Here is a 48057-nt window from a genome sequence, read left to right as displayed (position 1 = left end):
CCCCCCAGCCGCAAGCATGGACTCGCTTTCAGTGCGGGGCTGCTGGTGGGCTATCTTCATGCCCGGGAGAGCCGGCAACACAAAAAATTCTCCAAGTATTGGGAGCGTCTGAAGGACGCTCCACGACCATGGGGCTAATTCCCGGCAGTATTTAATTCAGGCTCTCGCGATTGCGTTCGGTCATATGCGCAATCAAGGCAATTTCGTGGGCCAGGCAATACTGCGGCTCCGTCACTTCCCACTCGCGTGCCTGCTCCAGATCATAGGTGTCAGTGTCGCAGACCTGCTCCAGTTGCTGACAGTTCATGCTCTCACTTAGGAAACCTACCACCTCGGCGATCTGATCATTACCCAGAACGCTGACGGCCTCGCCGAGTGTGAGATTTTCCTTGCCACTTAACTGCTCCGCAACTGCGATTGTCGCTGCATCCATGCTTTCTTCGTGCTTCAGCATGACTGCTCTGGCGAGGGCGCGTTGACGATCTATAGCCATCTTTTCAGTCTCCTTAGGTGTGTGAACATATTCAATCTTTAAGTGGGATAAGAACGCTGTACGACTTCTGCCAGATCGCGGGAAAGCTTGGGCTTACCCGCCAGCCTTTTCAAGGCTTCGCCCATAGCCTGCTGGCGTTGAGCATCGTAACGCTGCCAACGGCTCAGGGGCGTTGCCAGACGCGCCGCCGTCTGCGGGTTGAGATCATCAAGACGACAGATTTGTTCCGCGTAAAAGGCATAACCAGAACCATCCGCCGCATGGAACACCGTGGGATTAGCGGCAAAGCCACCGAGCACTGCGCGTACCCGGTTAGGTATCCGCCAATCAAAGGCGGGATGCACGAGCAAGTGCTCTACCTGACGCAGGATTTCCGGGCGTGGTGCAGATGCCTGTATCGCAAACCATTTGTCAATCACCAGCGGATATTCATGCCACTTTCGGTAAAAGTCGAGCAGGATATCCTCGGCATCATGATAACGATGTTGTACCAGCAACTGAAAAGCGGCCAAGCGGTCTGTCATATTGTCGGCCTGAGCGTATTGCTGGCGGGCATACAGGATCATCTCCTCATGGCCTTCAAGGTCGCTGGCAATCAGATAGCTGAGGGCCAGGTTACGCAGGCGTCGGCAACCGATAGATAAACCGTCGCGCTGATAGTCCGCGGCGAGATTGTGATACAACCCCATCCACTCCGGTACGAACTGCGTGCCGATAGTGCGCATCAGTTCATCACGCGCGTGATGAATGGCCTCGACGGCGATCACCGGCATCTGCTCGCCGATATATTCCTCACTAGGGAGAGAAAGCAGTTCGGCACGAAAAGCCGGGTCTATCTGTGCATCGCCTAAAGTCGTCGCGATAGCATGCCGCAGAGCGTCCGGCAGCGAGGCAACAGACGCATCAGCTACGGCGGCAAGTAAGGCTTTTACCGCAAGATCCTGGGTACTCTCCCAGCGATTGAAGGGATCATCATCATGGCTAGCGAGAAAACTACGGGCATCATCATCTAATGGACTTTCGAGGCGAACCGGGGCAGAGAAGCCACGCAAAAGGGAGGGAATCACCGGATCAGGGAGGTTGTTAAAAGTCCATGACTGTTCAGCCCGCTCCATTAACAGTATGCTTTCACGGTCAGCTCCGCCCAGAGGGACCCGTTGCCCCTGAGTGTTGAGCAGCGCCATACGCACGGGGATTGGCACCGGCTCTTTGACGGGCTGTCCAGGTGTTGCCGGGGTTTCCTGATACAGAGTGAGGGTATAGCTGCGCCGGGTCGGATCGTAGCTGCCAGTCGCTCGCAGGATTGGCGTTCCCGCCTGGCTATACCAGCGACGAAAACCGGAGAGATCGCGCTGGTTGGCATCCTCCATGGCGGCGATAAAGTCTTCGATGGTGACCGCATGACCATCGTGTCGCTGGAAATAGAGATCCATGCCCTGGCGAAACTGTGCTTTACCCAACAGGGTGTGGATCATCCGCACCAGTTCGGCGCCTTTTTCGTAGACCGTCGCCGTGTAAAAATTATTGATCTCGGAATAGGCGTCGGGCCGCACCGGATGGGCAAGAGGACCAGCATCCTCCGGGAACTGGGCAGTGCGCAAACGGCGCACATCACCGATGCGCTGGACACCGCGGGAGTTCTGATCGGCACTGAACTCCTGATCGCGAAACACGGTCAGGCCTTCCTTGAGACTCAACTGAAACCAGTCACGCAAAGTCACCCGGTTGCCGGTCCAGTTGTGGAAATATTCGTGGGCGATGACTGACTCAATGCCCTGATAGTCGCTGTCCGTGGCGGTTTCCGGGCTGGCGAGCACATATTTAGCATTAAAAATGTTGAGGCCTTTATTCTCCATTGCGCCCATATTGAAGCTATCGGTAGCGACAATCATGTAACGGTCCAGGTCGTATTCCCGACCGTAGACCTCCTCATCCCAGCGCATAGCACGCTTGAGGCTGTCCATGGCCTGGGCGCAGGCGCCGGTATCACGTTCGGCCACATAGATTTCCAGCGTCACGTCCCGGCCGGAAGCAGTACGGTACTGATCGCGAACCACCGCCAGATCACCAGCCACCATGGCGAAGAGATATGCCGGTTTGGGATAAGGATCTTCCCAGCTGGCCCAGTGCCAGCCGCCCTCCTCGTCACCCGTGGCTATACAGTTGCCATTGGCGAGTAACACCGGGCAATTTTTTTGAGAGGCATGCAAGGTGACCGTGAAACGGGCAAGGCAGTCGGGACGATCCAGGGTGTAGGTAATGCGCCGGAAGCCCTCCGCTTCACATTGGGTCAAGAATTGCCCGCCCGCGTAATAAAGACCGGAAAGCGTGGAGTTGGCCGCAGGATGTATGCGCACGGTGCTCTCCAGAACGAAAGATTCCGGGGGACTCAGTAGCAACAAGCCCGCGTCAGTCAGTCGATATTCATGCTCTGCCAGAGTCCGGCCATCCCGCTGGAGGCTCAACAGCTCCAGAGACTCGCCATCCAGATGCAATTCGGTAACTGGAGCCGTAGTGATACGTTGAAAATGGAGGCGGGCATATACCTCGGTATTTTCCGGGTCCAAACGCAGATCAAGAGCGACTTCAGAGACCTGATATCTGGGTACTTTGTAGTCGCCACGCTGAATCACGGCTGCGTTTGTCCCGGGCATAGTCACTTCTGACATGCTCCATTTTGCAGGTTACCAATGTGTGCAACAAAATCTTTGAGGTTTTCTTTGCTCAAGCCATGTGCCAGGGTGGGTTCACCTTTTTGATCACAGTAAATCAGGGTAGGGGTAGCCATTTCACCGCTCTCACTGAGCAACTTAGTGTTATTTTCTACTGCACTAATGATGGCTGTGCCAGGATTTTGGGCAGGCTTGATACCCCCCTCTTCCGTCGCTTCATCAAAGCCTTTTTCGTTCTCCGCCATAGCGATAGCAGGGTCCTTGGCACCGAGAATAGCGGCGGCTCTGGGGCCGCTGCTCCTTTTGAGGAACGCCACCACCACATAACGCACCCTGAGCTTGCCGGCGTCAATCAGTGGCTTGGCCTCTTCATAGAACTTGTGGCAGAAAATGCAGTCGGGGTCGACAAAAGCAATCATCTCCGGCCCGCTGGTACCCAGCACAAAACTGTCGGCATGAGCCGCCTTCTTGGCTATAATCGCAGGACTCGCCGGCTTGGGAATCAGGCCAAGCTTCATCATCGCCGCATGCGCTTCGTCCTCACCTTGCGTATTCAGAACCGGACCGGCAATCAGATATTTGCCATCCGCAGTGGCAAAGGCAATAGTCGGATGTCCTCCCAGAGTCACTTCGATCCCGGTTAATCCGCCGGGGCCGGGGAACACCTTTTCGGCCTTGGCCTGCCCGTGGGTCACGGATTCTAGCAAGTTTTTCGCAGCGCTGAGGCTGACTTCCGTTTCCACACGGGGCGCTACCGCAAAACGCTCCACGACGGCGCCGGTGAAACCTCCGATGATAAAAAGACCTATGGCCAACGCGATGGTTTTTTTCTCCATGAATGAATACTGTCCCTCTGTTTTGGTGAGATATGATGATGACATGTTGGGATTCTAAACCCGTGTCCGTGGTAAAAGCCAGACGACCCCATCAGTAACGAGCCGCCCTTGATGGCGAATAGACCTAAAACGAAATGGATCTTGACACCCTCCGGCTTCTATTCATATATTGGTTAAGATATTTATTGACTAATGTTTTGCGGAGGAATCTTCATGTTTTTCAAACAACGCAGCAGTACCGATGGGACCTTGTCCTACTTCTATGGTTGTGGTGGCAAAGGCTTTGCGGTTGCCGTAGATGTGGTGGCCGGTGACGAGCAGTGGTTTCTTAGTGAAGCACAAAAGGCGGCCGTACGGATCAGCTTCGTGATCGATACCCATATCCATGCTGACCATCTCTCGGGTGGCAAGGCACTGGCGGCTCTGGCGGATGCGCCCTACTGCCTGCATGAGAGCGATGTGAATCAGGTCCATTTTCCCATTCGCGCTTTGAAGGACGGTGAAGTGCTGGAAACCGGCAACGTCCTGACCCAAGTGCTATACACCCCGGGGCATACGATGGACAGCGTTTGTCTGCTGGTGAGTGACATACGGCGTAGCCCGGACCCGTGGTTCGCAGTGACCGGCGACACAGTCTTTGTCAGTGGTGTCGGTCGGCCGGATCTGGGCGGCACCCCGGAAGAAATGGCTGGAAGGCTTTACGATAGTCTCCACCAGAAGCTTCTGACCCTCCCCGATGATCTGGAGATATTCCCCGGCCACGCTGCAGGCAGTGTCTGCGGCGCGGGATTGTCCGGGAAACCCTCCTCGACGCTGGGTTTCGAGAAACGCTGGGATCCTTACTTGAGCATGGACAGGGCGACTTTTATCCGCGAGCTCACAGCCAATATTCCGGAGAAGCCTGCAGAAATGATGCGCATTGTCGCCGCCAATCTGGGAAAAGCGGTATGAGCAACGAAACCGTACGCTTCGCCCTTTTCGCAGAGGTTTTTGCGGCCCTGGCCCACCCCAAACGTCTGGAGATCATCCACCACTTGGGGGAGGGGCAGCGCAACGCCGGGGAACTCACCGAACTGACCGGCATGTCCAAAGCCAATGTCTCCCAGCACCTGAATATTCTGAAAGCGCGGGGATTGGTCCACTGTGACAAATGCGGAACCTTCTGCAACTACCGGCTCACCAGTCCCAAGGTACTGGAGACCTGCGAGATCGTGCGCGAGCTCATTCTCGACCAGATGCAGATCACCACCCGCAACCAGCGGGAACTGAGTACAGTCGCACCCATCCGTAAAGAATATCGCTCATGATCTCCACGGCGTCGACCGCACCGCAGCATGTGCGAGGAATCCTCATCAACCGTGGGCAGTTTCTGCTACAGACTGCGCAAGTCTTTTTTGTCGGCCTGATCATCGGCATGGAGCGCAATGTGCTGCCCGCCATGAGCCATATCTTCGGTGTCGACAAAAACGCGTTTTTGTTTCTGGCGTCGTTTGTGATTTCTTTTGGTCTGGTCAAAGGAGCCCTGAACTTTGTGGCCGGCGGGCTCTCCGACCGGATCGGCCGCAAACGCGTCCTGCTGCTGGGCTGGATAGCCGGTATTCCCATTCCAATCCTGATTTTCTTTGCACCCAACTGGTGGTGGATTATTGGCGCCAATGTATTTCTCGGTATCAATCAGGCCTTCACCTGGACCATGACGGTCACCAGTCAGATTGATCTGGCCAACAGTCATCAGCGCGGCTTGGCCGTCGGCATCAACGAGGCGATGGGTTACATTGCGGTAGGGCTGGCAGGTCTCGCTACGGGTTATCTGGCCGTCCTCTACGGACCGCGCTGGGCCTTGCTGGTATTTGGCCTGATAGTTATCGCCCTGGCCATGATGCTGCTGTTCTGGATACAGGACACGATAGCCTGGGTGCATGCCGAACATACCCAGAACCAGCAACGGGCCGGGGTACCCGTCTCCACCACGCCTGAAGCTGGCGCATGGGCGACCTTCCTGCGGGTATCCTTTCGGGATATCACCTATCGGGCACTGTGCCAGGCCGGGGTAGCCAATAAAATCGCCGACACCTTGGTCTGGGTGCTCTTTCCGGTATTTTTTCGCTTCCACGGTCTGGGTGTGATTCGCATCGGCTGGATTACCGGAATATACGCCATGGTCTGGGGATTGTGCCAGTTCTGGACCGGACATCTGGCCGATCGCATCGGTCGCAAACCTCCCGTGTTGCTGGGTTTCGCGCTGCTTGCAGCAGGACTCGCCGGAACAGCACTGGTCAGTCATTTTTCCGCATGGATCATTACCGCTGCGGTGATGGGGCTCGGTATGGCTCTGCTATATCCCAATCTGATTGCCGCCATGTCGGATGTCGCCCCACCCCTGGAACGAGGTCGGATCCTCGGTATCTATCGCTATTGGCGGGATACGGGTTACGCCATCGGTGGTCTGATTCTCGGTCTGGTCGCTCAATGGGGTGACGAGATTCTCTCCGCTATCTGGTTGACGGCCGGTATCGTTGCCCTCTCGGGTTTGTGGGTCGCCCTGGCGGTCAAAGAAACCCATCACCGAACCACTTAATCAGGAGATCTCCTCATGACCAGCGCTTTAATCGCTCTTCATGCTGGCCCCGATTCGGAAAATCCGCGTGCCGACACGGCAGTACGCCTGGCGGGAGCCATGTTAGCGGACAATAAAGACGTGTGCCTGTTTCTAGCCGGTCAGGGCGTGCTGCTGTTGACCAATACCGATGCCACCAGCGAGAGTACGCGAACCTTGTTGGGGGAACTGCTGGAATTGGGTCTGGAAGTCCGGTGTTGTGGCAGTTCCCTGAAAGCACAAGGGGTGGAAGACCTCCCGATTGGCGTCAGCAAAAGCTCCATGAAAGAACTCTCCAGTCGGATCAGTGCGGCCGACGAGGTCGTGTGTTTCTGAGTCATTGCGCTGAAACTATTTGAAGCTTCCATGCTCAAGAACTGAGAAACCATTCATCGGGAATACTTCCCGCTGGTCCGATGTTAGGTCAAACTGCTTTACAGGTGAATGCAGGATATGCGCGCAGCTTTGGTTGTTCGGAAACTGCTGATGATACCCCCAACCTCAAATGATGAAGCACAAGGAGATAACCACATGAGGCACTCTGTAGAGAAAATGGCGGCGAAATGGGTTGTGAGTGGCATGCTTGGATGCACCATTGCGCTAGTAGGGATCTCGTCCGCTATGGCGCAGACGGTACCACCCAAAAAGCTGACCGCAGGCATTCTCTGGAATCAAATACTGCCATACCACATCACATATATTCAGGAGGGACACCACGGTCCGATCATCTATGATTTTCAGGATCCCAACTGTCCTTATTGCCATGTGATGTACGCGCATGAGGCGCCCCTTATCAAGGCCGGAAAACTGACAGTGCGTTATGTGCCGGTCGCCTTTCTGACGCCGCAGAGTCCGGCGGAGGCCGCGGCCTGGCTGCAGTCACCACACCCCCTGGCGGTGCTGAAGCATTTTGAAGGCATCGTCGGCACGGCGTTACGGAGTGGCAGCTATCGTCATCTGCCCAAGTCTAAACCGACGGCGAAGACCAGTGAAGAGTTGAAGCGCAACCTCGAGATGATGGGGGCAATGGGTTTTGAGGGCACCCCAGCCATACTTTATCGCGTGAAAAGTGGTCAGCTTGGACGAATTCCGGGGATGATCTCAGAAAAACAACTTGCAAAACTCTTGCCCCTTTTGCAATAAAACCTGGGCAGCGTAAGATGGCGCAAAAAATTGCAAGCACTTTTCCGGTCAGTTGCCTGATCGCGCCTCGACCACAATTTCAAGCTGAACAACTTGACCATCTTGGGGACTTGTGGAAAACACTGGTATCACCAGCGGTGTAACTGGCGGCAACCCCTTGCAGGGCGCAAACGGCCTTATACTGGTAAAGGCTACCAGCAGCAAAGATTACGATGATACGACGTGCCCCATAACCCGGATTTCTTCGCAGAATGTTCTACACTGACAGGTGGATCCCAGCACGGAGCGTTACCAACCAGTTGCTGCATCTTTACCACCCGTAAATGAACAGGAGTAGCCAGATGACTGAGACCACAACGGATATTCTGATTGTTGGTGGTGGCCCCGCTGGCATGATGACCGGCATCACCGCCGCCCAGTTTTCTCCCCACAAAAAAGTACTGGTAATTCGTCCAGAGACGGACGCGGTGATTCCTTGTGGTATTCCCTACATTTTTGGCACCCTGGGCGGCACCGATGAGGATATGGCCGGGCGCGCGCCCCTGCTGGCGGCCGGTGGGCAGCTTCAGATTGGTACGGTTCGGAAGATTGGCCGTGCCGCACGCACCGCCACCCTGGCCAATGGCGATGTCATTCACTGGGAACGTCTGGTGTTGGCCACCGGCGCCGAGAACTTCATTCCACCGATCCCCGGCACCGATCTCGACGGTGTCTTTAGCATTCACAAAGACTATGACTACCTGGACCAGCTCTTCAGCACCCTGATCCCGAGCATCAGAAAGCTGGCCATCATCGGCGGGGGCTTCATCGGGGTGGAGTTTGCCGACGAGATCCGCAAGCGGGGTATCGAAGTCCACATTGTCGAGATGCTGCCACACCTGATGCAGGCCGCCTTTGATCTGGATGCCTGTGCCGCAGTGGAGAAGCAGTTGCAGGCCCATGGTGTGCTCATCCACACCGGAGCCAGGGTGGAGGCGCTGTTGCCCGAGCCCAGCGGCAAGCGCGTCGGCCAGGTACAGATCACCGGACAGGATGCCCTGAACGTGAATGCAGTGCTCATCGCCATTGGCACCCGTCCCCAGATCGCGCTGGCCAGGGATATGGGCTTGACCCTCAGTCGCTCCGGCGGGGTCTGGGTCGATGCCTTCCAGCGTTCCCGCGAAGATCCCGATATTTTTGCGGTAGGCGATTGCGCTCACAAGCAGGATTTTTTCACCCGCAAGGCCAATCACGCCATGATCGCCTCACAGGCCGCCGCCGAGGGCCGTATTGCCGGTATGAACCTCTATGGCTTGCGTCAGCTCCGTTACAACGCCGGATCGGTGAGTATCTATGCCAGTGAAATCGATGGCCTGGCCTTCGGCGTCGCCGGCCTGACTCAGCATCAGGCGGAGCAGGAAGGTTTCCCTATCCTCATCGGCGAAGCCCGTCTGCCGGATCACCATCCGGCCTCCATGCCAGACACCACCGAAATCTACTGCCGGATCATCTTCGCCGCCGACTCCCTGCAGATTCTCGGCGGCCAGATTCTTGGCGGCGCTACCACCGGCGAACTGGTCAACACCATCGGTCTCGCCATACAGATGCACGCCTCCGCACCCGACCTGGCCAGCATGCAATTTGGCAGCCAGCCCCGCCTGACGCCTTCCCTGCATCCCCTGATAGCCGCTACGGGTGACGCCCTGCGCCGCCATTACGAACCACTCCATCCCTGCGTTACAGGAGCCCCGCATGCCTAAAATTGCTCAAGCACCACTCGGCATGTCCGCCGAAAGCACTCGGCACTGGACAGAAAACTATCGTCTTGCCACCCAGGACAGCGGGCGCCTGTTCCTGATGGCGGGCGATCAGAAAGTCGAACATCTCAACGATGATTTTATCGGCGGGTCTGTAGCGACGGACGATGCCGACCCGGAACACCTTTTCCGCATCGCCAGTGAAGCGCCCGTGGGTTGCTTTGCCGCACAAATGGGCCTCATTGCCCGCTATGGCATGGATTACCGCGACACGCCTTACTTGCTCAAACTCAACAGCAAGACGCATTTGATCAAAACGGCGCAACGCGATCCGGTCAGCCTGCAATGGCAGAGCATGGCGCAGGCCCACGACTTTGTGCGCCATTCCGGTCTCCGAGTGGTTGGGGTGGGTTACACCATTTACCCTGGCTCTGAGTTCGAGCCGACCATGCTCAGTGAGGCGGCACGCATTGTCGAGGATGCCCATGCCATGGGATTGCTGGCCGTCATCTGGGCCTACCCGCGCGGCAAGGCCGTGGGTGAACGCGAGCAGAACCCGCATCTGATTGCCGGTGCCGCGGGTCTGGCAGCCTGTCTCGGGGCGGATTTCGTCAAGATCAACCCACCACTCAATGCGGCTGGCGCCATGGACGGCACGCTCCTGGGTGAAGCGGTAGCCGCTGCCGGACGCACGCAGGTCGTCTGCGCGGGGGGTTCGGAAACCGATGCGCCGGAGTTTCTGCAACGTCTCTACGAACAGATTCATGTGGGTGGCACGCAAGGCTGCGCCACCGGCCGGAATGTCCATCAGCGCAGCCAGCCCGATGCCGTCAACTTTTGCAAGGCCATTCACGCCATCGTGGTCCACAATCAGGGCGTCGATGAAGCCATCAAACTGCTGAATCCCAACGCATGATGAAACTGACTGCGCAGCGCAGCAAAATCGTCTGCACTCCCGGTGGTACCAACCGTTTAGAGATTATTCGTCTGGAGCAAGCCGCCTCCCACTGACAGGAGCATTTATGGACAGCCGTATTGAAGACATCATCGCCCGCGAAATTTTGGACTCACGAGGGAATCCCACGGTGGAAGTGGAAGTATTCCTGGTCGATGGTACCCGCGCCCGCGCGGCAGTACCTTCCGGCGCCTCCACCGGCAGCAAGGAAGCCGTCGAGCTGCGCGACGGCGATGCTCACCGCTATGGCGGCAAGGGTGTAGAAAAAGTCATTCGGAATATTGAAGAAATCGTCGCCCCGGACCTGCAGGATCTGGATGTCCGGGAACAAAAGGCCATCGACGACACCCTCATCGGCCTGGACGGCACCGACAACAAAAGTCGGCTGGGCGCCAATGCTCTGCTCGGCGTTTCCATGGCCTGTGCCCGTGCTGCCGCTGATTACAGCGATCTGCCCCTCTATGCCTATCTGGGCGGCCCGGGTGCCACCCGTCTGCCCGTCCCCTGCTTCAATGTGCTCAATGGTGGCGTGCATGCCCACTGGCAAGGCGCCGACTTCCAGGAATGCATGCTGGTACCCTACGGTGCCGGCAATTTCCGTGAAGCCCTGCGCTGGGGGGCGGAAATCTACCATGCCCTGCAATCTGTTCTGCTGGGAAAACATCTCTCGGTCGGCATCGGTGATGAAGGCGGTTTTGCGCCGATGGTGTCCTCCAACCATGAATCCTATGATTTGTTGCTGGACGCCATCCGTAAGGCGGGCTTTGAACCAGGCCGGGACGCCGGCATCGCCATCGACCCCGCTTCCTCGGAGTTCTTCAAGGATGGCACCTACCAGCTACGCACCGAGAAGCGTGCCATCAGCAGTGCCGAGATGGTGGCCTACTACGAAGAGATCGTCCGTAACTACCCTGTGGTCCTGCTTGAAGATGGTCTCGCCGAAAACGACTGGGAGAGCTGGAAGTTGCTGAATGAAAGGCTCGGCGGCGTCATCGAACTGGTCGGCGACGACATCTTCTGCACCAACCCCAAAATCATCGCCCGCGCCATGGAAGACAATATTGCCAACGCCACCCTCATCAAACTCAATCAGATCGGTACGGTGACCGAGACCATCACCGCCACACGGCTGGCGCAATATCACGGCTGGGGGGCCTTTGTCTCGCATCGCTCCGGCGAAACCACCGATGATTTCATCGCCGACCTCACCGTCGCCCTGGATACGGGGCATCTGAAGTCGGGTGCTCCGGCGCGTGGCGAACGGGTGGCCAAGTACAACCAGTTGCTGCGTATCGAAGAAGAACTAGGCACCGCCGCCAGTTTTGCTGGTAAACACGCGTTTTGCAGACCGGTCCGTTTCTGATAGCGTTCAAAGGAGAGAAATCATGCGTTGCTTAGTCACCAGTGCTCGCCCCTATGATCAACAATTCCTCAGTACCGCCAACAACGGGCGCCACGAACTGGTCTTCATCGAGACGACATTAAATGCCGAGACCGCCTTTATTGCCCAAGGCTATCCCGCCCTCTGCCCGTTTGTCGATGACACGCTGGATGCAAAAGCTCTGGAAACCATAGCGCATCTGGGGACAAAGCTGCTGGTATTGCGCAGCACCGGGTTCAACCATGTCGATATCCCAGCCGCGGAAAAGCAGGGCATTATCGTCATGCGGGTGCGGGATTATTCTCCCTGTGCGGTCGCCGAATATGCGGTCGGCCTCATGCTGACCCTGAACCGGCATCTGCATAAAGCCTATAACCGGGTGCGCGACGGCAACTTCCTCCTCGACGGTTTGCTGGGTTTTGACATGCACGGCAAGACCGTAGGCATTGTCGGCACCGGCAGAATTGGCACCGCACTGGCCCGGATCCTCCATGGCATGGGCTGTCACTTGCTGGCCTATGACACCGCCCCCAATCCTGACTGTCAGGAACTGGGAGTCGCTTATGTTTCTCTGGAAGAATTACTCGCCAAAAGCCGGATCGTCAGCCTCCACATACCACTTCTTCCGGAAACCCGGCATCTCATGAATGCAGAACGCTTCGCCCGGATGCCCGAAGGCGCCATGCTCATCAATACCAGCCGCGGTTCGCTTATTGACACGGCTGCACTCATCGTCGCGCTCAAGAGCCGTCACCTGGGTGCGGTGGGTTTGGATGTCTATGAAGAGGAGGCTGATCTGTACTTCAAGGACCACTGCGACGACATTATCTGCGATGACAGCTTCGAACGGCTGCTCACTTTTCCCAATGTCGTCATCACGGGCCATCAGGCCTTTTTCACCCGTGAGGCACTAAAAACCATCGCGGACACCACGATTCAGAACCTTGACGACTACAGCACCGGTAGGGATAGTCCCAACCACGTCACCACGCGCCGCTCTGCCTATTGAACCGGAGAATTTTGTGACCATCGCACCTTGTTATCTGCTCCCTCAACTCCCGGAATCCCTGGCGGGTCTGGCCGAACTCGCCCTCGACCTGCGCTGGTCCTGGAGTCATGCTACAGACAATCTCTGGCAACACGTTGCTCCAGAACTCTGGGAAGATACCAGGAATCCCTGGCTCATTCTGCAAAATATCGGGGGCGACACACTTCAGCGTCTGGCCCAGGACAAAGATTTTATCGCCATGCTCAATACGTTCGTCAGCGAGCACCGCGGGCACCTCACCCAAAAAGGCTGGTTCAGCAAAACCTATCCCCACCCGCCCTTCAGCCAGGTGGCTTATTTCAGCATGGAGTTTGGCCTCTCCGAGTCCTTGCCCATCTATTCGGGTGGTCTGGGCATCCTCGCCGGTGACTGCCTCAAAACCGCCAGCGATCTCGGTATCCCCCTCCTCGGTATTGGCCTGCTCTGGCAGCAGGGTTATTTTCGCCAGAGTCTCGACGATTGCGGTCGCCAGATCGAACTCTATCCTTACAATGATCCCACCCAGATGCCAGTCACCCCGGTACGCGATGCCGAAGGCGAGTGGCTCCGCCTGGAATTGCCGTTCCCGGGCCGCAAAGTCATCCTGCGCGCCTGGCAGGCGCAAGTGGGTCGTGTCATCCTCTACCTGCTCGACAGCAACGACCCTCTCAATACCCCTGCCGATCGTGGTATCACCGCCGAACTCTACGGTGGCGGCCCCGAGAACCGCCTGCAACAAGAAATCTGTCTGGGCATCGGCGGCTGGATGCTGTTGCGCCGCTTGGGTATTCAGCCGGACATCTGTCACCTCAATGAAGGGCACGCCGCCTTCGCCATTCTCGCCCGTGCCTACAGCCACACGCAGGATCATGGTACCGACTTCCCTTGTGCACTCACCGCCACCCGTGCCGGCAATATCTTTACCACGCATACCCCAGTCGCTGCCGGTTTCGACCGCTTCCCGCCAGAACTGCTGACACGTTACATCGCCGGTGCCCCCGAGGCTTTCGGCGTGGGTGTGGAGACCATCCTCGCTCTTGGCCGGGAGAACCCCGAAGATACCCGCGAACCCTTCAACATGGCGTGGCTCGCCATTCACGGCAGCCTGATCGTCAATGGTGTCAGTCACCTGCATGGGGCCGTCAGCCGTCATTTATTCCAGCCTTTGTTCCCACGCTGGCCCGAGGACGAAGTCCCCGTCATTCATGTCACCAACGGCGTTCATATGCCCTCCTGGGATTCCGCCGAAGCCGACGCCTTATGGACCAACCGCTGCGGCAAGGCCCGCTGGCTGGGGGGCTTAAAAGATATCGAGGCCGACTTTCGCCTGGTCTCCGATGAGTCTCTCTGGCAACTGCGCAGCACCGCGCGCCAGCAGGTGATCCGCTTCGCCCGGCAACGCCTGCAAAAACAACTGGCGGCAGCGCATGCTTCCGATCAGGATTGTGAAGACGCTAAAACAGCATTCGACCCCAATACCCTGACCATCGGTTTCGCCCGCCGCTTTACCGCCTATAAGCGTCCCAATATGTTATTGACCGACCCTGATCGCCTCTACCGTCTGTTGAACAACCCGCACTATCCCGTACAACTGCTAATCGCGGGCAAGGCACATCCCAAGGATACTGCCGGTAAGGCCATGATTCAGCAATGGACCCAGTTTATTCACCAACATCCCGACCTGGCTGGACGCATGGTCTTCATCGCCGACTATGACATGCTGGTGGCCGAACATCTGGTGCAGGGAGTCGACTTGTGGATCAATACCCCGCGTCGCCCCTGGGAAGCCAGCGGCACCAGCGGCATGAAAGTGCTGGTCAACGGCGGCCTCAACCTCTCGGAACTGGATGGCTGGTGGGCCGAAGCCTATGGTCCGGAGACCGGCTGGGCGTTAGGCGACCGCCAGGAACACGATACCAATCTGGAATGGGATCAGCAGGAAGCGCAACAGCTCTACCGTCTGCTGGAAGAAGAAGTCGTACCCCTCTTTTACCACCGGCGCGATGCCAACGGCTGCCCCTGCGGTTGGGTCGCCAAAATCCGCGAGAGCATGAGTCGCCTGACCCCGCAATTCAGCAGCAACCGGATGTTGCAGGAATACGTGTCAACCCTCTATACACCGGCCGCGCGCCTGCTCGCCGCGCGTAGCGAACGCGCCACCGTTGAAGGCATCTGCCAATGGCGACATGATATCCACCAACACTGGCAAAGCCTGCATTTTGGCGAGTTGGATGTACAAAGTGACGCAGACTCGCATCATTTTCAGGTGCATGTGTATCTGGACGATCTCGACGCTGACGCTGTGGCAGTACAACTGTTTGCCAATGGCAACGGAGAACACAGTCCTGAAATCTATGCAATGACGCGCGGAGACGCGTTAACTGGGGCCATCAACAGCTACAATTACACTTGTGCAGTATCGGCCAACAGTGCAGTCGAAAGTTTCACGCCAAGGATCATTCCGCATCGCGAAGGATGTTTGGTGCCCATGGAAAGCACCGAGATACTCTGGTATCGCTGAGAGGATAACTTCATGAATAATCAGATACCTGACCTCCCCACTATCGTCGAGGCTGAACGCAAAATGTTCGGCAAACACCTCCTGCCGATTGCCATCATACTGATAATTATAGGCATATTCGGGCTACTGAGTCCGGTCATTCTGTCTGCCGCAACCGATGGGGTGCTGGCCGCCATATTGATCATTGCCGGGTTCACCTGGTTCACCCACAGTTATCAGATGCACCAGCATCAGTTGGCGGACTGGCTTAAGCCGGTGCTTCTGTTCGCCACCGGCGGCGTCATGATTGCGCTGCCCAACGCCGGCATCGCTGCCATCGGTCTGATGTTCATCCTTTATTTCGTCATGGATGCCTACCGCAACTTCACTCAATCCAACGCCCACGCCAGCCACGGACGGGGGTGGTTTATTTTCAGCGGGGTGATCGATATTGCCATAGCCATTCTGTTTTTTGTCACCTGGCCGCAGGGCTCGCTCATTCTGGTCGGCATCTTTGTGGGCGTAAATCTGATTTTTGATGGCATCATTTTGCTGATGCTCCGTAATGTTGTATCTGGAGATAACAAATAACAATGGATGGCGCTCATACGCCGATGCAGGTGCATAGCAGCTCCGGCAAAAGCGACAACCCGCACATTCTCGCCATGACCATCACGGTAATACCCGTCAATGTGGTGTTGCTGCGATGCGTGGTACACTGGGCGCGCTTATGATGAGGAAAAAACAAAAGGGATCTTATGTTTGCCATAAAAGTTTTATTTAGTGATGAGCATGCCGTCAGAGAGGGATTTTCCAGTATCAGGAAGGCGCTGATGGAAAACCATCCGGATCGTGCGGATTACGATGACGTATTACGCAAAATACTACAGCAGCAAGTTCACCTGAAGCATGCCGTTTTCGCAGAAAATGACGTCGTTTCCTGCGAATTTTATGGTTTTGATGAGAAGGAGTCGGCGATGGCGGAGGCCGCATTGCTGGATGTCGGTGCGCTGGAAGTTGTCGTCGAGTAACTTCCGATTTGGACGGTTATTGAGGGCTGCGGGATACCGGAAGCCGATTGTCGACGGCCCCGACAATAACCGTGGAATTTGTTATCCTTGCGTTTCGTACCCCTACCACAGGTAACTACACCATGACCATACTGAGTATTATCATCTTCCTCATCATTGGCGGCATTGCAGGCTGGCTGGCAGGACTGCTGATCAAGGGACGCGGCTTTGGAATTGTCGGAGATATCATCGTTGGTATCATCGGCGCGTTCATCGGCGGCTTCGTGCTCGTCTTCTTCGGCCTGGCAGGTCTTTTCGGGGCGAGTATTATCAGCGCCATCATTGTGGCTTTCATCGGCGCGGTCATCCTCCTGAGTATCATCAAGCTCGTCAAAAAGATGTAAACCCGAGCACAGGAGTACTGTGGCTGTTCTGGCGGGTCCGATCATTCTGAGTGCCGCCAGCCCGGTAATCGGCCTGATCAACCCCGATCAGCTCTTCGGCCTCGTCCTCTTGCCGGCGTCTCGCTCGCCGTTGCCGTTATCCTGCTTAAAGGCCGCTGCTACAACAAACGGACTATTCTGCCGCATAAGCGCAGCATGTATGGAGCGGACAGGCATCACAGCGCGGTCGGGGTCGGCAGTAATCCTTACCCAAAGAAACCAGCAACGCATGCAGCGCATTACGTACTGCCACGTCGCCCGGCTCCAACTCGGCCTCGATACAGGCCTGCACCTCGGTATAGGAAAGATGATCATCCAGCAGACCCAGGCGCCCCCCAATCCGGCGAGTGTAAGCGTCCACCACCATAACCGGGAGGCCCAGGGCATAGAGCAGAATGGAATCTGCCGTTTCCTCACCGACACCGTGAACTGCCAGCAAGTACCGCCGCAATTCCGGCCCAGCCGCCTGCCGGGCGAGTTGTTCCGGCACCGCGCCCACACCCTGCGCCTCCAGAAACCGGCACAAGGCCAGCAGGCGTTTGGTTTTTATCCGATAAAATCCGGATGGCCGGAGCAGTTCAGCCAGGTCACTTTCGGACAGTGTCAGGATGGCCACCACGCTCAGGGCATTGGCCGCCTGCAGGTTGGCAATCGCCTTTTCGACATTGCGCCAGGCGGTATTCTGGGTCAGAATCGCGCCCACCATGACCTCAAAGGGCGACTGTGCGGGCCACCACTCCTGGGGGCCGAAGGTCTCCTCCAACGTCCTGAATACTGCCAACCAGCCCTTTTCCCCCGGCATCGACAGCCTCTAATCCCGGACCACCCGACGTCCCCCCTGTCCCGTTCGGCCACGCAATGCCCCCTGTCGGGCTTCCCGCCGACTGTTATTTTTTCGCGATTCTGACGCTCCTGTCCCGCGTTCCGCCTTGTCGGGAGGCGGTGTCGCGGGGTTGACCCACTGCACACTGGTGAACAGGGCTTCGCGCTCTTCGTCGGGCAACTCGTCAAAGTAACCTGTCTTGAGCAGACGCGGCATTTCCACCACCCCGTAGCGTACTCGGATCAGGCGACTCACCGTCAGGCCCACAGCCTCAAAGAGTCGCCTCACTTCACGATTGCGCCCTTCGGCCAGAGTGACGTGATACCAGCGATTGAGGCCCTCACCACCGGCTTCTTGCAGGGTCACAAAGCGCGCTTCGCCATCCTCCAACGCCACGCCCCGTAACAGGCTGGTCTGCTGCTCCGGGCTCACCGCCCCCATCACCCGGACGGCGTATTCCCGCTCGATGCCTGCACGCGGATGCATCAGCGCATTGGCCAAGTCGCCGTCATTGGTGAGCAGCAGCAACCCCTCAGTGTTGTAGTCGAGGCGACCGACCGCAATCCAGCGGCTACCGCGCAACCGTGGCAGGCGATCAAAAACCGTGGGGCGCCCCTCTGGGTCATTGCGGGTAGTGAGCTCCCCCGCCGGCTTGTGGTAGCGCAGCACGCGCAGGCGCGGACGCACCCAGGAGGGAATCCGCAACGCCTCCCCGTCAACGGCAATTTTGTCCTGTGCCGCCACCCGATCACCCAGTTTGGCGGACTGGCCATTCACCACTACACGCCCCGCCGCGATCCACTCCTCCATCAGTCGGCGCGACCCCAGGCCAAACCGAGCGAGTACCTTCTGCAATTTTTCGTCCATGTTTCTCCAAAACCTACACAGGCTGCGGCAGATGCTTGCCGGATCATATCCCGTCCGCGCTCCCGCACCTACAAAAAAGCATACCCCGTACAAGGCGGGGTAGTTTTCAAGGAACCACGAGGTGGTCAGGAAGCCTTACGATGGGTCTCGTCTTCCTTAAGACGGGTGATACCCATCATCTTAAACAACACTTTCTCATAGAAAGGCTCGGAGACACCCATCTTCATCTTGCGGATGAAGTACTTCTCAAAGGCCACCTTGGCCAGATGTACCCAGCGCCCAGAGGCAAAGATGTCGACCTTACGGGGTCGCAACTGGGGCAGGGCAATAAACGCGGCGCCGCGATCACCCATATCGGCAAAACACACCGCATTCCAGGTGCCCATGGTCTGCTCACCCTTACGGCCTTCCAGATCCGCCTTGATATTATGTACCGCCGCCGATACCATGGACTCGATCATATAACCGGTCTTGGGCGCGCCGGTCGGCACCGGGGTCACCTCCACCGGCGGAATGGCGATAGCGATACCCGCCGCAAAGATGTTCGCATACTTCTTGCTGCGCTGATGTTCGTCCACTAGGACAAAACCGCCGGGATTGCACAACCCCTCGACACCTGCCACGGCAGGCACGCCCTTGAAGGCCGGAATCATCATGCCGAACTTGACTGGCAGAACCATTTCTTTGACGGTTTCACCCTTCTCATCCACTTGGGTCACATACATCTTGTTGTCTTCGACCTTGGTGACCTTGCAATTGGTGTAGGCCTCGATACCCTCATCCTTGAGCCCCCTGGTCAGGATACCCGTAGAATCACCCACGCCCTGAATACCCAGGTGACCGATATAAGGCTCACTCGTGATAAAGGTGAAGGATGGAATCTTGTCGCGCATGCCCCGCTTTTTGAGGTCTGAGGCAACAATCATGGCATATTCATAAGCGGGACCAAAGCAACTGGCGCCCGCCATAGCGCCCATAACGATAGGGCCTGGCTCACGTAACAACGCCTGATATTCAACAAAGGCCTTCTCTGCATGATCCACCGTACAAATGGACTGCACCGGGCCTTCATGCGGGTTAGAACCTGGCACATTCTCAAAAGCCAGCTTCGGACCGGTAGTTATCAGCAGATAATCGTAATGAACCGCGTTACCCTCGGCGAGGGTAATATTCTGCGCTACGGCATCAATCTGTTCGGCAGACTGCGGAATGAAGTGTATTCCTTTGCGTTCCACATACGGTTTGATTGGAAAGGCGATGTCGTCGCGCTCCTTCCAGCCCACGCCCACCCACGGATTGGACGGCACAAACTGGAAATAATCATTGGCGCTGATCAGCGTCACCTTGTGGGCTGAACCCAAAGCTTCTTTCATTTCGTACGCGGCCGGCATTCCACCGGTACCTGCACCCAAAATTACGACATGTGCCATTGTTTGCTCCTCACGTGACTTACTGCGCCAGATTCAAGGTAAGCCACACCATTTGTCTCCGCTTACCGAGTCCCAATTTGCAAATTCGCTTAAGTATTGTAGCACGCCCCCAATTCGTCAAATTAGATTGTTATAAGTTTCCTAACATCTTTTTTATCATGTCCCATACCATCGCAATTTTCCTCTTCGCGTCAACCTTCTACTGCACCCATGACCGTTGGCAAATCGGCCAGCGAAGCCAAAGAAAAATGTTCCAGAAATTGGGACGTCGTCACCCATAGCGCTGGCCGGCCAGGGGTTTCACGGTGCCCGGCGACTACAATCCAGCCTCGATCCTGAAGCTGCTGCATAATCTGTGTACTCACAGTCACCCCCCGCCAGTGTTCAATTTCCGGTCGCGTTACCGGCTGTTGGTAGGCGATCACAGCCAAGGTCTCCAGTGTCGCTTTGGATAAAGGCCGTGGCGCTTCGACGTGAAGACGTGCAAGGAGGACATTGTGGCGCGGATGAATCTGCAAACGATAGCCCCCTGCAACGCAGGCCAGTTGCAGAGGTCCTTCACCAACGGCTAGCAGAGCATCCAGTTCCGCCTCCCATCCGGCGCAGTCAGGATTATCGTCAAAAATGGATGCCAGGCGCTCGCGGGAGAGCGGTTCAGCGCTGGACAGAAATAATGCCAGGAGCGCCTCACGCATCAGAAGCCAACCCTGCAGTCTTCGGCATCAATCACCGCGACCCGCCACCGCCCCTCCGCGTCCTCTACCAAAGCCAGCGCCTGTTGCCGGAGCAATTCCAATAAGGCTAACAGTGACACAGCGAGAGCCAAGCGATCTGCTGCGGGCGGCAATATCTCGACAAAGCTCCAGGGGCGTGGCTCCCGGTGGCAATGCCACAGTAACTCCGCCATCCGTTGCCGCAATCCCACATGCGGATGCGTCAGGGTATGGGCGGAAGGTGGCTTGCGCGTGGGGCGTAGAAGCAACGCCTGCCAGACGTTTACGATATCAGCGAGGGTTACCAGCGGTGGTGCCAAAGGCAGATCGGGATGTGGCGCGGGGTAAATCGTCCAGAAATCCCGTCCAGCCTGAGGCAAAGTGTGGAGCACCGCCGCTTGCCACTGCACTATAGCCAGAGCCTCCAGGCGGCGCGCAAGTTCCAGACGGGGATCAAAGTCTTCATCGTCGGTCACAGGCGGCACGGGCAGCAGCATGCGTGCCTTGATCTCCGCCAGCCAGGCCGCCATCAGCAGATATTCCGCCGCCAGTTCCAGATTGCGGCGACGCGCTTCGTGCAGGTAGTGCAGATACTGCCGGGTCACTTCGGCCACCGGAATATCCCGGATATCCATACGGTTACGGCGAATCAGCCAGAGCAACAATTCCAGCGGACCGGAAAAGCTGTCCAGCAACAGTTCCAAGGCATCCGGCGGAATGAAAAGGCCATCAGGCAGGGTTTCCAGGGGCTGCCCATGAACCTGTATGAGCGCCGCCGAAGGACTGACCTCAGAAATCGCGTTGCTCATGGGTCAAACCCATGGCCGCACGCACCCGCCCCAGCGTCTGCTCGGCGCGTTGGCGAGCTCGTTGAGCGCCCCCATGAACGATCTCCTGCAATTGCTCCGGCCGGGCCGCCCAGTACTCCGCCCGCTCACGGATCGGGGCCTGTTCAGCAAGCACGGCTTCAATCAGCGGCTGTTTACAATCCAGACAGCCAATGTTCGCCGTGGTACAGCCGCCACGGACCCAGGACTGCGTCTCCGGACCGGAATAAATTTGATGCAAGGCCCAAACCGGGCACTTTTCGGGCGTACCCGGATCCGTGCGCGCCACCCGTGCCGGGTCAGTAGGCATAGTACGAATTTTCTTCTGAACCATTTCCGGCGCTTCGCGCAGTGGGATGGTATTACCGTAAGATTTACTCATCTTCTGACCGTCGAGCCCCGGCATTTTGGAGGCCGCCGTCAGCAGCACTTGCGGCTCACGAAGAATTTCCCGGCCTTTGCCCTCTAATTGCGCGAGAAGCTGTTCGCGCATCCCGGCGCTGAGCCCCGCCTGTTGCCCGAGAAACTCCACGGCCTCGGCCACCGCCAGCGCGTCCCCATCTTGCTGAAAACGCCGCTGTAAGGCGCTAAATGTCTTTGCCGCGCGCTTACCCAGGGCCTGCAGGCCTTTTTCCACCCGCGCCGCGGCACCGGCATCACGGCCATAGAAACTATTGAAACGCCGCGCCAGCTCCCGGCTGATCTCCAGATGCGCTACCTGATCCGCCCCCACCGGCACCTTGTGGGCGTCATAAAGCAAAATGTCGGCCGTCATCAGCAGCGGATATCCCAGAAATCCAAAAGTAGTAAGATCCCGCTCCCGCAACTTTTCCTGCTGATCTTTGAAGGTCGGCACCCGTTCCAGCCAGGACAGAGGCGTCAGCATTCCGAGCAGAAGTGCCAACTCCGCGTGCTGCGGCACATGAGACTGGATAAAGAGCACGGCCTTGTCCGGGTCCACCCCCACCGCCAGCCACTCAATAAGCATATCCCAGACTGCCGCACGGATCCCCTGTGTCGTTTCATAATGGGTGGTCAGCGCATGCCAGTCGGCAATAAAAAAATAACATTCCGCCTCGTCCTGCAAACGCAGCCAGCTTTTGAGTACGCCATGATAATGTCCCAGATGCAGGCGACCCGTCGGTCGCATGCCGGAAACGATGATCTCTGTCATCACAAACCGCCCATCATCAGAAAAAAATTGCGCATCAATAGGAAAAGAGGACCGAGGACGGACCACAGCACGCCGGTAAATAGCAGTACAATCAGAATAATAAACCCGTAAGGCTCAATCCGGCTCAGGGCAGTACTGGCTGACGCCGGCAAAAGCCCTACCGCCACCCGACCACCGTCCAGAGGCGGGATAGGAATCAGGTTGAAAATGATCAGGATGACATTGATCATGATGCCCGCTTCGCCCATCAACTGCATGGGTTCACCAATATACGTGAGGGCACCGGGGAGATGACCACCCAACCACAGCACCAGCGTCCAGAAGAAGGCCATCAACAGGTTGGCGGCTGGCCCGGCAATGGCGACGAGCACCATATCGCGTTTAGGGTCTTTCAGTCCGCCAAAATTGACCGGCACCGGCTTGGCGTAACCAAAGAGAAAAGGAGAATGAAACAGGAGCAGTATGCCAGGCAGCAAAATCGTTCCAAAAGGATCAATGTGTTTAATCGGATTCAGGGTCAGCCGGCCCATGAGCATGGCGGTAGGATCACCCCGCTTCCAGGCGACCCAGCCATGGGCTACCTCATGCACGGTAATGGCGAAGAGCACAGGGATAGCCCAGATAGCCAGGGTTCGGATAAATTGCGCGGCATCAAACATGGAAAGAGTATATCAGCGTAGTACCCTGTCCGCCTAATACGGCATGGGGATTAGACGACAACGCTGAGACCCAGTGATTCCGGGTTACCAGCGCCTTCACGAAGCACACGCGGCGGCCATTGCAGAAGATCGACCACCGTCGAACAAAGCACCCCACCCACACCCGAGAGCAGCACCATGTCCACCTGCTTCCCCAGCACCTCGCAAATTTCGTCCGGATCCGTCAGCGGCGCACTGGCGCCAGGAAGTTGCAGAGTGGAACTCATCAATGGCTCCCCCAAATCCGTGATGAGTTTTTCGCACAAGGAATTTTTGGGTATCCGCACGCCAACACTGCGTTTGCGCGGATCAGCAAGACGGCGCGGCACATCTTTGGTAGCCGGCAGAATGAAGGTATAAGGTCCGGGCAAGGTTTTGCGCAGCAGTCCATAGGCGCGATCGTCCAGCTTGGCATAGTCCGCCAATTGGGAAATACTGGAAAACAACAGCGAGAAGTCATGTTGCACATCCAGTTGCCGGATGCGCCGCAACCGTTCCTGGGGCTCCCGTGCCGCAATCATGCAACCCAAGGCATAACAGGTATCTGTAGGATAGACCAGCAAGCCTCCCGCACGCAGCACGGCTACCGCCTGCGCCACCTGTCGCGGTTGTGGGTTTACGGGATGCAGATCTACACAGGACGCCATGATATTTTCACTTCAGGTACAACGGCCTCCTCACCGGACAGACACACCGAGGAATAAATAATGAATAGCACTGCGACTCAAGTCAGGATGATACGCCAGGCGGACCTGATCCCGCCAGAGGACACCGGCGCTGCGATAGCGCGTCCGGCCTGCGTCCTGCTCATGAGTGGCGGCGTCGAAAGCAGCACCCTGCTTTATGGGCTCGCCGACACCGACCAAATTCATCCGATTTTTCTCGACTATGGGCAACGTGCCGCAGTGCAGGAATGGCGTGCCGTGAAACGCATCGCCGCTACCCGGAACATCACGCCGCGCCGTTTTGATCTCTCCGCCTTCGGGAATGCGGTAGGTGCATTGCGTACTGAACGCTACCATGTGCCGCTCCCCCACCGAAATTTTGTCGCGATCGCCGCCGTGGCTTCCATCGCCAGCAATTTGAAAGTCCACGAAATCATCATCGGCCTCACGGCGGACGATGCCACGGCCGACCCATGTTCTCGCCTCCCATTCCAGCGTGCCATCCGGGATGCCCTCGCCAGTCTTTCCCTGAGGCTCGACACCCCCTATGACGGACTGACCAAGGCAGAGGTCGTTAAACGCGGCTGCCGCTTGGGGGTACCCTGGGAAACATCGTATAGTTGCCTGCTGGGCCGTGCCGAGCATTGCGGATACTGCCCGCAATGTCAGAAAAGACGTGCCGCTTTTACTGCCGCAGGGGTGTCACAACAAGATGTGCGTTATAATCGCTAAACTCAATTCAGCAAAGTTTTACGGAGGTGGCCACAACAATGCCCGCAGATAAAGTCCATCCTACCTGGTCCTTAGCCGATATTCCCTATAGCACCATCGAAAAAAAGAAAATAACCGGCAACATGGACTGGTTTTATTTATTAGCCGGAGCCTCCTTTGTGGAAACACTTTCTGATCTCTATACCCGCAACCTGGTGGACTACTACCAGGAGAATGCAGATGTTACAGAGTGGCTACGCCAGGAGTGGGAGCTGGAAGAAGTACAGCATGGGCATGCCCTGCGTCAATATGTACTGACTGTATGGCCGGATTTCGACTGGGAGCGCGCTTATCAAGGCTTTGTAAGCGCTTACCTTCCCTACTGCCGCACCGACTTACTCGGCCCCACTCACGCACTGGAAATGGCCTCGCGCTGTGTTGTCGAGACGGGTACGGCCAGTTTTTATACCATGATTCAGGCGGCCAGCCCGGAACCTGTGCTACGCCTCCTCGCCACCCGTATTCGGGCCGACGAAATCCATCACTACAAATATTTTTATCGCTTTTTCCTGCAATACCAAGCGCGTGAGAAAAATTCACGCTGGCGCATCGGCCGTGAACTCTGGAAACGTGTGGCCGAGGTAGATCAGGAAGACAGCTATCTTGCCCTCAAAAATGCTTTTGAAGTAAAAAATCCCGGGCAACAATTCTCCACGGAAGATTTCTCGGCATTTCGACGGCGCATGGGCCATTGGATAAAACAGCACTACCCCTTTGACATGGCGATAAAAATGCTGCTTAAACCGCTCGCATTGCCCACCATGCTGCAAAAGGTCACGTTTCCCTTACTGACACGCAGCGCACGGCGCGCCATCACACATTGACCGCGTCGCCGTGGGCGTGCTACCCCAGCCTCCATCTCAATCGTCATCACCCCAGTCCCGGTCATGCTCGCGGTGCCAGCGATATTCATGACGCCGATACCAGCGCGGGGGCGGGGGTGGCGCATAATAGTAAGCTGGTGGCGCAGCATAATAGGTTGGCGCTGAGTAAATGACGCCAGGGACACCGATGGACAAGTTCACGGCCGGGCCACCCCAGCCATCCCGATCAGCAAAAGCCGGGTTAGACAGCAACAGGATGCCCGCACCCAATGCTGTCGCCGATAGCAAAAAGCGCCATTTAGTAGACATCACTTTCCTCCGCATTCTTCTCACAAATGATGGGAGACGGTCATCCGTCACCCACATAGCTACAGGGACCATACCGTGACAGAGGCGTATTGCGGGTGCGAGGCGACCGAAGATGACGGATGGGCAGACTCTTTCGGGATGAGCCGCAGCCAGTTCGCCCGTTCAACATGCCCCATCACCATCCGTGCCTCGCCCACCATCCGCAGGTCGCTGGACATCACTGGCCGGGCCGAGGTGGCCGTTGTCGGATCCAGCGGCGTTACTTCATGCACAAAGCCTCCCAAAGCGATGAAAGGTGCGGCAATCAGTGCCGTGAACAAAGCATTATAGATAGGCTTCTTCATGATCAATTCCTTATACGCTCATCACACTACCAAAGTTAAGCATTTTCCATGCCATGTGCGCCAAAAATCGACGATACAACGTGCGGAACAGCCTAAAACGCCTATCCCTAAGGCCATAGCCCTTTTGCAGATTCATCACCAACCAGATACATCCCTGCAAAAAAGTCCGGTCTCAGGTGCCTGCATCACAGCAATCTGTCGCTATATGCCGACAGCGCATCCTCCACTCGTTGTTTTTTATCGTGCAAATAACCACCTAGCAGGGTGGCCAGGCGACTACAACAAGCCGCAGCGCAAAAGCACACAGCCATCACTTGTGATAAGATAGCCCTCCACGCAACCCAATGCCCATTTACGGCATCATAAATGGCTTCAGCAAAGGAGCGGCATGTGATTCACCGGACGATCACTGTACCGATCAATTTCTGGAATTCTTCAAGCAACAGGCATGTATTTTCACTCTTCTCCGGGTTCGGCGCATGCCTTGTCATACTGATCTTTCCGCTGTGGGCACAAGCCGCCAGCATACCAGTGCCACAGACCAACGCAGTGTTACAATCGATACACCGAGACTTATCAAAAGGCGTCGATTTACAGCAGCTTCTGCACTGGCAGAAAACCGTACGTGTGATCGGTGATGACGCGCACCAGTGCATCACCGAAAAGAGCAGCAACCTCAGCCAAATAGATAAAAGTCTGGGCATACTGGGATCCGCTGCTGCCGGTGAACCAAAGAATCTCAGTGCATTACGCCTGAAACTGCAGGGTGAACAAAAAAAACTCGGCGGAGAACTCGCCACCTGCAAAGTCCTCGTCATCACCAGCGCGAATCTGACCCAGGAAATCAGCAAAAAACGTGCTGCACTACATGCCGAGATGCTCTTACGCCATGATCACAATCTCTGGCAACAGGCGCTTACCCTCCAATCTGTCCCGACAGCCATCTGGATTGGTGAAAAGAATTTCTGGCTCACACAGAATGGCCAAGTTATTTTTGCACAAAAAAACCTGCAGATATCCTTTGGCGTTGGTATAGTTATATTTCTATTGTTACTGTTTATACGCGCACCACTGGCGAAAAAATTACACCACCACCTTTTGTTCACTGCAAGGGCCAAGTTTTATCACTATGTGTCTTTACTGGCAGGAATGGCCGCCATCGCCGCGGGCACCGCGCTTACCGATACTTTGTCCCCCTTGATTATGCTCCTGTTGGTCACGTGGGGTGGCTACGCCTTTATCTCCATGCTCCTCGCATTGGCATTAAGGCCTTCCGGGGTGGTCAATCAACATCTTGCCTGGCAACCACAAACACTGCGCTCCACCTTGCGCAGGTTACGACTCATTGCCGCTCTAGCCGTATTCGGCCTTGCCTGGATCAGCTTGACTCCCAGCGATCCACTCTTTCTGACGAACCAAGCCTTCTTTGGGTCCATATATCATCTGGCACTACTCGGTGCGGTTTTTTGGCTGGTCTGGAGGATACGTGCACACAGGCCATTCCGTACTTATCCATTGCTCAGAGCGTCCATCCTGCTGGCGTTGGTAGCCACTGCCACATTCACCATCCTGGGCTATCGCAATCTATCGGACTATCTGTTCTTTGGTCTGCTGATGTCTCTGCTCGCCTTTGGCATTGGCCTCTTTTTTTCCTGGGGATTGACCGATTTCTGGTCCCAACCGCCGCAACCCTCCAGTCACTGGCAGCGTTTCCTGCGCCACCGCCTGGATCTTAAGGATGACCAGCCATTGCCGTGGATCGCCTGGCTAAGCGCCATCAGTCACACCTTAGTGTGGTTGGGGATAGCCGCGTTCATCTTATCTGCCTGGGGTCTGACGCGTACCGGTTTTACGTTGATCTGGAAATACTTCATCACCGGCTTCGCCATCGGGGGTTTTCATATCCAGCCCTTTCGGTGGGTGATCGCCATCCTTCTGCTCGTACTGCTGTTCAATATCAATAGCGTGGTTCAGAAATATCTGTCTGACCATTCCCGTATTATTGGCCACATGGAAAGTGGAGCCCGTAATTCGGTATTATCCATCATCAGATATACTGGGTTCATTATCGCCGCAATCATCGCACTTTCCACTGCTGGTGTGGCGCTGCACAATCTCGCCATTATCGCCGGTGCATTATCTGTGGGTATTGGCTTTGGTCTACAAAATATCGTAAACAACTTTGTCTCTGGCTTGATTTTACTTCTGGAGCGTCCCATACGGGTGGGTGACTGGATTCAGGTAGGTACCACCCAGGGCTACGTACAAAGAATGAGCATCCGTTACACCCTGATCCTCACTTTTGATCGCACCGAGGTTTTCGTTCCGAATTCCGAACTGATCTCTGGTCAAGTGACTAACTGGATGTACACGAACAGTGTGTTGCGCCTCATGATTCCCTTCAACATTGCGCACGATGCAGATATCTCGCTGGTGAAGGAGTTACTGGTAGCGGAAGGTCAAAATCATCCTGATGTATTACAGAATGATCCACGCGGCATTCCGCCCACCGCACTCTTGCTGGACGTCAACGAAAATGCACTGCAATTCTACCTGCGCGTTTATCTGGATGACTGCAACAAAAGCTTTAATGTGCAGACAGACCTGCGGGCTTCCGTGGTGGAAAGTCTGCTCCGCCACAACATAGTGCTGGCGCATCAGCAACAGGACGTCCACATTATGTCCAACCAGATTCTGCCTATGGAAGGAAGCTTGGCTCAGCCGGCAGAAGGTCGTTGACAACGAGATTGTCGCGATGAATCAGCACCCCTTCCGTCACTTCAGGATCGTCAGCGAGTTCGCTGCTGTTTTTTCCGAGGCTGCGGGCGACCACTAGGGCATCCCAGTTGATCAGACCACGGGCAATTTCACGACCGGAAGGATCTTTACAGAGCACCAGATCTCCACGGTGAAATTTGCCCTCGATCGCGGTGACGCCGACAGATAGCAGGCTACCTCCATCACGCAGCAGGGCGTGAGCCGCGCCAGCATCCAGATGCAACGTGCCATGCGCACGCAAATGCCCGGCCAGCCAGCGCTTACGCGCTGCCAGGGTAGGGAGCCGCGCGTGTATAAACGTACCAACCGGTTCACCACTTTGCAGCCGCAACAACACATTTTTGCAGCGACCATTAGCAATAATGGTAGAGGTACCGGAACGTGCGGCGCGAGCCGCCGCCCGCACTTTCGCCAACATGCCGCCGGTCCCAACCCCTGACCCTCCACTTCCGGCAATGCGCTCCAACATGGCTGCCCCGGCGTTCACCTCTGTCAGCAGCCGGGCATCGGGATGGCCGCGCGGGTCGGCGTCAAAAAGGCCATCCTGATCCGTCAGAATCACCAGGAGGTCCGCATCAAGCAAATTGCTGACGACCGCCGCTAGGGTATCGTTATCTCCCAGATTAATCGCGTTATAAGAGACGGTGTCGTTTTCGTTGATGATGGGCAGCACATTCATGTCCAGCAGCGTCCGCAACGCGGAACGTGCGTTCAAGTACCGACGGCGGCTCCGTAAATCATCATGGGTCAGCAAGACCTGTCCACAATGCAGTGGAACTTCGCTCGGTCTATCCCCTTCCCGCAACATCTCTTCATAGGTATGGATCAAAGCCGATTGCCCAACACTGGCAGCCGCCTGGCGCGCTTTTAGCGTCGCCGGGGGTTCCGTCCAACCCAAACGCTGGGCACCCGCGCTGATGGAGCCGGAGGAGACCAGCACCACCTCGACTCCGGATCGACGGAGCGCCAAAATCTGACGGACCCAGCCGCGGATGGCGTCGACATTAAGGCCTTTGCCATCATCCGTCAGCAAACTGCTACCGATTTTAACCACCCAGCGTTGAGCCTTGAGCTGTACCAGATCCCGGGACAGTTCCGGTAATTCATTCATGAGCTTGCTATCCCCCGATATCAGCGAGAGCACTCTTTATTCTGGTATTTTCAGAGCACTTCCGATAAAGAGCAGAGCCTCGACAAATTTGAGGCAAAATACGCAGTGCCTTGATATTATATCACAAGTTACGTGCATCAACCAAGCATAGAAACACCAAATATGGATCAACGATGATATCGAGACGTGTAAGGTGCCATACAACCAGAGGAGAGGAGAGCGGTGACTATTCCCACTCAATCGTAGCAGGCGGCTTTGATGAAATATCGTAGACTACGCGATTCACACCAGCAACTTCATTGATGATCCGGGTGGAAATGCGACCCAGCACTTCATAGGGTAGATGCGCCCAGTCGGCAGTCATCCCATCCGCCGACTCCACGGCGCGCAAAGCAATGGTTTCATCATAGGTCCGCGCATCCCCCATCACGCCCACACTACGCACTGGCAGCAATACCGCAAAGGCCTGCCAGAGGCGGTCATACAATCCGGCCTCGCGGATTTCTTCCATGACAATCCGGTCAGCACGGCGCAAGACTTCCAGGCGCAAATCGTCAATCGCACCCAAACAGCGAATCGCGAGGCCCGGTCCGGGGAACGGCTGACGACGGATAACTTCTTCGGGCATGCCCAGTTCACGGCCCAGCTCCCGCACTTCATCCTTGAACAGCTCACGCAAAGGCTCGATCAGTTGCAAGTGCATGCGCTCCGGCAAGCCACCCACGTTATGGTGAGACTTAATGGTTGCGCTCGGACCCCTAAAGGAAATGGACTCGATCACGTCGGGATACAGGGTACCCTGCGCCAGAAAGTCGGCACCTTCCAACTGCTTCGACTCTTCCTCAAAAATCTCGATGAACAAATTACCGATGGCTTTGCGCTTCTTTTCTGGATCGGTAACATCCGCAAGCACTTCCAGAAAACGTTGACGAGCATCGACTACCTGCAAGGGAATCTGGAAATAATTGCGGAATATGGTAGCTACCTTCTCCGCTTCGCCAAAGCGCAGCAAGCCGTTATCCACAAAAATACAGGTGATCTGAGCGCCGATGGCGCGATGAATGAGCACCGCAGCCACAGCCGAATCCACCCCGCCAGAGAGCGCGGCAATGACCCTGCCCTTACCTACCTGGGCGCGGATCGTCGCCACTGCCGTATCCACGTAGGAGTGCATGGTCCAGTCACCGGTGCATCCGCAAACGCCACGCACAAAGGCGGTGAGCATCTCCGCACCGCGGGGCGTATGGGCCACCTCCAGATGGAACTGCACGCCGTAGAAGTTACGGACTGGATCACCAATAGCCGCCAGCGGCGAATTGGCACTGCTGGCCAGCACCCGGAAACCATCGGGCATGGATTCAATCCGATCACCATGACTCATCCAGACTTCTTCGGCGTCACCGGCAGCACCAAAGGGTAGCAAGGGGCCAACCGCCTCTTTGATCTGAATATGCGCCCGGCCATATTCCCGATACTCCGCCTTACCCACCCGTCCGCCCAGCAACTGCGCCATCAATTGCAGACCGTAACAAATACCCAGGATCGGCAGACCCAGGGCAAATAAGCCCAGATCAACCGTCGGTGCCTCAGCATCATGCACCGAGGACGGCCCGCCGGACAGAATAATCCCCTGGGGCTCCCAGGTCTGGATGTCCGCCAGTGGCATGTTATAAGGATGAATTTCACAATAGACGTGGGCCTCACGCACCCGCCGCGCGATAAGCTGGGTGAACTGTGAACCGAAGTCGAGAATCAGAATACGTTCTTGCATGGTTCAATCCACCCGGTAATTAGGTGCTTCTTTGGTGATATTCACATCGTGAACGTGGCTCTCGCGCACACCCGCCTGGGTAATCTTGATAAAGCGGGCACGGCTGCGCAGGGCCGACAAATCTTCCGCGCCCAGGTAGCCCATGCTGGAGCGCAAGCCACCGAGGAGCTGATGGATGACTTGTCCGGCCGGCCCCTTGTAGGGAACCCGGCCCTCCACCCCTTCCGGCACCAGCTTCGGCGCTTCCGGGCTGGCATCCTGAAAATAGCGGTCGGCAGAGCCCTGTTGCATCGCGCCCAAAGACCCCATGCCACGATAAGCCTTGTAGGAGCGGCCCTGGTAGAGTTCGATTTCCCCCGGCGCCTCATCGGTGCCCGCCAGCAAACCACCCACCATAACCGTATGCGCTCCCGCTGCCAAAGCCTTGGCGAAGTCCCCGGAAAAGCGGATACCACCGTCGGCAATGAGCGATACGCCGGTACCCGCCAGCGCGTCTGCCACATTGCTGATAGCCGTGACCTGCGGTACACCAACGCCGGCAACAATACGGGTGGTGCAGATGGAGCCAGGCCCGATACCTACCTTGACGGCGTCAGCGCCCGCTTCCACCAAGGCCAATGCCGCTTCTCCGGTAGCAATATTGCCGCCAATCACATCCACTTCAGGAAAGTGATCTTTCACCCAGCGCACCCGGTCGAGCACCCCCTGACTGTGACCATGGGCGGTATCGACGATAATAACATCCACTCCCGCCTCAGCCAGTGCCTGTACCCGCGCGTCAGTACCTTCACCAACACCCACCGCTGCACCCACCAGTAGACGGCCTTGTCCATCACGGCAGGCCAACGGGTGTTCTGTCGCCTTACGGATGTCTTTGACCGTGATCAATCCTCGCAACTCAAAGTGTTCATTAACCACCAGCATTTTTTCGATGCGATACTGATGCAGCAAGGCCTTCGTGGTGTCCAGACTGGTGCCTTCCGGTACCGTGACCAAACGCTCACGCGGGGTCATGACGCTGCTTACCGGAGCATCCATGCGCGTCTCAAAGCGCAGATCGCGGTGGGTCACAATACCCTCCAGGCGCTCGCCATCCACCACCGGCACGCCGGAAATTCCATGCACGGCCATTACCTGCAATACTTCGCGAACACTCACATCGGCGCGGGTGGTAATGGGATCTTTAATGACCCCTGACTCGAATTTTTTGACCCGCCGCACGAGTGCTGCCTGCTGGTCCGGCGACATGTTTTTGTGAATGATGCCGATGCCTCCTTCTTGCGCCATCCCGATGGCCATGGCGGCCTCGGTCACCGTATCCATCGCCGCCGAGAGCAGTGGGATGTTCAGGCGGATGTGGCGACTGAGCTGGGTCGCAATTTGCACATTACGGGGGAGCACCTCCGAATGGGCGGGGACGAGAAGAACATCGTCAAAAGTGAGGGCTTCGCCAATCAATTGCATCGTGGTTCACCTAACAAGAAAGGGGCCGGGTAGTGATGTCCCAGCCCCATGGTTAAAGGCATCCCACACTATACCCAAACGAGCAGCTTTTTTCCAGCCTCGATTGACGTGGCGGACGCACTCTTGTAGCTTTCTTCGTCAGCTCAGTCAGCGACACCACTGCTCAAGAATTTCAAAAATCATGACCATTTCGATCATTATTCCCTGCCACAATGAATCTGGAAACATCGCGACACTCTATGATCGTGTCTGCGCCGTTATGGACCAATCTGGCGAATCCTGGGAAATGATTTGTGTCAACGATGGTAGTAGCGATGACACTCTGATTCAGTTAATCGCTCTGCACCACCAGGACGAGAGAGTGCTTATCATTGATTTGTCAAGAAATTTTGGAAAGGAAGCAGCTCTTACCGCGGGGCTCGATGCCACCTTGAGTGATGCCGCCATCCCGCTGGATGCTGACCTGCAAGATCCCCCCGAGCTAATTCCCGAACTGCTCGCCCAATGGCGGGAGGGTTTTGATGTGGTTAACGCTGTGCGCCTCTCCCGCGAAGGAGAGTCGTGGCTGAAACGCGCTTCCGCGCATGTCTTTTATCGAATAATCAACCGCATGAGCGATGTCGAGATACCACCCGATACAGGTGATTTCCGACTGCTCTCCCGTCCGGTTCTGGATGCCCTGCAGACACTCCCTGAACGCCGACGCTTCATGAAGGGTTTGTTCGCCTGGGTAGGCTTTCGCAGCACGAATGTTTACTACCATCGCGCGCCCCGTCATGCGGGAAGGACTACTTGGAATTATTGGCGGCTATGGAATTTCGCCGTAGAAGGTATTACTTCTTTTAGCCAGGTACCCCTGCAGCTCGCTGCTTATCTGGGCTTTATGGTTTCATTGCTGGCCTTTCTCTATGCCATCTGGCTGGTAATCAGCACCCTTGTATATGGAAACCCTGTAAAAGGCTATCCATCCATAATGGTTACCCTGTTGTTCCTGAGTGGCGTGCAACTCATGGCCCTGGGGGTGATCGGTGAATACCTCGGTCGAATCTATGAGGAAAGCAAGCAAAGGCCAGTGTACCTGGTCAGACAGGCTTGGGGAATGGTCAATACACCCAACACGATCAATCGAAATGACAATCCATAAACAGGCTTTGCGTGGCACTATATATTACATTCATACCCCAACATTCACTGTAACTGAATTGCAGCACCACAAATCGTTTCGCTTTCCATGACCGAATTTTATGGTCCACACGATATTTCTTATTGTTGAATATTGAGCATGTTAAGCCTTTGTCAATAACCGTATATCTCTAGTATACCGAGATAATCCTACGGGTTAGCCACCCCTGTGCCTCCCTTCCGGTCACCACTGCTTTTCCGCAACTTTTCAGGTACACTGTGGCCCAGATTACGTCCCACCAACCCAGAGAGCACCCTTGGTATCCATAAAAGACTTCATTACCAAGCAGTTGAACCTGCCCGACTCCGCCGCCGAAAGGGCGGTGATGCCCTCGCCGCTATCACCCGGCGTCCCCGGTGCACGAGTGACGCCACGTAACGAGCATAACGTTTCACGACGTCAGATCAGTGACGGGGCCTTGCAGGTCCTCAATGGTCTGCATCGCGCCGGTTTTCAGGCTTATCTGGTCGGCGGCAGCGTCCGCGATCTGCTGCTGGGACGGGAGCCTAAGGATTTCGATGTCGCGACGGACGCGCACCCGGAACAGGTCCGCAAACTGTTTCGGCGCAACGCCCGCCTCATTGGTCGACGCTTCATCCTGGTGCATGTCCAGTTTGGCCACGAGATCATCGAGGTGGCCACCTTCCGCGGCAGCGCGAACGGCAAGAAAAGCGAAACCAGCGAAACAGGGCGCATCTTGGCAGACAATGTCTACGGCTCACTTGAGGAAGATGCCCGGCGCCGGGATTTCACCGCCAACGCACTCTATTACAACATCGCCGACCGCAGCATTCTGGATTTCTCTACGGGCATGGAAGATTTGCAAGCCGGTCGTCTGCGCGTCATTGGCGACCCGGAACAACGTTACAGTGAAGACCCGGTGCGGATGCTGCGGGCTGTTCGTTTTGCTGCCAAGCTGGGATTTATCATGGATGCAGCCGCACAGGCGCCCATAGCGGCCTGCCGCGAGCGCCTGCAGGAGGTACCCTCAGCACGGTTGTTTGAAGAAATACTGAAACTTTTTCTGAACGGTAATGCGCAAACGAGTTTCGAACACCTGCGCCAGCAGGGACTATTTGCCGCCTTGTTTCCGCAGGTGGATGCGCTCCTCGACCATGCGGAATACGGCACGACGCATACACTGTTGCAAGGCGCGCTGGCGGGCACCGATACGCGGGTACGTGACGGCAAATCGGTAACACCTGCATTTCTCTTTGCCGCACTGCTCTGGCCTGCCCTGCAACAGCAAAGCCAGTTGCTCGAACAACAGGGCAAACCCGCCACAGTCGCCTTGCAGCAGGCCGCCAGCGACGTGCTGCAGGAATGCATCGGGCGGGTTTCTGTTCCTCGTCGTTTCGCTCTGCCTATGCGCGAAATCTGGGATTTGCAGGCGCGTTTTATGCGGCGTGGCGGGCGTCGCCCTCACGCGCTGCTTGCCCATCCACGCTTTCGCGCAGCCTTTGATTTCCTGAGTCTGCGCAGTCAGGGCGGCGAAATACCCGCCACTTTGGTGGAATGGTGGGAACAATTCCAGACCGCCGATCATGATGGTCGGCGTATCCTCATCGAACAGGCCCGCCTCGATGAAACCGGACAGGAACCAGAGTTGGGACCACTCCCAGCGACATCACGTCGCCGTCCCCGGCGGCGGCGACGGCGCGGTAACCGTCCTGATCAGGACGATATGGCCCAACCGGGCGCGGACGGCAGCCATGACAACGGACAAACCGACAACAACTAATCCGGATCCCCTCATTCCCACGGGACACGACTCACCGGACACGTACAGTGCCATTCCAAGTGCAGGCCAGTTACCCGCCACACAGATTCACCAGATGCTGCAACAGCAATGGGGAGAGGCACTACTACAGCGCCTGCACGTCATCGGCAGGACTGCTGCGGCACTTGGCACGCCGGCCTACCTTGTCGGCGGCTGCGTCCGCGACTTTCTGCAAAACCGCCCCGCACCAGACATTGACCTGGCCATTGAGGGTGATGTTCGTGCCGTCGCCGAAGCTTGTTCCACAGAACCGTCCGGCGTGCAATGTACCTATCATCCGCATTTCGGCACCGCTATTCTCCAGTATCCCGATGGCTTCCAACTGGATCTGGCGCGCTGCCGGATAGAACATTATCCAGCGCCAGCCGCACTACCGGAAGTGCAACCTGGTGATATTCAGACAGACTTGATCCGCCGCGACTTCACCATCAACGCCATGGCCATCTCTCTGGATCCGGAAAAGTTTGGCGACTTTCTGGATCCCTATGGAGGCCGTATGGATCTCCAGCGACGCCTGCTGCGCGTGCTCCATCCCCGTTCTTTTCTGGACGACCCCACTCGTATCCTGCGCGGACTCCGTTTCGCCGTGCGCTTCCAACTCCAATTGGAAACTGGCACACGCGGTCTGCTGGAGGAGGCATTAACCCAGGATATTTTCGCCCGACTCAGCGGCGCGCGTTTATGGCGTGAGCTGAAGTATCTGCTCGAACTCAGCAACCTCCCTGCAGCCTTAGAAGAGCTGGATGCCTGGCAGTTATGGCCACTGTTGCGCCCGACCCCGCCGGAACTGGAGGCCCTTCTCGCTCAGATACAACGTGGTCAACAGGAAATCAACTGGTTTCACTACCATTTCCCCGATGAGAACCTCTGCGATACCACCGTTTTGCTGACTATACTCTGGCGGGATAGCCCTTGGGCGGCTGCGGAGAAACGCTTACACTATTGGCCGATGGCCGATGGGCGCTATATTCTGAACGATCTGCACCGGTTGTCAGAAATACCGGCAGCCTTGGCGAAGGCAAGTCATCCCAGTGCAGTGGCGCGATTATGGGAATCGCTGTCGCTGCCAGGCATTCTGGCACTGCTCGCCGAGTACCCGGAAACCGGTGCCATCATTGAAAGTGGCCATTACTACCTGCAGAAACAGCGCGGTCTGACATCACCACTCAATGGTAAGGATCTGCAGGCCATGGGTTTGGCGCCCGGCCCACAGTTTGGTAAGGTACTGCGCCGCCTGCATGATGCCCGCCTGGATGGCGAGATTGAAGACAAGGAAACCGCCCGACAATGGCTTATCAGACAAGGCATCCTGCCATCCATCCAACCGTAATTGCCTGGATCAGTATTGGCAGTAACCTGGACCTGCCCGTGGCACAGGTGCGACATGCGCTGGGGGCCTTGGCCGCTGTACCGGAAAGCACCCTCCTGTGGCAGTCCCGTCTCTACCAGACAGCACCCGTGGGCGGCGTCACCCAGCCTGCCTTCATCAATGCAGTCGCCCGTCTGCAAACTGCATTGCAACCCCGCACCCTCCTCAGTCATCTGCAAGCATTGGAGGCAGCCGCAGGACGCCACCGCGCCGACGAAATTTACTGGGGTCCCCGGGTGCTGGATCTCGACCTGCTGAGTTACGGGACTACCCATTCTACGGACCCGGAACTCACCCTGCCCCATCCCCGCTTGCACGAGCGGGCCTTCGTGCTCATTCCTCTTGCCGAATTTGATCCGGAACTAATCATTCCCGGTTGTGGGCGTATCGCCGATCACCTGCCCGCCGTAACCGGGCAGCTCATCACCCGTATTTCTGACGACACGCAGGAAATGTCTGCGTGCAACGCCTGTTCTGCCCAGGCATGACCAATCCCCGCATCATCAGTATCGAAGGCCCGATGGGTGCTGGCAAAACCAGCCTGGCGCGGCAACTGGGCCATGCCCTGGGCGGACAAATCATTCTCGAAGCACCGGCCCAAAACCCCTTTCTCTGCCGTTTCTACCAGGGACCAGGTGCGGCGCTGGCGACGGAGTTACAGTTTTTGATGCAACGTCGGGCACAGTGGCAGCATCCCGGCGATAAGCATTGGATCATCAGCGACCATAGTGCGCGCAAAGACGAAATTTTCACTCCCCTCACCCTGGATACAGAAGAGCTTCGTCTTTTTCAGGCCTTGCGCATGGCTCTGGACTACCACCCCGCACCGGCAGACCTGATGATATTCCTGGATGCGCCACTGCCGATCCTGCTGGAGCGCATCCGGGTCCGTGGAGATGCCTACGAACAGGCATTGACAGCGGATTATCTGGAGCGGGTGCAGGCGGCTTACCGTGCGTGGCGGGCAAACTATTCCTGGCCCTGCCTGGATATCGACTCGGCGCAGGTGGATTTTGTCCACGATCCGCGGCACACTGAGCAGTTGATCGACACAGTCAGGTATCGGTTGAAAAAGGCTGAGGAGCGAGATGCATAAGAAAATTGCCCGCTGGGTGCAGGACAAGCAAAACGGCATCAAACGTGCCGTGGTTACGGCCTATGACTACCCTTTCGCCCGTTTCGCGACGGAAGCGGGGGTGCATGGTGTATTAGTAGGTGATTCTCTCGGCATGGTGGTCACCGGTGCCGACGACACCCTCGGTGTTACGTTGGAGCAAATGGCCTACCATACACAAATGGTGGCGCGCGCCGCGGCAGGTTGCCTGGTTTTTGCCGACTTGCCCTTCGGAACCTATGAAAAGGGGCCGAAACAGGCTTGGAATGCGGCAGTTACCCTGCTACGCGCTGGGGCCGACGTTATCAAGCTGGAGGGGGGTGCGGAAATGGCGCCCACGGTGGCCTTCTGCGCCGAGCGGGGCATCAATGTCTGTGCCCATATCGGCCTGACTCCCCAACGGGTGCGGCAGTGGGGCAGTTTCCAGCGGCAGGGCACCAATGTGGAGAGTGCATGCCGTTTGCAGATGGATGCCGGGGCACTGGCGGAAGCGGGCGCCCGCTTCGTCGTTTTGGAGGCGGTTCCCGATGCGCTGGCGGCACGTATTACCCGCGATATCGCCGTACCCACTATCGGCATTGGTGCCGGGCCGGATACCGATGCCCAGGTGCTGGTAATGCACGACCTGCTGGGGCTGGGTGCGGACAGCCCCCCTTTTGCCCGGCGTTATATCGAGGGCGGCAGGATCATGCGGGATGCCTTGGCCGAGTATGTGCAGGACGTGGGCAGCGGCCACTTCCCGCCGCGTCGCAAGCGCTAAAATGGCGATCTTGAAAGATATCGCCAGCTTGCGCCAGTGGCGCCAAAGCCTGCATGGCACCCTAGCCCTGGTGCCCACCATGGGCAACCTGCACGATGGGCATCTCGCGCTGGTGAAACTCGCTGCCACCCGGGCCGAGCAGGTGCTGGTCAGTATCTACGTCAATCCGTTGCAGTTCGGACCCCGGGAAGACTTTGCGAAATATCCGCGCACTCTGGACCGGGACTTGCAGCGTCTGCACGAGGCGGGTTGCCAGACCATATTTACCCCGGATGACGGATTGATGTATCCGCGGGGACGCCAGGATATCAGCGTCGTGATGCCGCAACCCAGCCTGGGCGAGGTGCTTTGCGGGGCCAGTCGTCCTGGTCATTTCACCGGAGTCTGCACCGTACTCAACAAGCTGCTGCATATGGTTTCACCAGAGATACTCATTCTTGGCGAGAAAGATTATCAGCAACTGCGCATCGTTCAGCAGATGGTGGCCGACTTGAACCTCAACGTGCAGGTCTTGCCGGGACCCTTGCAGAGAGAGGCAGACGGGCTCGCCTACAGTTCGCGCAACACCCTTCTGAGTCTGGCAGAACGACAGGTCGCCCCCCTGCTTGCAGCAACGCTCTTCGACCTTGCCCGGCGCAGCACCAGCGGCGCAGATGTGCCTGGTCTTGCGGCGGCAGGCTGGAAAAAGCTGGAGCAGGCCGGTTTTTTGCCGGACTACCTGGAGTTGCGCGATGGTCAGTCTTTGCGGACAGTTACCGCTCCGCAGCCTGATGCACGCTGGTTCGCGGCTGCACGGCTGGGGCAGACCCGGCTCATCGATAATGTTACCATTCCCCAATGAGTGCCCGCCTGCGCGAAATTCCTTACAACTACACCTCATTTTCAGACGCCGAGATCGTGCGCCGCCTGATCGGGATGGATGCCTGGCGGCTGCTGGAAGACCTGCGCGCACAGAGGATCACCGGACGCTCGGCACGGATGCTCTTTGAAGTGCTGGGCGATCTTTGGGTAGTGCAGCGCAATCCTTACATCCAGGATGATTTGGCGCAGGATCGGCATCGCCGCCAGGCCCTCTGGAACGCTCTGGCACATCGCTTGAACGACATTACCGAGCGCGCTGAGGGTAATCCGTTGGTGATCCGCCTGCTGGAGAGCGCTCGCGTCGCGGTGAGCAGCTTTACGCAGCAATTTGATGAGGATCTGACTCTGCGCAAGAAAGCGGAGCGCCGTCTGTTCAAAATCACCGCAAGGGATAATGTCGACTTCAGCGCCTATGCCCGCGTCGCTCATGTCACTGACGCCTCCGACTGGCGTGTGGAATTACCCTTTGTCGTCCTTTATCCCGCCGACGAGCCCGAAGTGCAGCGCATGGTCGCCGCCTGCCGCGAAATTGGGCTATCCATCATTCCGCGCGGTGGCGGCACCGGCTATACCGGCGGGGCTATTCCGCTGCGTCGCCACTGCGCCGTCATCAACACCGAAAAGCTGGAACAAATGTCGATGATCGAAATGGCCACTCCGCAGGGCCTGAGCACCAGTGTCCCCAGCATCTTTGCGGGTGCGGGTGTGGTCACCAAGGTTGTGGCCGATGCGGCCGATGCGGCAGGCCTCGTCTTTGCCGTCGATCCCACATCCATGGACGCCTCCACCATCGGCGGGAATATCGCCATGAATGCGGGGGGCAAGAAGGCGGTGCTCTGGGGTACGGCCCTCGACAACCTGCTCTCCTGGCGCATGGTGACTCCCGATGGGAATTGGCTGGAAGTGGAACGCCTGGACCATAATCTCGGCAAAATTCACGATCAGCCGGTGGTCCGTTTTCGCCTGAATCGCTTTGCTGCCGACGGGCACACTGCGCTCGGCGAGTCGGAAGTGCTCACCCTGCCTGGTGCCAGCTTCCGCAAGGCCGGGCTGGGCAAGGATGTCACCGATAAGTTTCTTGGCGGTCTGCCAGGCATCCAGAAAGAAGGCTGTGACGGTATTATCACCTCCGGACGCTTCCTGCTCCATCAGATGCCAGCCCATGTGCGCACGGTCTGCCTGGAGTTTTATGGCGCCGATCTGGATGCCGCGGTACCAGCCATCATCGAAGTGAAATCCTATGTGGAGGGGTTGGGTCATGTCCTGCTCACCGGTCTGGAGCACCTGGACGAGCGCTATCTCAAAGCCATCAAGTACAGCAACAAGGCCCCCCGCCACGAACGCCCGAAGATGCTGCTGCTCGCGGATATCGCCAGCGATGACCCCGGTGCAGCGGGTGCGGCGGCGGCGGCGGTAGTACGTATTGCCAATGCTCGGGGTGGTGAAGGCTTTGTCGCCACCACGCCCGAGTCAAGACGCCGATTCTGGGCCGACCGCGGCCGCACCGCCGCCATTTCCGCCCATACCAATGCCTTCAAAATCAATGAAGATGTGGTCATTCCTCTGGAGAAGCTGGCGGAGTATAGCCGCGCGGTCGAGCGTATCAATATCGAGCAGTCCATCAGCAGTAAACTGGCCAGCCTCAGCACACTGGAGGAATACATCTCCGGTGATCTCGCAGAAATCCGCAAAGCTAAGGATTATGAAGAAAGCAGTGAAGATCAGGCCATCGTCGACGCCAAAAGGTCCGCCGCCAAGGCGTTGATTGGCGATACGCGTCAGCGCTGGCAATCTCTGCTGGAGAAGCTGGATACCCTGGCTATGGAGCATCCGGAACTGCTGGATGCGCACATGCTGTCCGTCGTGCATCCCGATGATACCCTGGCCAGTCTCCTGCTGCGCGGTGCCCTGCGCGTCAGTTACCGGGAGCACGTCGGCAAGCCGCTGGAGGCGCTGTTCGCTGGCGATGCATTTGCTGCCGTGCGGTCGCGTATCCGCGAGATCCATGCAGAGGTACGCCGTGCCCGTCTTTTTGTCGCCCTGCACATGCACGCCGGCGATGGCAACATTCACACCAATATCCCGGTGCTCTCCAGCGACTACGCCATGCTCCACGAGGCCGACCGGGTCGTGGACCGGATTATGGCCATCGCTCAGAAACTTGGCGGCGTCATCTCAGGCGAGCACGGCATCGGCATCACCAAGATGCGCTGGCTGGAACCGGAAAAGATCGCCGCTTTCGCAGTTTACAAAGCAAAAGTAGACCCGGACAACCTCTTCAATCCGGGCAAGCTGCTGGCTGGCTCCGGGCTGGAAACTGCCTATACGCCCTCTTTACAACTGGTGGAACAGGAAGCGCTGTTGCTGGAAGCCAGCGAGCTGGGTGCCCTCAATCGTGAGATCAAGGACTGTCTGCGCTGCGGCAAATGCAAACCGGTCTGCATGACCCATATTCCCCGCGCCAATCTGCTTTACTCACCGCGCGACAAGATCCTTGCCACCGGCCTGCTCATCGAGGCCTTTCTCTATGAGGAGCAGACGCGGCGCGGCGTTTCCCAGCAACATTTTGCCGCCCTCAACGATGTGGCCGACCATTGCACCACCTGCCACAAGTGCGAGACGCCCTGCCCGGTGGATATTGACTTCGGCAAGGTCTCCATTCACATGCGTAACATTCTCCGGGCACGGGGTGAAAAATCCTTCAATCTCGGCACTCGGCTGGCCATGAGCTATCTCAATGCCGCCGAACCCGGCAAAGTCCACTTTCTGCGGCGAGTCGTCCTGCAAACCGCATACAAGGCACAGGCACTGGCCCACAAGGTCGTCAGGCCGTTGTTGCCCAAAGGGCCACCACCAGCCACCACCGGCAAAGCACCGATGCGCACCGAGGTCATCCACTTCCTGCGCAAACCGCTGCCCACCAAGATGGGGGCACAGACCATGCGCCAACTCCTCGCCATTGTCGATGACAAGATGGTCCCTATCATTCGTGACAGCGCCAAGGTCACGGATGACAGCGATGCGGTATTTTATTTCCCCGGTTGCGGCAGTGAACGGCTCTTCAGCCAGATCGGGTTGGCGACACTGGCCATGTTGCATCATGTTGGCGCACAGACCGTGTTGCCGCCCGGCTATCTCTGCTGCGGCTATCCGCAGACGGCGGGCGGGCAAGAAGACAAAGGTCAGGAAATTTCGATACGCAATCAGGTGCTCTTTCACCGGGTCGCCAACACCCTGAATTATCTGGATATCAAAACGGTCATCCTGTCCTGCGGCACCTGCATGGACCAACTGCTGCAATACCAGTTCCAGCAGATTTTTCCCGGCTGCCGCCTGCTGGATATCCATGAATATCTGATGGAAAAGGGTGTCGCGCTGGACGGCGTAGAGGGCGTGCAGTATCTCTATCACGATCCCTGCCACAGCCCCATGAAGACGCACAAACCCCAGGCCGTGGCGTCACAACTGCTCGGACAACAGGTACTGGACTCCGCCCGCTGCTGCGGCGAAGCCGGCACCCTGGCCAGCAGTCGCCCGGACATCGCGACCCAGCTGCGCTTCCGCAAGGAGGAGGTGCTCAAGGAGGGCATTCTCCAGCTCACCGGTAAAGAGCGCGCGGAGAACGGCAACGTCAAGCTACTCACGAGTTGTCCTGCCTGCCAGCAGGGCCTGGAACGTTACCGCGAAGATACGGGTCTCGACACCGATTACATCGTCGTGGAGCTGGCGCGCAAAATCCTTGGACCGCAGTGGCAGCAAAGTTTCATTGATGCCACCCACCAGGGGGGTATTGAGCGGGTTTTACTCTGATGGCCACAACCACGCCCCTACCCGCGCGCCCCCGTATGGGCAAGCCAGACCGCTCCATGCACCTGCTGTCGGCCACCTCTGGCGCAGCAGACATCGTCGCATTCCTCAAGTTGAACATGGTGTTTACCTCGGCAATGACCGGCAACCTCGCGCTCTTTGGCATCGCCGTCGGTCAAGGCCATTTGCTCTCGGCCACCCATTCCCTCGCCGCCCTTCTGGGATTCATCACCGGGGTGGCCATCGCCGCGCTCTGGAAAGAACGCCCCTTCGGGCTGCGCTGGATATTAGGCCTGGAAGTCGTTTTTCTCGCGCTCTATACACTTTGCTGGTTGCGCTGGGGTTTTCCGCTGGGGGGTAGTCCACTCTATGCCCTGATTCTGTTCTCCGCCATCGGCATGGGGATGCAGAGCGTGGCGGCGCGTCTGATCAATGTCGCCGGGGTCCCGTCCGTCGTCTTCACCAACACCCTGACCAGTATCGTCTTGGTCTTCATTCAAAGTCTCCACAAACACCGGCCTCTGCCCTTTGCGCTGCGCCAGCAGATGGCCGCCCTGCTCGCTTACCTCGGTGGTGCCGTGGTCTTCGCATTTCTGCTGATGGTTATGCCGATACTGGCTATGACTCTGCCGGCCTTTTTAGTGGCTCTGGCCCTCTGGATGCACTGGCATCCGGTTGCCAATGCAGCGGCCTGAAGGCGGCATCAGACCATGGTAACATCCGATCCAGACGCGCCCCCCGCAGCCCCCGTACTGACCCCGATCAATGGTATTCTCGACCTGCACGCGTTCCACCCCAAAGAAGTGCCCGACCTGATTCGCGAATACCTCCGCAGTTGCCGCGCTGCCCACATCACGGAAATTCGTATCATCCACGGTAAAGGCAAGGGCGTACTCCGCGAAACCGTCCACACGCTGCTCCGCCGCGAGCCCATGGTCCGGAATTTTCGTCTGGCCAATGACCGCAGCAGTTGGGGTGCAACCCTGGTCGATATTTATCCGCCGGGCGTCCCTTTACCACCCCGCTGTGCACCGGCTTCAAAGGCACCGGTGCTGGTATCGGTACCCGGCTGGTATCGTCTGCTGCAACGTATTTTCGTGAAACGTTAAGGATAAACATGGCTCAGGAAGGCGTCAGCAAATTTCACCTGGACTGGCAGGGGGGTCCCGTCATCGACTGCCCAGACCGGTGCCTGCTCAGCCATTGGCGCGAGGTACTACATGCCCACGGCCTGATTGGTGCTGATCCCGCCCGTTACGGCGGCATCGGTTTTGGCAATGTGAGTTGTCGTTGCGACGGCGGTTTTCTGATCACCGCTACCCAGACCGGTCACCTCGCCACTTTAGCACCCGACCATTTCTGTCAGGTCACCCGCTGGGATATTGTCCACAACCGACTCGGGGCCGAAGGACCACAGCCGCCCTCCTCAGAAGCCCTCAGCCATGCGGCCTGCTATGACGCCCGTCCGGAAATTCTCTGGGTCTTCCACATTCATGATCCGCTGCTCTGGCAACAGGCCGAAGTTCGGGGGTTGCCAGCCACCCCCCTGGATGCAGAATACGGCACCCCCACCATGGCCCTGGCCGTATCTCATCTCGCCGGACAGGGTCGGTTACCCCTACTCATCCGGATGGCCGGTCACGAAGACGGGCTCATCGCCGCCGGCCACAGCGCCGCAGCGACTGGCGCCGTGCTATTAAACGCCGTTACCGAAGCTCAGGCCTCCAGCGCCTTGCGCAGATAGAAGTCCATATCGGTGAGATTATTGAGGGCCCAGCGTCGGTAATCATCGGGTAGATCGGCAATCTTCACACCCTTGTGCTTGCCGAAAGGCATCGTCTCGGGAATCCGTGCGCGCTCGCTGAACTCCCATAAATCTTCCCAGGAATTGGGGCGCACCGAGAGAATGACTTTATTCAGAAGAATCCGGCAAAATTTTACGTCCGCCAGTGCCGAGTGGGCGTTTTTGAGGTTATCCCGGGTCTTGTGCTTATCCTTGCTGAAGTGATACATCAATGCTGACTGGGAATGGCTATCCACCTCGGGCCAGAGTTTGCGGGTCATGGCATAAGTGCAGATGCGTTTGACATCGGGTTTGCCGATGACGCCCCAGTCATAATCTATGCTGTGACCAACGAGATACCCTGTGTCTTCGGGTAACTGAAAGCTGCTGGCGGGGGGGCTTTCCAGCAGATCCTCCTCAAGAATATGGTGTACCGCCATCGCTCCCATCTCAATGGGCTTGGCTGGTCGGTAACGCTGCACGAATTGTTCCTCCACCGCCAGCGTCTTCAGATCGCTCACGGCCAGCCAGGCCGCCTCAATCAGATCAGGCTCCACACGGCCCGTCGTTTCGGTATCAAAAATCAATGCGCGCATGCAAAACCTCATCCCGGATCAGGCGAAAAGATGCAGGGTAAATGCCTGCTTCGCAATGGGCAAGCGCCCATGCCCGGTGGAACTTTACAGAAAACACAACATCTCATTGTTTGTCCGACTACTTTGATCCAGACATTGTTTTTTTCATCTGGCAACCCCATTTTTCATAACGAAGAAGTAAAAAAACGTAATTTACGTTATTATGTCAGCGTGTTCGTTCACAGGAGTCAAACATGAACCAGGACCAGAACCAGAACCCGTACCAGTTTCCGGACAGCATGAATCCGGCGGGAATTCGCGGAGGCACATCTATCGGCGCCCTCATGGGCAAGACCTATGCACTGCTTGCTGCCACCCTCGTGGTGTCTGCCATTGCCTCGGTGTATGGCATGCACTCGGTATTCGCCTACCAGCACCCCTTCATCCTGATGATCGGCTCCTTCGCCCTGCTCTTTGCGGTGCAGTACACCGGTGCGCACCGCAGCCCTTTTGCCGTTCCCCTGGTTTTCCTGTTCGCCGGCGGTATGGGCATGATGATGGGTCCGGCTATCGAGATGTATCTGCGGATGCCGGGTGGCGCCTCGATCATTGCCGAGGCCTTGGGTACTACCGCAGCCATGTTTGTTGGGCTGTCCGCGTATGCCCTGACCACCAGACGCGATTTCAGCAACATCGGCGGCTTCCTGATCACCGGTCTGGTGCTGGCCATCGTGGTTTCTCTGCTGAATATGTTCCTGTTGCATATCCCCGCGTTGCAACTGGCCATTGCCGGCGTGCTGGTACTGGTCTTCAGCGGCCTGATCCTTTTTGACACCCAGCGTATGATTCGCGGCGGCATTCAGGAGCCGGTCCTGCTGGTGGTCGGCCTATATCTGGATATCATAAACCTCTTCATGGCGTTGCTCGAAATCTTCGGGGGCAATCGCAATTAATCACCGCGCCCTTCCTGCATCGGCGGGAAGGACGATTTTTCTGAAAGCATGGCACGCAGTATTTGCCATGTCGCCGCCGGGGATGTCAGACATCGCCTTTTCCCGCTTTATAAACCATGACTGATTCCACCTCTCTGCAAAACCATACCCCCATGATGCGGCAATATTTCGGGCTGAAGGAACAATGCCCGGATGCGCTGCTTTTCTATCGCATGGGGGATTTCTACGAGCTATTCTTTGACGATGCCGAAAAAGCCGCCCGCCTCCTCGGCATCACCCTCACCAGCCGCGGACAGAGCGCCGGACAGGCTATTCCCATGGCGGGGGTACCCGTCCAGAGCATAGATGGCTATCTCGCGAAACTGGTGCGTCTGGGCGAACGGGTGGCCATCGGTGAGCAGGTGGGCGATCCGGCCACTGCCAAAGGTCCCGTGGAACGCGCCATCGTGCGGGTCATCACCCCCGGTACCATCATTGACGGTGCCTTATTGGATGCCGGGCAGGAGCCTCT

The 48057-nt window shown here is 57.2% G+C and carries 47 protein-coding genes; 30 read left to right on the top strand and 17 right to left on the bottom strand.

From position 1 onward, the window contains the following. Positions 1 to 151: 151 nt before the first annotated feature. The 3 genes from M7F93_RS00740 to dsbG are packed head-to-tail and all read right to left on the bottom strand — an operon-like array spanning position 152 to position 4001. The gene (locus tag M7F93_RS00740) at positions 152 to 493 is read right to left on the bottom strand and encodes a hypothetical protein (protein WP_298167521.1); all 342 of its coding nucleotides are present in this window, start codon (positions 491 to 493) and stop codon (positions 152 to 154) included. Positions 494 to 531: 38 nt separating this feature from the next. Then, positions 532 to 3147, bottom strand: coding sequence for an aminopeptidase N (gene pepN, locus M7F93_RS00735; protein ID WP_298167519.1), 2616 nt, complete (start codon positions 3145 to 3147; stop codon positions 532 to 534). 2 nt (positions 3148 to 3149) lie between these two features. Beyond that, a complete protein-coding gene (dsbG, locus tag M7F93_RS00730) occupies positions 3150 to 4001 on the bottom strand; it encodes a thiol:disulfide interchange protein DsbG (protein WP_298167516.1) in 852 nt (283 codons plus the stop codon). A 213-nt stretch (positions 4002 to 4214) separates the two neighbouring features. On the opposite strand from dsbG, the gene M7F93_RS00725 reads away from it, so the two are divergent. From M7F93_RS00725 to M7F93_RS00660, 14 genes are all read left to right on the top strand, one after another. Next, on the top strand, positions 4215 to 4952 hold the full coding sequence (locus M7F93_RS00725; protein ID WP_298167514.1) for an MBL fold metallo-hydrolase: 738 nt from the start codon (positions 4215 to 4217) through the stop codon (positions 4950 to 4952). Then, positions 4949 to 5308, top strand: a complete 360-nt coding sequence (locus M7F93_RS00720) for an ArsR/SmtB family transcription factor (RefSeq protein ID WP_298167512.1) — start codon at positions 4949 to 4951, stop codon at positions 5306 to 5308. Before M7F93_RS00725 ends, M7F93_RS00720 begins: the two co-directional genes overlap by 4 nt. Further along, the gene (locus M7F93_RS00715) at positions 5305 to 6579 is read left to right on the top strand and encodes an MFS transporter (RefSeq protein ID WP_298167509.1); all 1275 of its coding nucleotides are present in this window, start codon (positions 5305 to 5307) and stop codon (positions 6577 to 6579) included. The genes M7F93_RS00720 and M7F93_RS00715 overlap by 4 nt, the downstream gene beginning before the upstream one ends. Before the next feature lie 15 nt (positions 6580 to 6594). Next, positions 6595 to 6933, top strand: a complete 339-nt coding sequence (locus tag M7F93_RS00710; protein WP_298167506.1) for a DsrE family protein — start codon at positions 6595 to 6597, stop codon at positions 6931 to 6933. Positions 6934 to 7050: 117 nt separating this feature from the next. Beyond that, complete coding sequence (locus tag M7F93_RS00705) at positions 7051 to 7740, top strand: thioredoxin fold domain-containing protein (RefSeq protein ID WP_298167503.1); 690 nt, start codon at positions 7051 to 7053, stop codon at positions 7738 to 7740. Positions 7741 to 8081: 341 nt separating this feature from the next. Continuing rightward, a complete protein-coding gene (locus M7F93_RS00700; protein ID WP_298167500.1) occupies positions 8082 to 9479 on the top strand; it encodes an NAD(P)/FAD-dependent oxidoreductase in 1398 nt (465 codons plus the stop codon). After that, a complete protein-coding gene (locus M7F93_RS00695; protein ID WP_298167497.1) occupies positions 9472 to 10392 on the top strand; it encodes a beta/alpha barrel domain-containing protein in 921 nt (306 codons plus the stop codon). The genes M7F93_RS00700 and M7F93_RS00695 overlap by 8 nt, the downstream gene beginning before the upstream one ends. A gap of 106 nt (positions 10393 to 10498) precedes the next feature. Then, positions 10499 to 11794 carry a phosphopyruvate hydratase gene (eno, locus tag M7F93_RS00690; RefSeq protein ID WP_298167493.1) on the top strand — a complete coding sequence of 432 codons (1296 nt, stop codon included), beginning with the start codon at positions 10499 to 10501 and terminating at the stop codon, positions 11792 to 11794. A gap of 22 nt (positions 11795 to 11816) precedes the next feature. After that, positions 11817 to 12821 carry a 2-hydroxyacid dehydrogenase gene (locus tag M7F93_RS00685; protein ID WP_298167490.1) on the top strand — a complete coding sequence of 335 codons (1005 nt, stop codon included), beginning with the start codon at positions 11817 to 11819 and terminating at the stop codon, positions 12819 to 12821. Positions 12822 to 12834: 13 nt separating this feature from the next. Next, on the top strand, positions 12835 to 15360 hold the full coding sequence (gene glgP, locus M7F93_RS00680; RefSeq protein ID WP_298167487.1) for an alpha-glucan family phosphorylase: 2526 nt from the start codon (positions 12835 to 12837) through the stop codon (positions 15358 to 15360). 12 nt (positions 15361 to 15372) lie between these two features. Next, positions 15373 to 15930 carry an HdeD family acid-resistance protein gene (locus M7F93_RS00675; protein ID WP_298167484.1) on the top strand — a complete coding sequence of 186 codons (558 nt, stop codon included), beginning with the start codon at positions 15373 to 15375 and terminating at the stop codon, positions 15928 to 15930. 2 nt (positions 15931 to 15932) lie between these two features. After that, positions 15933 to 16073 (top strand): hypothetical protein, encoded by a 141-nt coding sequence (locus M7F93_RS00670; RefSeq protein WP_298167481.1) that lies wholly within the window; start codon positions 15933 to 15935, stop codon positions 16071 to 16073. Positions 16074 to 16172: 99 nt separating this feature from the next. Next, complete coding sequence (locus M7F93_RS00665) at positions 16173 to 16370, top strand: hypothetical protein (RefSeq protein WP_298167478.1); 198 nt, start codon at positions 16173 to 16175, stop codon at positions 16368 to 16370. Between the two features lie 122 nt (positions 16371 to 16492). Beyond that, complete coding sequence (locus M7F93_RS00660; protein WP_298167475.1) at positions 16493 to 16753, top strand: GlsB/YeaQ/YmgE family stress response membrane protein; 261 nt, start codon at positions 16493 to 16495, stop codon at positions 16751 to 16753. Between the two features lie 172 nt (positions 16754 to 16925). Here M7F93_RS00660 and M7F93_RS00655 read toward each other — a convergent pair whose 3' ends face one another. The 8 genes from M7F93_RS00655 to M7F93_RS00620 all read right to left on the bottom strand — a co-directional run bounded on the left by M7F93_RS00655 (position 16926) and on the right by M7F93_RS00620 (position 23971). After that, positions 16926 to 17594 carry an endonuclease III domain-containing protein gene (locus M7F93_RS00655; protein ID WP_298167472.1) on the bottom strand — a complete coding sequence of 223 codons (669 nt, stop codon included), beginning with the start codon at positions 17592 to 17594 and terminating at the stop codon, positions 16926 to 16928. 9 nt (positions 17595 to 17603) lie between these two features. Beyond that, the gene (rluB, locus tag M7F93_RS00650) at positions 17604 to 18482 is read right to left on the bottom strand and encodes a 23S rRNA pseudouridine(2605) synthase RluB (RefSeq protein WP_298167470.1); all 879 of its coding nucleotides are present in this window, start codon (positions 18480 to 18482) and stop codon (positions 17604 to 17606) included. Between the two features lie 125 nt (positions 18483 to 18607). Beyond that, entirely contained in the window at positions 18608 to 19912 is a 1305-nt protein-coding gene (locus M7F93_RS00645) for a sulfide:quinone oxidoreductase (RefSeq protein ID WP_298167468.1), read from the bottom strand. A gap of 191 nt (positions 19913 to 20103) precedes the next feature. Next, positions 20104 to 20607, bottom strand: coding sequence for an SMC-Scp complex subunit ScpB (gene scpB, locus M7F93_RS00640; protein WP_298167465.1), 504 nt, complete (start codon positions 20605 to 20607; stop codon positions 20104 to 20106). Further along, positions 20607 to 21434: a segregation and condensation protein A gene (locus M7F93_RS00635; RefSeq protein ID WP_298167462.1), complete on the bottom strand. Its 828-nt coding sequence runs from the start codon at positions 21432 to 21434 to the stop codon at positions 20607 to 20609. The genes scpB and M7F93_RS00635 overlap by 1 nt, the downstream gene beginning before the upstream one ends. Beyond that, positions 21415 to 22626: a tryptophan--tRNA ligase gene (locus M7F93_RS00630; protein WP_298167459.1), complete on the bottom strand. Its 1212-nt coding sequence runs from the start codon at positions 22624 to 22626 to the stop codon at positions 21415 to 21417. Before M7F93_RS00630 ends, M7F93_RS00635 begins: the two co-directional genes overlap by 20 nt. After that, complete coding sequence (locus M7F93_RS00625) at positions 22626 to 23285, bottom strand: site-2 protease family protein (RefSeq protein WP_298167456.1); 660 nt, start codon at positions 23283 to 23285, stop codon at positions 22626 to 22628. The genes M7F93_RS00630 and M7F93_RS00625 overlap by 1 nt, the downstream gene beginning before the upstream one ends. A 50-nt stretch (positions 23286 to 23335) precedes the next feature. Then, positions 23336 to 23971, bottom strand: coding sequence for an L-threonylcarbamoyladenylate synthase (locus tag M7F93_RS00620; protein WP_298167453.1), 636 nt, complete (start codon positions 23969 to 23971; stop codon positions 23336 to 23338). 60 nt (positions 23972 to 24031) lie between these two features. Here M7F93_RS00620 and M7F93_RS00615 point away from each other — a divergent pair, with 60 nt between their 5' ends. Continuing rightward, a complete protein-coding gene (locus M7F93_RS00615; protein WP_298167450.1) occupies positions 24032 to 24721 on the top strand; it encodes a 7-cyano-7-deazaguanine synthase in 690 nt (229 codons plus the stop codon). A gap of 38 nt (positions 24722 to 24759) precedes the next feature. Then, positions 24760 to 25584: a ferritin-like domain-containing protein gene (locus M7F93_RS00610; RefSeq protein ID WP_298167447.1), complete on the top strand. Its 825-nt coding sequence runs from the start codon at positions 24760 to 24762 to the stop codon at positions 25582 to 25584. Positions 25585 to 25620: 36 nt separating this feature from the next. Here M7F93_RS00610 and M7F93_RS00605 read toward each other — a convergent pair whose 3' ends face one another. Continuing rightward, positions 25621 to 25893: a hypothetical protein gene (locus M7F93_RS00605; protein WP_298167441.1), complete on the bottom strand. Its 273-nt coding sequence runs from the start codon at positions 25891 to 25893 to the stop codon at positions 25621 to 25623. 59 nt (positions 25894 to 25952) lie between these two features. Beyond that, on the bottom strand, positions 25953 to 26237 hold the full coding sequence (locus tag M7F93_RS00600; RefSeq protein ID WP_298167438.1) for a hypothetical protein: 285 nt from the start codon (positions 26235 to 26237) through the stop codon (positions 25953 to 25955). 627 nt (positions 26238 to 26864) lie between these two features. Here M7F93_RS00600 and M7F93_RS00595 point away from each other — a divergent pair. After that, positions 26865 to 28976: a mechanosensitive ion channel family protein gene (locus M7F93_RS00595; RefSeq protein WP_298167435.1), complete on the top strand. Its 2112-nt coding sequence runs from the start codon at positions 26865 to 26867 to the stop codon at positions 28974 to 28976. Here M7F93_RS00595 and proB read toward each other — a convergent pair. The 3 genes from proB to guaB form a co-directional block, all read right to left on the bottom strand. Next, on the bottom strand, positions 28936 to 30126 hold the full coding sequence (proB, locus tag M7F93_RS00590) for a glutamate 5-kinase (protein WP_298167432.1): 1191 nt from the start codon (positions 30124 to 30126) through the stop codon (positions 28936 to 28938). The two genes, M7F93_RS00595 and proB, sit on opposite strands and share 41 nt — an antisense overlap. A 226-nt stretch (positions 30127 to 30352) precedes the next feature. After that, positions 30353 to 31897 (bottom strand): glutamine-hydrolyzing GMP synthase, encoded by a 1545-nt coding sequence (guaA, locus tag M7F93_RS00585; protein ID WP_298167429.1) that lies wholly within the window; start codon positions 31895 to 31897, stop codon positions 30353 to 30355. Between the two features lie 3 nt (positions 31898 to 31900). Beyond that, positions 31901 to 33361, bottom strand: a complete 1461-nt coding sequence (gene guaB / locus M7F93_RS00580) for an IMP dehydrogenase (protein ID WP_298167426.1) — start codon at positions 33359 to 33361, stop codon at positions 31901 to 31903. A gap of 181 nt (positions 33362 to 33542) precedes the next feature. Here guaB and M7F93_RS00575 point away from each other — a divergent pair, with 181 nt between their 5' ends. The 11 genes from M7F93_RS00575 to M7F93_RS00525 all read left to right on the top strand — a co-directional run bounded on the left by M7F93_RS00575 (position 33543) and on the right by M7F93_RS00525 (position 45979). After that, positions 33543 to 34505 (top strand): glycosyltransferase family 2 protein, encoded by a 963-nt coding sequence (locus M7F93_RS00575; protein WP_298167423.1) that lies wholly within the window; start codon positions 33543 to 33545, stop codon positions 34503 to 34505. 295 nt (positions 34506 to 34800) lie between these two features. After that, positions 34801 to 36285, top strand: coding sequence for a polynucleotide adenylyltransferase PcnB (pcnB, locus tag M7F93_RS00570; RefSeq protein WP_298167420.1), 1485 nt, complete (start codon positions 34801 to 34803; stop codon positions 36283 to 36285). Continuing rightward, entirely contained in the window at positions 36257 to 37654 is a 1398-nt protein-coding gene (locus M7F93_RS00565) for a CCA tRNA nucleotidyltransferase (RefSeq protein WP_298167417.1), read from the top strand. Before pcnB ends, M7F93_RS00565 begins: the two co-directional genes overlap by 29 nt. Beyond that, on the top strand, positions 37612 to 38181 hold the full coding sequence (gene folK / locus M7F93_RS00560) for a 2-amino-4-hydroxy-6-hydroxymethyldihydropteridine diphosphokinase (RefSeq protein ID WP_298167414.1): 570 nt from the start codon (positions 37612 to 37614) through the stop codon (positions 38179 to 38181). Before M7F93_RS00565 ends, folK begins: the two co-directional genes overlap by 43 nt. Then, positions 38154 to 38789, top strand: a complete 636-nt coding sequence (locus tag M7F93_RS00555; protein WP_298167411.1) for a deoxynucleoside kinase — start codon at positions 38154 to 38156, stop codon at positions 38787 to 38789. The genes folK and M7F93_RS00555 overlap by 28 nt, the downstream gene beginning before the upstream one ends. Then, complete coding sequence (gene panB / locus M7F93_RS00550; RefSeq protein ID WP_298167408.1) at positions 38782 to 39567, top strand: 3-methyl-2-oxobutanoate hydroxymethyltransferase; 786 nt, start codon at positions 38782 to 38784, stop codon at positions 39565 to 39567. The genes M7F93_RS00555 and panB overlap by 8 nt, the downstream gene beginning before the upstream one ends. A gap of 1 nt (position 39568) precedes the next feature. Next, on the top strand, positions 39569 to 40408 hold the full coding sequence (gene panC / locus M7F93_RS00545) for a pantoate--beta-alanine ligase (protein ID WP_298167405.1): 840 nt from the start codon (positions 39569 to 39571) through the stop codon (positions 40406 to 40408). Continuing rightward, positions 40405 to 44238, top strand: coding sequence for a DUF3683 domain-containing protein (locus tag M7F93_RS00540; RefSeq protein WP_298167403.1), 3834 nt, complete (start codon positions 40405 to 40407; stop codon positions 44236 to 44238). Before panC ends, M7F93_RS00540 begins: the two co-directional genes overlap by 4 nt. Beyond that, positions 44238 to 44930, top strand: a complete 693-nt coding sequence (locus M7F93_RS00535; protein ID WP_298167400.1) for a YoaK family protein — start codon at positions 44238 to 44240, stop codon at positions 44928 to 44930. Before M7F93_RS00540 ends, M7F93_RS00535 begins: the two co-directional genes overlap by 1 nt. Positions 44931 to 44945: 15 nt before the next feature. Further along, positions 44946 to 45344 carry a Smr/MutS family protein gene (locus M7F93_RS00530; protein WP_298167398.1) on the top strand — a complete coding sequence of 133 codons (399 nt, stop codon included), beginning with the start codon at positions 44946 to 44948 and terminating at the stop codon, positions 45342 to 45344. Between the two features lie 8 nt (positions 45345 to 45352). Beyond that, complete coding sequence (locus M7F93_RS00525) at positions 45353 to 45979, top strand: class II aldolase/adducin family protein (protein WP_298167395.1); 627 nt, start codon at positions 45353 to 45355, stop codon at positions 45977 to 45979. On the opposite strand, the gene M7F93_RS00520 is transcribed toward M7F93_RS00525, so the two are convergent. Further along, positions 45952 to 46614, bottom strand: a complete 663-nt coding sequence (locus tag M7F93_RS00520; RefSeq protein ID WP_014029424.1) for a putative quorum-sensing-regulated virulence factor — start codon at positions 46612 to 46614, stop codon at positions 45952 to 45954. The genes M7F93_RS00525 and M7F93_RS00520 overlap by 28 nt on opposite strands. 233 nt (positions 46615 to 46847) lie before the next feature. Between M7F93_RS00520 and M7F93_RS00515 the strand changes: the two genes are divergently transcribed. Together M7F93_RS00515 and M7F93_RS00510 are read left to right on the top strand one after the other, a co-directional pair. Next, positions 46848 to 47546, top strand: coding sequence for a Bax inhibitor-1/YccA family protein (locus M7F93_RS00515; RefSeq protein WP_298167381.1), 699 nt, complete (start codon positions 46848 to 46850; stop codon positions 47544 to 47546). A gap of 116 nt (positions 47547 to 47662) precedes the next feature. Beyond that, positions 47663 to 48057 (top strand): MutS N-terminal domain-containing protein (locus tag M7F93_RS00510; protein WP_463670950.1); only part of this gene is annotated, 395 nt, incomplete at its 3' end.

Source organism: Acidithiobacillus sp., assembly GCF_027322205.1.
Classification (GTDB): Bacteria; Pseudomonadota; Gammaproteobacteria; order Acidithiobacillales; family Acidithiobacillaceae; genus Acidithiobacillus.
The sequence above is the reverse complement of the archived record's forward strand: the minus strand, read 5'-3'. Positions and strand labels throughout refer to the sequence as shown.

Coding starts and splice junctions, on each gene's coding strand:
- M7F93_RS00725 (WP_298167514.1), top strand. CDS start 4,215: ATGTTTTTCAAACAACGCAGCAGTACCGATGGGACCTTGTCCTACTTC.
- M7F93_RS00610 (WP_298167447.1), top strand. CDS start 24,760: ATGCCCGCAGATAAAGTCCATCCTACCTGGTCCTTAGCCGATATTCCC.
- scpB (WP_298167465.1), bottom strand. CDS start 20,607: ATGCGTGAGGCGCTCCTGGCATTATTTCTGTCCAGCGCTGAACCGCTC.
- M7F93_RS00630 (WP_298167459.1), bottom strand. CDS start 22,626: ATGACAGAGATCATCGTTTCCGGCATGCGACCGACGGGTCGCCTGCAT.
- M7F93_RS00710 (WP_298167506.1), top strand. CDS start 6,595: ATGACCAGCGCTTTAATCGCTCTTCATGCTGGCCCCGATTCGGAAAAT.
- dsbG (WP_298167516.1), bottom strand. CDS start 4,001: ATGGAGAAAAAAACCATCGCGTTGGCCATAGGTCTTTTTATCATCGGA.
- folK (WP_298167414.1), top strand. CDS start 37,612: ATGGCTTATCAGACAAGGCATCCTGCCATCCATCCAACCGTAATTGCC.
- M7F93_RS00685 (WP_298167490.1), top strand. CDS start 11,817: ATGCGTTGCTTAGTCACCAGTGCTCGCCCCTATGATCAACAATTCCTC.
- M7F93_RS00625 (WP_298167456.1), bottom strand. CDS start 23,285: ATGTTTGATGCCGCGCAATTTATCCGAACCCTGGCTATCTGGGCTATC.
- M7F93_RS00715 (WP_298167509.1), top strand. CDS start 5,305: ATGATCTCCACGGCGTCGACCGCACCGCAGCATGTGCGAGGAATCCTC.
- M7F93_RS00645 (WP_298167468.1), bottom strand. CDS start 19,912: ATGGCACATGTCGTAATTTTGGGTGCAGGTACCGGTGGAATGCCGGCC.
- M7F93_RS00600 (WP_298167438.1), bottom strand. CDS start 26,237: ATGAAGAAGCCTATCTATAATGCTTTGTTCACGGCACTGATTGCCGCA.
- M7F93_RS00565 (WP_298167417.1), top strand. CDS start 36,257: ATGACAACGGACAAACCGACAACAACTAATCCGGATCCCCTCATTCCC.
- panC (WP_298167405.1), top strand. CDS start 39,569: ATGGCGATCTTGAAAGATATCGCCAGCTTGCGCCAGTGGCGCCAAAGC.
- eno (WP_298167493.1), top strand. CDS start 10,499: ATGGACAGCCGTATTGAAGACATCATCGCCCGCGAAATTTTGGACTCA.
- pepN (WP_298167519.1), bottom strand. CDS start 3,147: ATGCCCGGGACAAACGCAGCCGTGATTCAGCGTGGCGACTACAAAGTA.
- M7F93_RS00670 (WP_298167481.1), top strand. CDS start 15,933: ATGGATGGCGCTCATACGCCGATGCAGGTGCATAGCAGCTCCGGCAAA.
- M7F93_RS00525 (WP_298167395.1), top strand. CDS start 45,353: ATGGCTCAGGAAGGCGTCAGCAAATTTCACCTGGACTGGCAGGGGGGT.
- M7F93_RS00655 (WP_298167472.1), bottom strand. CDS start 17,594: ATGCCGGGGGAAAAGGGCTGGTTGGCAGTATTCAGGACGTTGGAGGAG.
- M7F93_RS00515 (WP_298167381.1), top strand. CDS start 46,848: ATGAACCAGGACCAGAACCAGAACCCGTACCAGTTTCCGGACAGCATG.
- M7F93_RS00720 (WP_298167512.1), top strand. CDS start 4,949: ATGAGCAACGAAACCGTACGCTTCGCCCTTTTCGCAGAGGTTTTTGCG.
- M7F93_RS00635 (WP_298167462.1), bottom strand. CDS start 21,434: ATGAGCAACGCGATTTCTGAGGTCAGTCCTTCGGCGGCGCTCATACAG.
- panB (WP_298167408.1), top strand. CDS start 38,782: ATGCATAAGAAAATTGCCCGCTGGGTGCAGGACAAGCAAAACGGCATC.
- guaA (WP_298167429.1), bottom strand. CDS start 31,897: ATGCAAGAACGTATTCTGATTCTCGACTTCGGTTCACAGTTCACCCAG.
- M7F93_RS00675 (WP_298167484.1), top strand. CDS start 15,373: ATGAATAATCAGATACCTGACCTCCCCACTATCGTCGAGGCTGAACGC.
- M7F93_RS00740 (WP_298167521.1), bottom strand. CDS start 493: ATGGCTATAGATCGTCAACGCGCCCTCGCCAGAGCAGTCATGCTGAAG.
- M7F93_RS00700 (WP_298167500.1), top strand. CDS start 8,082: ATGACTGAGACCACAACGGATATTCTGATTGTTGGTGGTGGCCCCGCT.
- M7F93_RS00615 (WP_298167450.1), top strand. CDS start 24,032: ATGAATAGCACTGCGACTCAAGTCAGGATGATACGCCAGGCGGACCTG.
- M7F93_RS00575 (WP_298167423.1), top strand. CDS start 33,543: ATGACCATTTCGATCATTATTCCCTGCCACAATGAATCTGGAAACATC.
- M7F93_RS00665 (WP_298167478.1), top strand. CDS start 16,173: ATGGAAAACCATCCGGATCGTGCGGATTACGATGACGTATTACGCAAA.
- guaB (WP_298167426.1), bottom strand. CDS start 33,361: ATGCAATTGATTGGCGAAGCCCTCACTTTTGACGATGTTCTTCTCGTC.
- M7F93_RS00540 (WP_298167403.1), top strand. CDS start 40,405: ATGAGTGCCCGCCTGCGCGAAATTCCTTACAACTACACCTCATTTTCA.
- M7F93_RS00695 (WP_298167497.1), top strand. CDS start 9,472: ATGCCTAAAATTGCTCAAGCACCACTCGGCATGTCCGCCGAAAGCACT.
- M7F93_RS00535 (WP_298167400.1), top strand. CDS start 44,238: ATGGCCACAACCACGCCCCTACCCGCGCGCCCCCGTATGGGCAAGCCA.
- M7F93_RS00705 (WP_298167503.1), top strand. CDS start 7,051: ATGCGCGCAGCTTTGGTTGTTCGGAAACTGCTGATGATACCCCCAACC.
- M7F93_RS00520 (WP_014029424.1), bottom strand. CDS start 46,614: ATGCGCGCATTGATTTTTGATACCGAAACGACGGGCCGTGTGGAGCCT.
- M7F93_RS00620 (WP_298167453.1), bottom strand. CDS start 23,971: ATGGCGTCCTGTGTAGATCTGCATCCCGTAAACCCACAACCGCGACAG.
- proB (WP_298167432.1), bottom strand. CDS start 30,126: ATGAATGAATTACCGGAACTGTCCCGGGATCTGGTACAGCTCAAGGCT.
- M7F93_RS00605 (WP_298167441.1), bottom strand. CDS start 25,893: ATGTCTACTAAATGGCGCTTTTTGCTATCGGCGACAGCATTGGGTGCG.
- M7F93_RS00530 (WP_298167398.1), top strand. CDS start 44,946: ATGGTAACATCCGATCCAGACGCGCCCCCCGCAGCCCCCGTACTGACC.
- rluB (WP_298167470.1), bottom strand. CDS start 18,482: ATGGACGAAAAATTGCAGAAGGTACTCGCTCGGTTTGGCCTGGGGTCG.
- M7F93_RS00660 (WP_298167475.1), top strand. CDS start 16,493: ATGACCATACTGAGTATTATCATCTTCCTCATCATTGGCGGCATTGCA.